The following is a 56506-nucleotide window of genomic DNA, read 5'->3' on the forward strand; positions in this document are numbered from 1 at the left end:
ACAGGCGCGCGCACCGAGCGCCAAACGCGGCGCAGCTACCAGGTCGAGAACCGCCACAAGTCCGCCATCGACCTGCAGGTGCTGCACGCGGCGCCTGTTTCGCGCAACGAGAAGATCGAGGTCGAATCGCGCTACACCCCCCAGCCCGCCGAACTGGCCTGGAACGGCACCCCGGGCACCATCGCCTGGCGCCAGAACCTGGGCGCAGGCGCCAGCGCCAGCTTTGCCGCCGAGCACTGGGTGCGCTATCCCGCGGACATCCAGTTGCAGGAGCGTCCATGAGCGCGCGCCGGGCCGCTCCCAAGCAAGCTCGCACCGCAGTGCGAAGCACGAAGGTAGTCCAATGAGCGCCATTCCCTCGCTGCGCCCTGGCCCGCGCTTCCTGCTCGCCCACCCGGCCCACTGCATCGCCCTGGGCTTTGGCGCAGGCCTCTCGCCCAAGGCGCCGGGCACGGTGGGCACGCTGTGGGCCTGGCTGGCCTTTTTGGTGTTGCAGGCCTGGTTTGCCACCCCCCTACAAATGGGCCTGCTCATCGCCTTCAGTACCCTGGGCGGCTGGTGGGCCTGCACCGTGACCGCACGCCACATGGGCGTGGCCGACCCCGGCGCCATCGTCTGGGACGAGGTGGTGGCTTTCTGGCTGGTGCTGTGGCTGGCCATGCCCATGGGGTTCTGGGGGCAGTTCGCGGCCTTTGCGCTGTTCCGCTTTTTTGACGCCGCCAAGCCCGGCCCCGTGGCCTGGGCCGACAGCCTGTTCAAGGGCTTTGGATGGCGCGGCGGCTGGGGCATTCTGTTCGACGACTTCGTGGCCGCCTTCTGCACGCTGCTGGTGATTGCGCTGTGGAGGTTCTGGTGAGCCAGCCTGCCGCACCACATTTGCTATCAAATCAGGAGCTACTGGCGCTTGATGGTAAAGCGCCGGAGGCCATTTTGATTGATATTTCTACCCGCCTGCTGGCGCGCGGCCAGATGCTGGCCACGGCCGAGAGCTGCACGGGCGGCATGATCGCCGCCGCCTGCACCGACCTGGCGGGGTCGAGCCAATGGTTCGAGCGCGGCTTTGTGACCTACTCCAACGCCGCCAAGACCGAACTACTGGGCGTGCACGCCGCGCTGATCGCGCAGCATGGCGCCGTGAGCGAACCCGTGGCCCGCGCCATGGCCGAGGGCGCCATCGACCGCTCGCACGCCCAGGTCAGCGTGGCCGTCACCGGTGTGGCCGGCCCCAGCGGTGGCAGCGCCGACAAACCCGTGGGCACCGTCTGGCTGGCCTGGCATGTGGACGGGCACACGCACAGCGAGCGCTGCCAGTTTGCGGGCGACCGCGCCGCCGTACGCGGCGCCACCGTGTGGAACGCACTGGCCCAACTGGCCCACCTGCTGAGGTCTTGACGCACTACCCGACTCCGCGCAGCATGCACCTTGACGCCGCGCTCCATCTACACTGAAGCGGCCCTGCATTCCAATCTGCCCATGGCCCAGACGCGCACGTTCTCCCTCCGCAGCCTGCGGGGCCAACTCACCCTCTGGTTCAGCGGTCTGTCGCTGCTCACCCTGCTGTGCGTCGGACTGTATGTGGGTCGGCTGGCCACGCAGCAAATGGCGGCCTCTGCCGGGGCGGCCGTCCACGCCATGGCCTTGACGGCCGCCGACCTGCTCGGAGCAGGCCTGCGCGAACGTGAACAGGACATTATCCTGCTCAGCCAGGCGCCACATTTCACGCGCGGCGACCTGACACACCCCGACCTGTTGCCGTCTCTCTTGCGACGGCGCGCGTTGAGTGAGGAATTCGCATGGCTGGGCGTGGTCGATCCCCAGGGCAAGGTCATCCAGGCCGTTGATGGTCTGCTGCAAGGGCAGTCCGTGGCCCAACGGCCTTGGTTCATCGCTGCCCGCTCAGGGGTTTATGCAGGGGATGTGCACGAAGCCCTGCTTCTGGAAAAGATGCTGCCCAAACCACCCGACGGGGAACCGCTGCGCTTCATCGATTTTGCCGCCCCGATCCGTGACTACAGCGGTGAATTGGTCGGCGTGGTGGGCGCCCACATCCATTGGCGCTGGGTGACCCAGACAGTGCAGACGGCGTTCGACCAAAGTGCGCGGGACAGTGGCGCCGAAATCCTGATCACCAACGCACAAGGGATCGTGCTTTACCCCCAGAAGTTGGCCCACCAGGTTCAGCTTCCGGCCGAGCTGCACACCGACCGCAACCAACGCACCACCGAAGTGCGCTGGGACGACGGCCTGGACTACCTGACGAGCATGGTTGCCGTGGATTCACGCACTTCCAGGAATCTGGGCTGGAGTATCGTGGTGCGTCAGCCCCTGCATCAGGCCCTGGAACCCGCTCACGCCATGCGCAACCGGTTGCTGGCGCTGGGTTTTCTGGCCGCCCTGGCGTTCGGTGCGGTGGCCCTGCGTCTGGCACTGTCGTTCAGCCGCCCCATCGAACAACTGGCCGAGGCCGCGCACCGCATCGAAAACGGAGACAGTCAGGCGGATTTCCCGGAGAAAGGGCAACTGATCGAAGTAGACCAACTGTGCCAATCCCTCCGCTCGATGACCCGGACACTGCTGGCGCACGAGCGTGAGCTGGAAGCCGTCAACCAGTCGCTCGAAGCCCTGGTACAGCAACGCACCGAGGCGCTGGAAGAAGCCAACCGCGCGCTCGAACACCTGGCCACGCACGACCCACTGACCGGCGTGTACAACCGCCGCCGCTTTGATGACAAGCTGAGGGAATGCTTTGACGCTGCCCGTCGAACCTCCCAAGGCTTCGCCGTGCTGTTGCTTGACGCTGACCACTTCAAGAAAGTCAACGACACCTATGGCCACCCCACGGGTGACACCGTTTTGCAGGAGCTGGCGCGTTTGCTGACCGGAACCATCCGGTCCGTGGACTTCGTGGCACGCTACGGCGGCGAAGAATTCGTCATCCTGCTGCCGCACACCCCCGATGGCGCAAGCGCCATGGCAGTGGCCGAGAAAGCCCGCTGGGCCATCGCCCAAGCCGAATTTCCGGGGCCTGGGCATATCACGGTCAGCGTTGGCATCAGCGTCTGGCAGGCAGACGATCCCGGTGCTGCGGCCACCATCGAGCGCGCCGATGCGGCCCTCTACCAAGCCAAAGCGGCAGGGCGCAACCGCGTCGTTCTGGGCTGATTCCCGCACGAAGCAAATGGCTTGAGGCTCCTCCAGCTCTGGCGCTCCTCAGGCCCCGTGGCACTTCTTGAACTTCTTGCCGCTGCCGCACCAGCAGGGGTCATTGCGACCGGGCTCGGCGGGCTTGACCACGGGTTCCTGGCGCGGGCCCAGGCTGCGCCAGAGCTGGCGCAGGTCGTACACGGCCCAGATGGCCTCGCCGAAAGCCTCCACGCGCGCCATGCTTGTGCTGGGCGGGCCGTCGTCGCTGTACATGCAGACCTCGGGCTTGCCGGTGTCGTCCTCGGTCAGCGCAACGATGTGCTCCATGGCATCGTCCAGCCACTGTGCGGCTTCCTTGTCGCGCGGCGCAGCCCATTCCTCGGGCCAGTTTTCCACGGCGAACATGAAGCCCAGCGCCCAGATCTGGCCAAACGAGGGGATCTCCTGGCCCTGCATTTCGGCGCGCTCGGCCTCGGGCAGGCTGGCGATGGCGCCGCGCATGTCCATGGCTTCGGGGGCGTAGGCTTCGTCTTCGTCCAGGCTTTGCACCTGCGCATCGAGCTGGCGCTGCACCTCGTCCCAGCGGCGTGTCCACAGCTCCAGAAAACGGGCCTGCTGCGCAGCGTCGGCAAACGCCTCCAGCACGGGCAGAGGCTCGCCCTCGGCCACCTCCAGCGGCAGGCCGTCGCCCAGCAGCATGGGCAGGAACTCGGCCGGTGGCACGGGGCGGCGCATGCAGGCCAGCGCGGCCAGAAAGCCGTCGCAGAACTCCCATTGGGGGATTTCTTCGGCGCGTGTGCGCAGGTCGTCAAGCAGGGTGTCGAGCTCGTCCAGCTCGTCGGGGCCCAGGGCCGGGCTGTGGGCAGGGGATTCAGCGTTCATCGGTGCACTTTATGATGCCCGGGGCGCTGCCGGATGCAAAGCCGCGGGGTGCGGCGTGCGCACGGCGGCAAGTGTAGCCGCCCACCCATGCACCGATGACCCTGACCGCCGCCACCTCCCCGCCCGACTACGCCGCCTTCCTGCGCGACCAGTACGCACTGCAAACCCCCAACGTGGCCAGTTACCGCCTGGGATCAGAGCAGGTCTGGCTCAAGAAGGCCGGCCCACGCCACAGCATGGCGCGCTACCGCGTGCTGGGGCTGCTGGCCTGGCTGACCCGGCTGCAGGTGCTGCGCCCGGTGCCCAACCTGGGTGGCAGCACCGCCATCGCGACCGAGGCGCGGCGCCTGCACAGCCTGGCCGCCCTGGGCTTGCGTGTGCCCGAGGTGCTGGCCCAGCAGCCCGAAGGCCTGCTGCTGCGCCACCTGGGCCGCCCCGGCGAGGCCACCCCGTCATTTGATGGCGAAATGCAGGCCGCCAGCGCCGCAGGCCCGCAGGCCGTACTGGCCCGGTGGCAAGAAGGGCTGGCCGCGCTGCAGGCCGTGCATGCGCGCGGCGCTTGCCTGAGCCAGGCCTTTGCCCGCAACCTGGTGCGTTGCCCCGACGGTGTGCTGGGCTTTATCGACTTCGAAGACGACCCCCTGGCCAGCCTGCCGCTGGCGCTGTGCCAGGCGCGCGATGCGCTGTGCTATGTGCATTCCACGGCACTGTATCTGCGCGAGGCCGGTGCATTGCCCGAAGCGCGGGCAGTCTGGGTGCACTGGCTGGCCGAGCAGCCTGCTGCACTGAGCGCCCTGCTGGCCACCACTGCCCAACGCCTGGCCTGGCTGCGCCACCTCCCGCAAGACCGGCGCTGGGGGCGCGACCTGCAGCGCGCCCGCGCCGCCTACGATCTGCTGAACCCCTCCTCCAACGCTGCTGCGACACCATGAACGTTTCCGACGCCGTACGCCAGCGCCACTCGGTGCGCGCCTTCAAGCCCGAGCAACCACCGGCTGCCATGGTGCGCAGCATTCTGGAGCAGGCCGCGCGCGCGCCTTCGGGTGGCAACCTGCAACCCTGGCATGTGCACGCCCTGGCGGGCGAGCCGCTGGCGCAGTTGCTGCACCTCGTGGCCACCGCACCCATGCAGGAGGAGCCCGAGTACGCCGTCTATCCGCCCGAGCTGTGGGAGCCCTACCGCACGCGACGCTGGCGCAATGCCGAGCAGCTCTACGCTGCCATCGGCATCCCACGCGAGGAGCGGGAGGCGCGCCTGCAGCAGATGCAGAAGAACGCCGCGTTCTTTGGCGCCCCCGCGGGCATCTTCATCAGCATGGACCGGCGCATGGGCCCACCGCAATGGGCCGACCTGGGCATCTACCTGCAGACCGTGATGCTGCTGGCCACCGAGCAGGGCCTGGGCACCTGTGCGCAGGAGTATTGGGCGTTCCGCTCCCAACCCGTGCGCGCATTTCTGGCCCTGCCACCCGAACGCCTGCTGTTTGCCGGCCTGGCGCTGGGCTGGCCCGACGAGGGCGCGGCCATCAACCAATGGCGCAGCGAGCGCGATCCGTTCGAGGCCTGGGGGGAGATGCGGGGGTTTGACTGAGGCGCCGCCTCAGCCCATGGTCTGCAGGCTGGGCGTGGCCTCCACCCCCAGCGCCATCAGCCGCTTGCGCAGGCGCAGTACCGCCTGGTCCTTGCTCAGCAGGATCGCGCCATGCTGCACGGCCAGGTCGATGAACTGCTGGTCGTCCGGGTCCTTGCACACGGCGCTGGCGCGCGGTGCGGGCGCCACGGTATGGGTCTGCCCGTCAAACGCTTGCAGCACCTGCGCGGCGCTGAGGCCGTAGTAGTCCAGGCGCGGCGCAATCTGGGGGTAGCCCAGCACGCGCTCCAGTTCCACGCGCATGGCGGGCGCGGCGATCCAGCGCAGGGCGCCGCTGGCCAGCAGGGGCTTGAGGGGTTGCACGGCGGCATCGGCGAAGACCAGCAGGTCGAGCACGATGTTGGTGTCCAGCACCAGCGCGCGTGCTGCCGCCGCGCCGGGCTCAGGTGCCGCCATCGGCGGACTCCGGCGCACTGCCCTGGGGCCGCGCGCGCACTGCACCGCGCACCATGTCGAAGCGGAACAGGCGGCATTCGATGGGGCCGTTCCACAGCGGTACGCGGCGCGACTCCTTCAGACGCATCTTGCCGGGCAGCTTGAGGTCGGGCGTGAGCATCCAGGCGGACCAACCGGCGTAGTGCTTCTTCCAGTGCGCCGCCAACTGGCTGAAGAACTCGCCGCCATCGTCGGTGTGCGCGGTTTCACGCCCCTGTGCAGAGCCTTGGGCGCGCAGCGATGCGCGCTGCGTGGCGTTCTGCCCCGCGGCACCGGCGGCGGCAATGCGCTCGCCGTAGGGCGGGTTCAGCAGCATCACGCCCGGTGTCTCGCAGGGCGGCATGCGCTGCAGCGCGTCGCCGCCCCGCAGTTGCACGGCCTGCGCCACACCAGCGCGCTCGGCGTTGCGCTGGGCGAAATCGACCATACGGTGCGAAACATCACTGCCAAATATGCCGACAGGGCTTGCCTGTATTGCGCTAGTAGCTTCGTTTTTTATAGCATTCCAGACATGGGCCTGGTAGGGCAGGAGCTTTTCAAAGGCAAAGCGCCGACGCAGGCCGGGCGCAATGCGGCAGGCAATCTGCGCCGCCTCGATGACCACGGTGCCGCTGCCGCAGCAGGGGTCGTACAGCGGCACGGGGGCCTCGCCATGCGGGTCCCAACCGCTGGCGGCGATCATGGCAGCGGCCAGCGTTTCCTTGAGCGGTGCGTCGCCCTTGTCCTCGCGCCAGCCGCGCTTGAACAGCGGCTCGCCCGAGGTATCGATATAGACCGTGGCCTCATCGGTCGTCAGGTGCAGGTGGATGCGCACATCAGGCCACTGGGTGTTGACGTCGGGACGCACGCCGCTCTTGGCGCGGAAGCGGTCGGCCACGGCATCTTTCACGCGCAGCGCGGCGAAGTTCAGGCTCTTGAGCGGGCTGTGCTGGGCCGTGACTTCGACCTTGAAGCTCTGGCGCGGGGTGAACCAGATTTCCCAGGCCACGCTGCTGGCCAGTTCGTAAAGGTCGTTTTCGCTGCGATAGGTCCGGTGCGCCAATTGCACCAGCACGCGCTGCGCGAGGCGGCTGTGCAGGTTGAGCAGCAGCGCATCGCGCCAGGAGGCGCGCAGCAGCACGCCACCGCGCCCGGTGAGCAGGTCCTCACCCGCCAGGCCGGTGGTACGGTGGGCCTCGTCGGCCAGAAAGCCCTCGACGCCAGCGGCGCAGGGCAGAAATATTTGGAGTTGGTTCATAGGCAGCCCCCAAGGATAAGGCCTGCGCCTGTGGAGGCAGGATCAAGACGATGCAGACGCCCGCAGTTCCTGGGCGGGCACGGGTCGGCCGAACAGGTAGCCCTGGTAGCCGCCACAGCCCTGCCCGACCAGGAATTCGAACTGCCCCGTCTGCTCCACCCCTTCGGCCACCACCGTCAGACCCAGATCACGGGCCAGGACAACAATGCTGCGGGCAATCGCCGCAACGTTCGGGTCGGTCAGGATATCGCGCACAAAGGATCGGTCGATCTTGAGCAAGTCCAACGGCAGCCTTCGCAGGTAGGTCAGCGAGGAATAGCCGGTGCCAAAGTCGTCCAGCGCAAAACCAATGCCATGCGCCTTGAGCTGCTCCATCTTGGCGATCACATCCTCAACGTCCCGAAGCATCAGGCTTTCCGTCAGCTCCAGCCGCAGGCGCGAGGGCTGGGCCCCAGTGGTACGCAGACATTTCAGAACCGACTCGACAAACGCGGGCTCATGGAACTGGCGGGCGCTGACATTGACCGACAAGGTCCACGCTGCCGTGGTCTCGTTTTCGGACCATTCGACCAATTGCTGGCATGCCGTTTCCAGCACCCATTGCCCCAAGGGCAGGATGAATCCCGTTTCCTCGGCCAGGGCAATGAATTCGCCCGGAAGCACCATGCCCCGCCGTGGGTGATGCCAGCGCAGCAGGGCCTCCGCACCGACCACCTTGCCGTGGATATCGACCTGCGGCTGGTAGTGGAGGCGAAAATCGCCCTGCTCCAGGCTGCTGCGCAAATCATTGTCGAGCTGCACACGCTGGAATACGGCCGCCTGCATCTGCGGATCGAAGAAGTGCAGCGCATTGCGTCCCGCCGATTTGGACTGGTACATCGCCAGATCGGCCTGGCGCATCAGTTCATCGATGGTCGCCTTCCGCCCTTCGAACAGCGTCAACCCGATGCTGGGCGTGCTGCGCAACTCATGGCCCGCCAGATGGTAGGGCTGGTTGAGTGTGACGAGCACCTTTTCACCCACCCGACGCGCCTGCTCGGCGGCCTCGCTTGCGTCGGCCGACAGCTCTTCGAGCATGACCACGAACTCATCGCCCCCCAGTCGGGCGGCCGTATCGCTGGCCCGGATGGATTCCTGGAGCCGACGGGCCACCTCCATCAGCAGCAGGTCGCCCACATCGTGGCCCAGGGTGTCGTTGAGCGACTTGAACTCATCCAGATCAATGAACAGCAGCGCCCCGTGGTTGCCCGTGCGCTCACCCAGCACCATGGCCTGCTGCAGGCGGTCGAGCAACAGTCGCCGGTTGGGCAGGCGGGTGAGCGGGTCATAGAACGCGAGATGGCGGATCTTTTCCTCGGCCTCCTTGCGCTCGCTGATGTCCGAGAACGCCGCCACATAGTGTGTGACCTGCCCATCGTCGCCGCGCACAGCGGAAATGCTCTGCAGCAGAGGGTACACCTCGCCATTCTTGCGCCGGTCCCAGATTTCGCCGAACCACGCGCCCCTGTCGGCCAGCGACTGCCACATGCCGACGTAGAAGTCGTCATCGTGATGGCCGGACTTGAACATGGCCGGCGTACGCCCGATCACCTCTTCGGGCATGTAGCCCGTCATCCGGGTGAACGCACGATTCACCCGAAGAATGATGCCGTGTGCATCGGTCACGATCATGCCGTGCAGCGATTCAAAGGCCGTGGCGGCGATCCGCATTTCCTGCTCGATACGGCGGCTCTCGGTGATGTCGCGCAGCACCACCACGCGGTGCGTCGCTTCGCCCTGGCTGCCTGCCACCGGGTTGACCGTGGCTTCGTACCAGAACAGTTGGCCGTCGCTGCGCTTGCCCTGCAACGTGCAGGGCGCACCGGCGCTGTCCCACAGCGTGTTGCGGCCCTGGAGGTCAGTCCACAGAAAACCGGGCGGACGGCCAAGAACATCGGCCTCCAGGTACCCCGTGATGGCGCACATGGCCGCATTGACAAACGTGGTCTTGTCTTGCGCATCGACGATCAGAACGCCCTGCGAAATAGCCCCCAGCGCCTTGTGGTGCAGGCGTTGAATGACAGCGTGTTTCAAGCGCTCTTCGGTTTGCGCAATCCGGATCAGGTTGTCACGGAAGACGACCGAAGCGCGCGCCATATCGCCAATCTCGTCACCTCGCTCCTGATCCGTCACCTGCACGGCATCCACGCGTGCATCCGGCGCCGCCAAGCGGTTCATGGCGGCAGTGATGCGCCGTATCGGGTGGATGATGCCGCGCGCCAGGGCACCGGCGATCAAAAGGGTCAGCGCCATCGCCACCAAGGCTGCGCCGCCGCTCCACAAGACGACTTTTTCCGCACCCCTTTGGGCGCGGAGGGTGGCGTCCAGCAGATCCTGCGAAACGCGGTCTTCCACCCGCTTCATCTGGTCAATCTTCCAGGAGGCCAGATCGATCCAGCGGGTCACGATTCTGGTGGAGCGTGACGCCTTTCCCGATGTGCCCAGAAATACCCCGGCCCGCATCTGCTCAATTTCTGCCAGATTGTCGTTGGACAGCGCCTGCTCCAGGAAATCCGTCTGCTCGCGGTCAGCAAAGAAACGGAACTGCTCCAGAAAATGGGACTGCCGCTCCGTCAATCCGACAAACACCTGCCGAGCACTTGCGTCCCCTCGAGGCGCCGAATAATAGGTGGCCCCCAAGGCCCGCTCCATGCCCGCCATTTCCTTGGCCTGCATTAAATTGACATATGCGTAAATGGCACGCGACAGCTCCGCACCGTTGCCCATCAGATGCATTTCGCGCACGATGCCAAGCAGGGCATCGATCAACGCGCTGTAGCGTGCGGACTGCACTTCCGTCGCCACCTGAAGCTGCGTGGCCTCCAGACGCCAGGCCGACAGGTTGGCCAGATCATCCCGGACTTCGGCAATGCGTTTTTTCAGGCGCGGTGCAAACCTTTCCGTGGGAAGCTGCGCAAGTGCCTGAGAAAACAGCTCTGCCTGCGCATCGGTAGCGGCATGGCGCTGCGCCTGCATTGCGCCAAAGTCCAGGCCTTTCGACCCCAGAAAAGCCGCCGACAGGCCGCGCTCGCGCTGGATTTCATGCACCAGTCCACTGACCTTGGTGGCCAGATGCGTCATGGCATGCAAATGGCGCATGTCATCCGCCACGCGCTGCTGGTCCATCACCCCCCACAGGGCCAACATCAGAAAACCCGCAATCGGCAATGCCAGCGCCAGCATCATGCGCTGGCCAATGGGGGAGTTCCGCAGTCGGGCAAACATCTCAGCAGGGTCGGTTAGCAGAAAACGCGGCGCCGTTTCGCAAGCTCCACGTTTGCTCGGGATGTCCATTATGCGGGCTGACTTACGGCAGCGTGCGCCACTGCGCGACAGCGGCGCCTTTGGCCCTGAAGCCCCCACCACTTGGTTCCGCGCGCAGCACGTTTCCTGGCGCTACACTGCCTTGGACAGGCGGTTCCTGCAACAGTTCGCACAGGCGCCGCCCTGCTGTCCGCAGGCATGAGGGCACGCCCCTCTTTCCCACGCAAAGGCCGCTATGGAACCATCGCAGCAAGACACCGTGGCCCAGGTGTTGCACAGGCACGCAGGCCAGGCCCACAGGCTGGTACAGATCCTGCGCGAAGTGCAGGAACACACGCACTGGCTTCCCGCCCCCGTGCTGGAGCAGGTGGCCCAGGGCGTGGGCCTGGGCGTTGCCACCGTGCGCGGCGTGGCCAGCTTTTACCGCTTCTTCCATTTGCAGCCCGTGGGCCGCTACCACCTGCTGTGGAGCGACAACACCACCGACCGCATGCTGGGCAGCCGCTCCCTGGCCGAGCAACTGTGCAAGGCCCTGGGTGTGCAGGCCGGTGCTGCCGCCGCGACCGGTGCCTTGGCCAGCGTGGGCTATACCTCATGCACCGGCCTGGGCGACCAGGGCCCCGCATTGCTGCTGAACCAGCAGCAGGTACTCACCCGCATGGACGGAACCCGCGTGCAGGAACTCGCCCAGCGCATCCTGGCGCAGGAGCCCCCCAGCGCCTGGCCAGCAGAGTGGATGCAGGTGGAAGACCATGTCCGCCGAGCCGACGTGCTGCTGGGCAGCCCGGCGCTGGAGGGCGGCGCCCTGCGTGCCGTGCGTGGACGCGGAGCGCAGGCCACACTGGACGAGCTGGCCGCATCCAACCTGCGCGGCCGGGGCGGTGCGGGCTTTCCCACGGCGCGCAAATGGCAGGCCTGCCGCGATGCACCGCTCGCCCCCGGCCACACCCGCGTGGTGGTGTGCAACGCCGACGAGGGCGAACCCGGCACCTTCAAGGACCGCGTGCTGCTCAGCCGCCAGGCCGATACCGTGTTTGAAGGCATGACCGTCGCCGCCCGCGTGCTGGGAGCGCGTACGGGGTTTCTGTACCTGCGCGGCGAATACCGCTACCTGCTGCCTTCGCTGCAGGCCGTACTGGCACGCCGCCGCAAACATGGCCTGCTGGGTCCGAGCATCCTGGGTATCGAAGGCTTTGACTTCGACATCGACATCCATGTGGGGGCCGGTGCCTACGTGTGTGGCGAGGAAAGCGCGCTGATCGAGTCGCTCGAAGGCAAGCGCGGCACCCCTCGCATCCGTCCGCCATTTCCGGTGGAACAGGGTTACCTGGCCCAGCCCACCTGCGTGAACAACGTGGAGACCTTTTGCGCCGCAGCGCACATCGCCCTGCAAGGCAGCGCATGGTGGAAGGGCCGTGGCACCCCTCAGAGCACGGGCACCAAGCTCCACTCCGTGAGCGGCGACTGCGCCCGGCCCGGCGTGTACGAATACCCGCTGGGCGTGAGCGTGGCACAGGTACTGCACGACTGCGGGGCACACGAGCCGCAGGCCGTGCAGGTGGGCGGCCCCTCGGGCACCTGCCTGGCCGCGCCCGAGTTCAAGCGCCGGCTGGGCTTTGAAGATGTGCCGACGGCGGGCGCCTTCATGGTGTTTGGCGCACAGCGCGACATGTTCGAGGTGGCGCACCACTTTGCCCAGTTTTTTGCCCACGAGAGCTGCGGCTTTTGCACCCCCTGCCGCGTGGGCACGCAGTTGGTGCTGCGCCGCATGGACAAGCTCGCCCTGGGCCACGGCTCCCCCTGGGATCTGCACGAGCTGCATGCGTTGGAGCAGTTGATGCACGGCACCACCCACTGCGGCCTGGGCGCCACGGCCACCCATGCGCTGCGCGACACACTGCAGCGCTTTGGCCCCGCCTTTGCCGCGCGCAGCCCGCAGTCCCACCTGGTGCCCGGCTTCGACCTGGACGCCGAACTCGCCCCCGCGCGCCGCGCCACCGGCCGCAACGACGCACAAGCCCATTTGGATACGCTGGAATGAAGCAGTTTTTCCTGGACGGAGCCCCCGTGCCTTTCGAGGACGGTGACACGCTCATGGCCGCCGCCACCCGTGCAGGCCACCAGGTGCCGCACCTGTGCTGGCACCCGCAACTGGCGCCCAGCGGTGCCTGCCGCCTGTGCACGGTACAGGTCGATGGGCGCATGACCGCCGCCTGCACCACGCGCGCCAGCGAGGGGCTGGAGGTGCACAACCACACGCCCGAGCTCACCGCCCTGCGCCGCCAGATCACGCAGATGCTGTTTGTCGAGGGCAACCACTACTGCCCCGGCTGCGAGAAGAGCGGCAACTGCGAGCTTCAGTCCACCGCCTACGCCCTGGGCATGGCCGACATGCGCCACGACCTGCTGATGCCCCAGCGTCCGGTGGACGCCAGCCACCCCGACCTGTGGCTGGACCACAACCGCTGCATCCTGTGCAAACTGTGCCTACGGGCCAGCCGCGAGCTTGATGGCAAGGACGTGTTCGCCATCGGCGGCTACGGCGCGCACACGCAACTGCTGGTCAACGCCCCCGATGGCCGCCTGGGTGCCAGTGCGCTGCAGGCAGACGACCACGCTGCCCACATCTGCCCGGTGGGCGCGCTGCTGCCCAAGCGGCGCGGCTTTGCCATCCCCATTGGCCAGCGCCACTGCGACACCACACCGCCACCGCCCTTGCCCCAGGACGCCGACCATGGTCCCACCTGAGCCCTCCCCATCCCCTGCAGGCCGCCCGCTGCGTGTGGCCACCGTGTCGCTGGCCGGGTGCTTTGGTTGCCACATGTCGCTGCTGGACATCGACGAGCGCCTGTTCACCCTGGCGGGCCATGTGCAGTTGGACCGATCGCCGCTCACCGACATCAAGCGCTGCGGCCCCTGCGACGTGGGCCTGATCGAAGGCGGTCTGTGCAACGCCGAGAACGTGGAGGTGCTGCGCGCCTTCCGCGCCCAGTGCACGCTGCTGGTGGCCGTGGGGGCCTGCGCCATCAACGGCGGCCTGCCTGCGCTGCGCAACGGGTTGGACGTAGGAACGCTGATGACCGAGGTGTACGCAAACAACCGACCCGGCCTGGCGCCCGGCAGCGCCATTCCCAACGACCCCGAGCTGCCCCTGCCGCTGGCACGCGTGCACCCGCTGCACGAAGTGGTGCACATCGATCACTTTCTGCCCGGCTGCCCACCCAGCGCCGAGGTGATCTGGGATTTCCTGCACGCCGTGGTGCAAGGCCACAGACCGCAGGCCGACCCCGCATTGATCCGCTACGACTGATGTCCACAACCACCCCACCCACCCCCAGCACTGCACCGCGCCGCGTGGTGATCGATCCCGTTTCGCGCGTGGAAGGGCACGGCAAGATCACACTGCTGCTGGACGCCCAAGGCCGTGTGGAGCAGGCACGACTGCACATCGTGGAGTTCCGCGGCTTCGAGGCGTTCATCGTGGGGCGCCCGTACTGGGAAGTGCCGGTGATGGTGCAGCGCCTGTGCGGCATCTGCCCCGTGTCGCACCATCTGGCCGCCAGCAAGGCGCTGGACCAGGCCCTGGGCATCCACAGCGTTCCGCGCACGGCCGAGGTGGTGCGTCGGCTCATGCACTACGGGCAAGTCATGCAGTCCCATGCGCTGCATTTCTTCCACCTGTCCTCGCCCGACCTGCTGCTGGGATTTGACAGCGAGGCCACGCAGCGCAACATCCTGGGCGTGGCCGCAGCGCACCCCGACATTGCGCGCCAGGGCGTGTTGTTGCGCAAATTTGGCCAGGAGGTGATCCGTGTGACCAGCGGCAAGCGCGTGCACGGCACCGGTTCGGTGCCTGGTGGCGTGAACCGCCAACCTACGCGCGAGGAGCGCGATGCACTGACCGCACAGGTGCCTCAGATGCTGGATTGGTGCGAGCGTGCCGTGGAGCTGGCGGCCACGTTGCACGCCCAAGCGCCCGGGCTGTACGGGCACTTTGGCGCCATCCATTCGGGCTGGATGTCGTTGGTGGGGCCAGGAGGCGCAATGGAGCTGTATGACGGCCCCCTGCGCGTGCGCGACGCCCAGGGCACGCTGCTGCACGATGGCGTGCCAGTGCACAACTACCTGGATCTGATCGAAGAAGCCGTCGAGCCCTGGACCTACATGAAGTTCCCCTACCTGCGCGCCCAAGGGCGCGAGGCCGGCTGGTACCGCGTGGGTCCGCTGGCGCGGGTGAACAACTGCAGCCACATCCCCAGCCCGCGCGCCGAGGCACAGCGCCAGCGCTTTGTCGCACACGGGCCGGTGCAGGGCACGCTGGCCTACCACTGGGCACGCATGATCGAGATGCTGCACGCCATGGAGGTGATCGCCGAGCTGCTGCAGGACGAGGCTTTGCTGGCCGGCCCGCTCACCGCTCCACTGCCCGCCGAAAGGCCCACACACCGCTCCGGTGTGGGCGTGATCGAAGCGCCGCGCGGAACGCTGATTCACCACTACGAGATCGGTGACGACGACCTGATCCGCTGGTGCAACCTGATCGTCAGCACCACGCACAACAACCAAGCCATGAACGCCTCGGTGCGCGCGGTAGCTCAGGAATATTTCGATGGCCGCAGCATCACCGAGGGCCTGCTCAATCGCATGGAAGTGGCCGTGCGTGCCTACGACCCCTGCCTGAGCTGCGCCACGCATGCCCTGGGCAGCATGCCGCTGCAGGTGCAGCTGGTGGACGCTGCAGGCCAGGTGCGCGACAGCGTTCTGCGCCATGGCGATGGACGCATCGAACGCAAAGACAGCCGCACATGAGCGCACCGCTGCTCGTCCTGGCGGTAGGCAACCCCAGCCGGGGGGACGACGCCCTCGGCCCCATGCTGCTGGAGCGCCTGCAAGCCGACGGATGGGACGCGAGCGGCCAGGTGGAATTGCTGTGCGATTTTCAGCTCCAGGTGGAGCACACACTGGACCTGCTGGGCCGCAGCGCCGTGCTGCTGGTCGATGCCGCGCGGCCCGGCGTAGTGCAGGGCGCGCAGCTGTCCAGCCTGCAGCCCTGTCCAGAGCGCCCGGCGCCTGCCAGCCACGCGCTGGACGCACGCACCCTGCTGGGCCTGACGCTGGCGCTGCAGGGCACCGCTCCACCGGCATGGATGCTGGCCATCGAAGGCGCAGCCTTTGGCCTGGGCGAAGGCCTGAGTCTCCAGGCCCAGCAACACCTGGATCAAGCACACCGTCTGGCGCAGGCGTGGGTGAGCGAGCAGCTGGCGTGCGCAGGATGCGCAGCGCTCACAAGCCCTGCCGGGGCTGCATGAGCTTGTCGTAAAGCTCCTGCGCGGGCAAGGGCCTGCTGAACAGGTAGCCCTGCATCAGATCACAACCGGCAGCCTGCAAAAACGCGCGCTGCTCCTCCGTTTCCACCCCTTCGGCCACCGTCTGCATGCGAAGGTTGCGCGCCAGCCCGATGATGCTGTGCACGATGGCTGCACTGTCAGGGTGCACCGTCGCGTCCTGTACGAACGAGCGGTCGATCTTGAGCTGGTCGATCGGAAAGCGCCGCAGGTAGGCCAGTGAGGAATACCCGGTGCCGAAGTCATCCACCGCCACACCCACGCCCAGCGCCTTGAGCTCTGCCAGGGTTTGGCTTGCCCGCTCGGCGTTGTGCATGACCACGCTCTCCGTAATTTCCAGTTTGAGCTGACGGCCCCCCAGGCCTGCCTGGCGCAGCGCCTGGCGCACGCTATCGACCAATCCCTCGTCCTGGAACTGGCGCGCCGACAGGTTGACCGCCACGCGCAGTTCCAGCCCTTGGGCCTGCCACTGGCGCACCTGCTGGCAGGCGGTCTCCAGCACCCATTGCCCGATGGGAACAATAAGCCCCGTTTCTTCGGCCAATGGGATGAAATCTGCCGGTGACACCAGCTTGCCGTCCTGCGTCTGCCAGCGCACCAACGCCTCCACATCGTTGACTGTTTGGGTGGTCAGATGCATCAGCGGCTGGTAGTGCAGACGCAGTTCGCCACGCTCCAGCGCACGGCGCAGGCGGGCTTCGAGTTCCAACTTCTGCAGTGCCTGGGTATTGAGGTCAGCGGTGTAAAAGCACAAGGTGTTGCGCCCCGACTCCTTGGCGCGGTACATGGCCGCGTCGGCGTTGCGCAGCAAGGTGTCGTAGTTGGCACCGTCCTGCGGAAACAGGCTGAGACCGATGCTGGCCGAGAGCGTCAGCTCGTGCTCCTGCAGTTGCAGCGGCCGGGCAATGTCTTGCAAGATGCGGTGGGCCACCATGGCGGCCTGCTGGGCGTCGGCCAAGTCGGGCAGCACGATGACGAAATCATCGCCCCCCATGCGCGCTGCCGTGTCGCAATCGCGCAGTTGCGCGGCAATGCGCCCGGCCACGGCACGCAGAAGGGCATCGCCGCTGGCATGGCCCAGGCTGTCGTTGATACGCTTGAAGTTGTCCAGATCGAGGTACAGCAGAGCCACGTTCCCATGCTGCTTGTGCGCCAGCGCCACGGCTAGGTCGGCACGTTCCCGGAGCCGGTTGCGATTGGCCAGGCCGGTGAGCTCGTCCAGGTTGTTCTGGCGCTCCAGCTGCTCTTCGTAGCGTTTGCGGTCGGTAATGTCGTTGAGGATGCCCACGAAATGCGTGACCTGTCCTGCGTCATCGGGTACCGGGGCCAGAGAAAGATCGCACCAGAACACCGTGCCATCCTTGCGCTGGTTGCTCAACTCAACCTGCGCTTCACCCCGCTCCCGGATTGCAGCAGCCACCTCACGCACACCGGACTGGCCCTCGTCGCCCCCCAGCAGAAAACCAGGGTCCCGCCCCAGTACATCAGCAGCGCTGTAGCCCGTGATGCGTTCAAAGGCGGGGTTCACATATTCCAGCACCAGCGCATCGGACTTTCGGGCCAGCAGCATGATGCCGTTGGCCGAGGCCTGCACTGCACTGCTGCTGAGCCGATTCGCCTCCTCCGCCGATCTGCGACGAGTTTCCTTCTCGAAGTTGGTCAGGGCAAAGCACACATCCGTGACTATCTCCTGAACCAGATTGCGCAGCTCGTCATCGAAAAACCCCCTCTCGGCGGCGTACAGCGTCAGACTTCCGACGACGCGCCCATCAATGCGCAACGGATAGCATGCGCCTGCGGCAAAACCGTGGCGCAGGTAGTCTTCGCACAAGGGCGCCAGCACCGGATCGGCCTGCAAGTCATTGCAGAGATACGGTTCCCCTCGCGCCAACGACCATTCCACCAGCGTGCGTGATGGTCCGCGCATACCCAGCGGCGCCATACGTGCAAACCACGCCGGTTCCTCGCCGCATCGTGCCACTGGCGTCACCTCACCAGTCTCGTCGTGCACGACCCCCACCCATGCCATGCGCAAGCCACCGCGCTCCACGGCAATGCGGCACAGCTGGTTGAACAGCGTGTTGCGGTCGCTGGTATGTACGATGGCTTGGTTGGTTTCACTCAGCGCGGCATACAGGCGATTGAGCCGCACGATGCGCTGGTGCGCAAGGTTCAGCTCAGACAGGCGTTGCTCCAGCTCCAGGCTGCGCTGCTCCAGCTTGCGCACCAGCACGGCGTTGTACATGCTGAGCATGTCCGACTCGGGCAACGTGGAGGCACGCGGCGCCAACTGGCGCTTCCACGCCGCATCCATCACCGCCTGCACACGCTGCATGAAAACATCCGGCTCGGCGGGTTTGACGATGAAGGCATCGGCACCCATGTCGAGGGCCAGTTGTTCGTCCTTGGGTTCGGTGTAGGTAGCGGTATAGACGATGAAAGGAATACGGCACAAGGTGTCGTCCGCCTTCCAGTTTCGCAGCAAGGTGTAGCCGTCCATGACGGGCATCAGCAGGTCGCTGACCACGAGGTCGGGGGGCTGCGCGCGCGCCAGCTCCAGGGCCTGGGCGCCCTGGTCAGCTTCTTGCACCGCATAGCCATGGCCGCGCAGCAATTGGCACAGCAAGTAGCGGTTCTCTTCGCGGTCGTCCACCACCAGGGCACGCATCACCGGGCCTCCGGCACGAAGCGCTCGACCAACGCCACAAACGTCTGCGGGTCAATGGGCTTCTCGATATAGCCGTCGCAACCGGACGCCAGACAGCGCTCACGGTCACCAGCCATGGCGTAAGAGGTGACCGCAACGATGGGTACTGCAGCGCTGCGCGGATCCGCGCGCAATGCCTGGGCCACCGCATAGCCGTCCATGCCGGGGAGCTGGATGTCCAGCAGGATCAGCACCGGATCGACCGTACGCGCCAACGCCAGCCCGCTGGGTCCATCTTCGGCATGAACCATTTCCCAACCACTGGCTTCCAGAAGAAAACCCGCGAGGTAGCGGTTTTGCGCGTTGTCCTCGATCATCAAAATGCGGCGGTTCATGCGGTTTCCCCCTGCTCAGGCGCTTGCATGGGCAGCACGATGGTGAAGGTACTGCCCTGTCCCCAGGTGCTGGCCACCTCGACACGCCCACCCATCAGGTCGGCCAGACGACGGCAGATGGCCAGGCCCAACCCGGTTCCATCGTGCTTGCGTGACAGCGCGGAGTCAATCTGGTGGAAGGGTGCAAACAAGCGCGCCATGTCTTCCTCCCTAATGCCCATGCCAGTGTCGCTGATATCCAGGCGCACCATGGTGCGTACGTCGCCATCCTTTGTCGATGGTTCGTCAAAGCACGACACGCGCAATGCCACATGACCGGTCTCAGTGAACTTGATGGCATTGCTCAGCAAGTTCAGCATTACCTGCTCCACCCGCCGCGCGTCGCTGAGCATGTGATCCAACCCCTGGGGCACCTCCACCCGCAACTGCAGGTGTTTTTTGTCGGCCAGCGGACGCACGATGTCCAGCACCTTGCGAACCGAATGCACCAGATCGAAGGGCTCACGCGAAACCTTGAGCTCACCCGCCTCGATCTTGGAAATGTCGAGCACGTCGTTGATGAGCGCCAGCAGGTGACGTGAGCTGTCGCGCACCATGCCCAATTGTTTGCTTTGCTCTGCCGTCAACGGGCCCGCCAGACCCTGGAGAATGATGCCGGTGAACCCGATGATGGAGTTGAGCGGCGTGCGCAGTTCATGGCTCATGGTGGCCAGGAAGGCCGACTTGATACGGTCTGCCGCCTCGGCCGCCTCCTTGGCCTGGCGCATCGCCTCCTTGGCGGCACGCTCGGCCGTCACGTCCTCCATCACACCCACCAAGCCACGCGAGAGATCGGAGGGATCGAGCGCGCGGACATAGATGCGACTCCAGAACAGACTTCCATCCTTGCGACGCATCTGTTCCTCGCGCTGGTGCGTCGCACCCTGCCCCGCCAGCGAGTAGATGATGTCCCCCGCCTGCTGGTAGGCCTCTTCGGAGGTGTACCAAGCCTGCGGTGTCGTGCCCAGCAACTCGCCAGCGCTGTAACCCAGCATCTGCTCCAGTTTGCCATTGCAGCGGCGCACCACCCGATCCTGCAACAGCACGATGCCCGAATGGACGGCTTCGAAGATGGCCGCCTGCTCATCGTGCGCAGCCTTGAGCGCTGCCTGCGCCTCCCGGATCGGGGTGATGTCCACGATCACTCCCACCAGGCCCAGGGGCTGACCCTCCGCGTCCTGAAATCCACTGACGGCGTACAAGGTCTGGTGCACCTGCCCGTCCACAAAAGGCATGGCGGCCTCGCGCGCAATGCGGCTGCTTTCGGCCAGAACGCGCGCGTCTTCAGCCTGGTAGGCATGCCGATCGGACAAGGGCAGGTAGTCCAGCTCCAGCACGGTCTTGCCCACAAACGACGCACGCAGGACGCCAAACGCCTCTTCGTAGGCCTTGTTGCATCCGCGAAAACGCAGGTCTGGCCCCTTGTAGAAAATGGGATTTGGAATGTGATCGATGATGGCCTGCAGGAACGACCCCAATGCGGCCAATTCGGCCGTGCGCTCCTGCACGCGCACCTCCAGCCCCTTGGCGTGGGCATGCGCCTCTTCGTACAGACGGGCGTTCTCCGTGGCCAGCGCCTGAATCTCCCCGTTGTTCTTGCGCAGCTGCGCCGTGCGGACAGCCACCTGCCTGCGCAACACCCACAGACCCACCACGCTGGCCAAGAGCAGGGCACCAGCAGCCGAGCCCACAGGCAGCAGCCAGGACGGGGTGGCAGTGCGCACCTCATCCACGGCCCAACGCCGCAAGGAGCGGAAATAGAGCGAGTCAGAATCCTGTTTGAGCGCCCGCAGATGGCGATCCAGGGTCTGCAGCAATGCGGGGTCACCGTTGCGCGGCGCCGCAAAGAACAACTGTGAGGGGCTGAAGATGATGGCCGTGTCCTGCAGCCCGTAGCGCGGGGCGTTGCGCACCCCATAGAAACGGTTGGTCACCACCGCATCGGCCTGCCCCTTGGCCACGGCGTCAAAGGCGGCGTCGTAATCGGGCCGAACCACCCATTGCACCTGCAGGCTGAAGCTGCGTGCCATGTCGTCCAGCTGGCGCTCCTGTACGGAACCGCCCAGCACGGCCACCCGCTGACCCTGCATATCCAGAATGGAGCGGATCGGACTGTCCTTGCGTGTATAGACTTGGTTCCAGCTCGACAGCACCGGCTCATCATGGAAGGCGTAGCGCCCTTCACGCTCCGGATTGCGAGCCACATCGGGCATGAGGTCAATCTCGCCCCGCTCCAGGCGCTGCAGGCCTTCGGCCCAGGTTCCGGGCACAAACTCCAACTCCCAGCCCTCTTGCCGCGCTATGCCTTGCAAGAGATCCACAAAAATGCCTTCGGCCTTCCCGTCGGTGAAGGCGACCTTGGGACTGTTCTGGTACACCCCGATGCGCAGCTTGTCTGCACCCCAGGCAGGCGCCAGCACCAAGCACAGGCAGAGGCAGAGGCAAGCCACCCCCCTCACGGCGCCAAGGCTGACGACACCCAACCCACGAGCCCGGCGTTGATGCGACATGGAACGAACCTCCCTGCGGGCATTCGACGCCCGCGCTTGCATCGAAAACATGATACGCGCGCACCGTGTCGGACAACAACGGCAAAAATGTATCCACGGTGCCTGGCTGGAACGCGTTGGTGATTCGCCCCAGCATGCCGGGTCCATGCACCGATTCACTGACCCGCATCAAAGTCCCCGGCCTTGCGCGCGCCCAACCCAGGGATTTACCCGAGAGCCACCGCCCTGCCCACACGCCTAGACTTTGGCTTCCTGCACCATCGTGGCTGCAGGCCCGAGGACAGGAGCTTGCCTTGCAGCCTACCCACACGGACCCTCCAGACTACTTCCACAAAGTTGTCGATTGCCAGTGGGCCTGTCCTGCCCACACCCCCGTACCCGAATACATCCGCCTGATCGGCCAGGGCCGCTACGACGATGCCTACATGATCAACTGGGTGTCCAACGTGTTCCCCGGCGTGCTGGGCCGCACCTGCGATCGGCCCTGCGAACCCGCCTGCCGGCGCGGCCGGGTGGAAGAAAGCAATGGCGCGCACCCCGAGCCCGTGGCCATCTGCCGCCTCAAACGCGTGGCGGCAGACCACAAGTCCGGCGTGAAGCTGCGCATGCCCACCATCGCGCCGCCCAATGGCAAGCGCGTGGCCTGCGTCGGAGCGGGGCCGTCTTCGCTGACCGTGGCCCGCGACCTGGCGCCGCTGGGCTACGAGATCACGGTGTTCGATGGCGAGACCCAGGCGGGCGGCTTCATCCGCAGTCAGATCCCGCGCTTTCGCCTGCCCGAGTCGGTGATCGACGAGGAAACCGGCTACATCCTCGACATGGGGGTGCACTTTCGCAGCGGCCAGCGCGTGGATTCCCTGCGTTCACTGCTGGAACAAGGCTACGACGCAGTGTTTGTGGGCAGCGGCGCGCCGCGCGGGCGCGACCTGGACATTCCCGGGCGGCGCGAGATCGGCGACAACATCCACATCGGCATCGACTGGCTGGCATCGGTGTCCTTCGGGCATGTCTCGCAGATTGCGCCGCGCGTCATCGTGCTTGGCGGTGGCAACACCGCCATGGACTGCTGCCGCTCGGCACGGCGCCTGGGCGGCACCGACGTCAAGGTCATCGTGCGCAGCGGCTTTGACGAGATGAAGGCCTCGCCCTGGGAAAAAGAGGATGCCCTGCATGAGGGCATCCCGATCCTGAACTTCCACGTGCCCAAGACCTTCGAGCACAACAACGGCAAGCTCACGGGCATGACCTTCGAGGTCGTACGCGCCGAATACGACGCACAAGGGCGTCGCCACTTGTTGCCCACCGGCGAACCCGATGTGCTGGTGCCCTGCGACGTGGTGCTGATCGCCGTGGGCCAGGAAAACGCCTTTCCCTGGATCGAGCCCGACCTGGGCATCGCCTTCGACCGCTGGGGCCTGCCGCAACTGACCGAAGGCACGTTCCAGTCCACGCTGCCTCAGGTGTTCTTCGGCGGCGATGCGGCTTATGGCCCCAAGAACATCATCACCGCCGTGGCCCAGGGGCACGAGGCGGCGGTCTCGATCGACCGCTTCCTGCACGGCGAGGATGTGCGCCAACGCCCCACGCCACGCACCCTGCTGCGCTCCACCAAGATGGGCATCCATGAATGGAGCTATGACAACGATGTCTCCAACGATGCCCGCTTCAAGGTGCCCTGGGCACAGGCCGAGGTGGCACTGGCCAGCATCCGCGTCGAGGTCGAACTCGGCTTCGATGCCGGCACCGCGTTCAAGGAGGCCAGCCGCTGCCTGAACTGCGACGTGCAGACCGTGTTCAACCGCGCCACCTGCATCGAATGCGATGCCTGCGCCGACATCTGCCCGATGGACTGCATCACCTTCACCAGCAACGGCGAGGAGACCGACCTGCGCGGCCGCCTCAAGGCCCCGGCGCGCAATCTGGCGCAAGACCTGTTGGTGTCGGCACCCCTCAAGACCGGGCGCGTGATGGTCAAGGACGAGGACGTCTGCCTGCACTGCGGCCTGTGCGCCGAGCGCTGCCCCACCGGCGCCTGGGACATGCAGAAGTTCCGGCTCGACACCACGCAGGCCGGGCCGTTGTGCCGGGACACCCGCGCCACCCCACGCATGCCGGAGGCCGCATGAAGCGCATCGAAGCCATCAACGACTTTGTCATCAAGTTCGCCAACGTCAACGGCTCGGGCTCGGCCTCGGCCAACGAACTGTTCGCCAAGGCCATCCTGCGCATGGGGGTGCCGGTGAGCCCGCGCAACATCTTTCCCAGCAACATCCAGGGCATGCCCACCTGGTACGAAGCCCGCGTGTGCGAAAAAGGCTATCTGGGGCGGCGCGGCGGCGTGGACATGATGGTGGCCATGAACCCGCAAACCTGGGACGCCGATGTGGCCGAGATCACGCCCGGTGGCTACCTGTTCTACGACAGCACGCGGCCTATCCCCGCCGCCAAGTTCCGCCCCGACATCGCAGTCATCGGCATGCCACTGACCGAGATCAGCAACAACACCTACTCCGACCCCCGCCAGCGCCAGCTGTTCAAGAACATCATCTACGTGGGCGCGCTGTCGGTGCTGCTCGACGTGGAGGCCGAAGTCTTCGAAAAGCTCTTTGCCGAACAGTACCGGGGCAAGGAAATGCTGCTCGACTCCAACGTGCGCGCACTGCACCTGGGGCGCGACTACGCCCGCGAGCACCTGCAGGCGCCGCTGGGCATCCGCGTGCAGCGCGCCGACCAAGTGGGCGACCGCATCTTCACCGACGGCAACAGCGCCGCCGCGCTGGGCTGCGTGTACGGCGGCGCCACCGTGGCGGCCTGGTACCCGATCACGCCGTCCTCCTCGGTGCCCGAGGCCTTCCAGAAATACTGCGACAAGTTCCGCGTGGACCCCGATACCGGTCGCAGCAAATATGCCATCGTGCAGGCGGAGGACGAGCTGGCTTCCATTGGCATGGTGGTGGGTGCGGGGTGGAACGGCGCACGTGCCTTCACGGCCACATCGGGGCCGGGCATTTCGCTGATGACGGAGTTCATCGGCCTGGCCTACTTCGCCGAGATTCCGGTCACCATCATCAACGTGCAGCGCGGCGGGCCGTCCACCGGCATGCCCACGCGCACGCAGCAGTCCGACTTGATCGCCTGCGCCTACGCCTCGCACGGCGACACCAAGCATGTGCTGCTGTTGCCGGAGGACCCGCACGAGTGCTTCGAGCACGCCGCCGCCGCGCTCGACCTGGCGGACCGGCTGCAGACGCCCATCTTCGTGATGACCGACCTCGACATCGGCATGAACCAGCGCCTGTGCAAGCCCTTTGCCTGGGACGACGCGCGCCAATACGACCGGGGCAAGGTCATGACCGCCGAGGAGCTGGAAGCCGGCAAGGATTTCGGTCGCTACAAGGACGTGGACGGCGACGGCATTCCCTGGCGCACCTACCCTGGCACCCACCCCACCAAGGGCAGCTTCTTCACGCGCGGCACCACACGCGACCCCTACGCCCGCTACTCCGAGCGCGGGCCGGACTACATCTACAACATGGAGCGCCTGCTGCGCAAATTCTGCACGGCAGCGGACCTGGTGCCCCAGCCGGTGCTGCGCCCTGCTGCGCGGCCCACGGCCCTGGGCGTGATCTATTTCGGCTCCACCAGTCCGGCCATGCAGGAGGCACTGGACGTTCTGGAGGCTGAAGGGGTCCATCTGGACGCCATGCGCCTGCGCGCCTTCCCCTTCCCCGAGGTGGTGGACCAGTTCATCGCAGCCCATGAACAGGTGTTCGTGGTGGAACAGAACCGCGATGCCCAGATGCACGCCCTGCTGGTCAACGAACTGCAGGTGGACCCGGCACGCCTCATCAAGGTGCTGCACTACGACGGCACACCCATCACCGCGCGTTTCATTGCCCAGGCCATCCAGAAGCATCTGCAGGGCGCCCAGGCATCGCTCAAGGAGGCCGCATGACCTACCTGGCCAAACCCCGGCTGCACCACCCCACGCTGACCAAGAACAAGGTCGGCTACACACGGCGCGACTACGAGGGCCGCATCTCCACGCTGTGCGCAGGCTGCGGGCACGACTCCATCTCGGCCGCCATCATCCAGGCCTGCTGGGAGCTCGACATCGAGCCGCACCGCGTGGCCAAGCTCTCGGGCATCGGCTGCAGCTCCAAGACGCCGGACTACTTCCTTGGCGCCTCGCACGGCTTCAACACCGTGCACGGACGCATGCCCTCGGTGCTGACGGGCGCCAACCTGGCCAACCGCGACCTGCTCTACCTGGGCGTGTCCGGCGACGGCGATTCGGCCTCCATCGGCCTGGGGCAGTTTGCCAATGCCATGCGGCGCGGCGTGAACATGGCCTACATCGTCGAGAACAATGGCGTGTATGGCCTCACCAAGGGCCAGTTTTCCGCCACGGCCGACCGCGGATCGCGCAGCAAGAAGGGCGTCATCAACAACGACAGCCCCGTGGATCTGGTGGGTCTGGCGCTGCAACTGGGCGCCACCTACGTGGCGCGCAGCTTCTCCGGCGACAAGGAACAACTGGTGCCGCTCATCAAGGGCGCCATAGGTCACGGCGGCGCGGCGTTCATCGATGTGATCAGCCCTTGTGTCACCTTCAACAACCACGCAGGCAGCACCAAGAGCTACGACTATGTGCGCCAACACAACGAGGCTGTGAGCCGCATCGACTTCATGCCGCAACACAGTGAGATCACCGCCCAGTACGCGCCCGGCGAAACCATCGATGTGCAGCAGCACGACGGCAGTGTGCTGCGCCTGCGCAAGCTCCATGAGGGCTACGACCCCACCGACCGCTATGCCGCGCTCAGCTACATGAATGCCCACCATGCGCGCGGCGAAGTCGTCACAGGCCTGTTGTACCTGGACCCGGTGGCCACCGACCTGCACCTGTCGCTCAACACCAGCGACACGCCGCTCAACGCCTTGGGTGCCGCGCAGTTGTGCCCCGGCTCACGGGCCCTGGAAAAGATCAACGCGTCCCTGCGCTGAGCCGCTGCACAAGGAGCACCCCATGGCCGAACGCACCGTTTTTCAGTCCCTCTCCCAGCGCCATGTCGTCAGCCTGGGGCCCCAGGCCAGCGTCTGGGAGGCCGCCTGTGTGATGACCCGCGCCAATTGCGGCAGCGTGCTGATCCTGGACAGCGCTGGCGTGTTGCTGGGCATCCTGACCGAGCGCGACCTGATGACCCGCGTCCTGGCCAAGGCACTCAACCCCCAGACCACCCTGACATCCGAGGTGATGACGCCCAACCCGCACTGTGTGGAGCCCCACACCAAAGTCTCCGAGGCCGTGCTCATCATGATCGAGCGGGGTTTTCGCCACCTACCCATCATCACCCCGGCGAACAAAATCCTCGGTGTTTTTTCGGTACGCGATGCCCTGCCCCGCGAGATTGGGGATGCCGTGAGCCTGGCGGAGTTCAACGACCAAGTGAATGACGCATTGGGGTAGAACCCTGGAATGTCAAAGAATTAGCACTGCGGCGACATTTATGAACGGTCTGATCTGGGATACTGCCCCCCTGTAATCGGACGAACCTGCATCCAGACAAGGCAGCACCATGAGTATCTTTGACAGGCTGTGGGGCGGTGGGCGCAAGACAGCCCCCCAACCCAAGGCGACCACCCCTGCCGCACTCAGCGCGGAAGACTCCGATACGCCGGGTTCCGTGGATCGCCGTATCCGCCCCCGCAAGAATGCCTGCAAGGGCACCAAGGCACTGATCATCGACGACTCGCCCACCGTGGTGGCAGCACTGCGCAAGGTGCTGCGCTCTGCGGGCTACCAGACGCGCGAGGCGCTGGACGCAGAGCATGGCCTGACGCTGATGGAGCAAGAGGTGCCGGATCTGGTGTTTCTGGACATCATCCTGCCCGGCATGAACGGCTTCGGCGCGTTGCGCGCCATCCGCAAGAACCCATCCACGCAGCATGTGCCGGTGATCATGATCAGCGGCAACGAACACGCCACCGAGCAGTTCTACGCCAACCGCATCGGGGCGGACGACTTCATGAAAAAGCCGTTCTCGCGCTACGAGATCTTTGCCCGCATCGAGAATTTGCTGGACCCCGAGTTGGTGCCCCGCCGCAAGATGGATGGTGCCGAGGCCGCTTCGCACTCCACAGGGCACATTTCACCCGTGCCTTGAGAACTTGTCGGTAAATTGCATGTGCCGCGCAGGCATGGCGCAATGCCCAAGACACCGACACTGCGCATGTGTTGAGCAGCATCGGTATCTGCCGGCCCGCGTGCGCGCGCACCCTGCGGTGCGGCACCCGAACGCAGGGCTGTTTCTTGAACAACGCACTCAGGCGGCCGCGGCCTTCTTGAGCACGGAGTAAAGCTGGTCTTTGAGCGAGAGCTTCTCCTTCTTGAGCCGTTCGATCTCTTCGTGCGAGGCCGAGCTGATGGCTGCTTCCATGTTCTTGATCTTTTGGTCCAGTTCGTTGTGCTGGTCGAACAAGCGCAGGAAGTGGCGGTCAGTGGTCTTGAGCTGGGTGATCAGGTCGCGGTATTCAGGGAACATTCAAAGCCTCCACAGGTGACAACAATCCCAGGCCCCACTCCAGAGAGCAGAGCTTGTCCTTGTTTCACTTTACTCCAGCCCCAGGCCGGTGTCTCCAAAACCCCCTGGTTCAAGACAGCCACTTGCCGAGCAACTCTGGATCAGGCACACCGATGCTGCGGCGCACCGAGCCGTCCTTGCCCAGCAGCACCACATAGGGCGTGACGTTGGGCCACTGCGGGTCCACGCTCTGGCGAATGGCGGACTCGAAACCATTGAAGGTGTACATGCGCGTGGCACCCACGTAGTGCCCAGCATGCTCCAACGCCTTTGCGCCCTGCACATCCATCAGCACCACGACCAGTTCAGCCATCTTGCGGGTGGCTTGGATGTGGGCAAAAAGCTTGTCGAACGCCTCGGGGCAGCTGGGGCAATACGTGGTCGTGAAGATGTAGGCCGCCGGGCGTGGGCCCTTGTCCACCAGACGCTGCCAGGTGCTGGTGTCGAACGGCAACACCGAGTTGAGCGTGACCCGCTTGCGCTCCGGGGCGGCCAGCGCCTGCTGCGCCCAGCCGCCTGTGGCCATGACCGCCGCAGCGGCCAGCACGGCGCGCCGATTGGGCGGACGACTTGAAACCTCAGAAACCAATGTCATGAATCTTCACCTCTTTTGAATTGCGCCACACCACCACCATGCGCTCACCGTGCCGAACGAGCCGGGGAAAGTCATTGTCCCCCTCGGCCTGGCCCAGCACCTGCGCACGGAAGGTCTTTCCGGCATCCGTGGACGTCCAGGCCTTGAGCGTACTGGTCGCGCCGTCGGTGCTGCGCCAGACCACAGCCACCTTGGAGCCTTGTGCCTGGAGATCGGCATGCTCTGCTCGGGCATCGGGGATGCGCTGCACGCTGCCAGGCTCCGGGCGCCCATCGGTCGCCAGTCGTGCGTAGCGCACACCCGCCACTGTAGCGTCTCCTTCCTGGCGAATGCCAAACCACACCGCATGAAAACCCTCCTGCGCTGCCACCAGCGCCGGGCCATGGTGCGGGCAACCGTCGATGCGCCAGCCATCTTCGGTGGCGCGAACGATATCGGCACTCTTGCCCTGCACATCCAGCACGGCCAGGGCATGGTCACGCACATTGGGCTCGAACACGTGGCGCCACAACGCGCGGACGCGTCCGTCCGGTCCCTGCGCCAGGGCAATGCGGCAGCATTCGCAACTGTGGTCGGCCACCTTGATGTCGGGGCCGAACGTGACGCCGCCGTCGAGCGACACGTTGCGGTAGATGGCCGCACCCCGGTAGGTTGATTTGCTGCCCACGCGCGGCGCCGTCTCCAGGTCGCGCTTGTCGATCCACACGGTGTGCAGCGCACCCTGGGCGTCAAAGGCGATGGACTCGAATCGGTGGGTGATGATCTGGCGATCCGCATGCACCGTGGCTGGCGGCCCAAAGGTCTTGCCCCCATCGGTGGAACGCAGCATGCGAATGAAACCTGTGAAAGGCTTGTCCAGCACCTGCGTGTAGGACACCAGCACCAGGCCCTTGGGTCCAAACAACAGCTTGGGGCGGTTTTCGCCGTCGGCAGAAATCCTGTCGGTGCTGGTGTCCAGCGTGCGCGGCGCCCCCCATTGCCAGCCCTTTTCCTGGGCATGGGCGGTCTGGACGAACAAACGCCCCTGCTCATCAAGCGCCGCCATCCACAGGCTGCCATCGGGCGCAAAGGCGGCACCGGTGCCCAGTTGCGGGCGTGGGGCACGCTCCTTGGTCGGCTTGGGCGCAGCCGCCTGCGCGGGTGCACCATGGCCTGCATGCTGCGCCAGCGCGGCATGCAGGCCCAGCGCCAGGGCCGCCACGCCCAGGGCGCGCGCGCTGCGCAGGCCAGCGCGTGCGAAAGAGATTGCGGTGTTCTTCATGAGAGTCCCATCCATATGGCAAAACCAGGGAAGCGCGCCACCACATGCCACTACCGGCGCATGATGGCGGACTGCCCTTACTGCATGGCGTAGCGCAGTTCGGTCTGCACCGAGCGCTGCGGCAGCGTGTGTGCCTGCCAGGACTTCTGGTTGGTCACGTTATTGATACCCAGCGACCACTCCCAGTGCTTGGCAAATTTCCAGGCGGCCTTGAGGTCGAGCTGGTTCACACGCGAGGTGCCGCCGTAGGTGTCGGGGTGGGTGTCGATGTTCAACTCGGTGTTGTACATGCGGCCACTCCAGCGCCAGGCCGCACCCAGCAACCACCGGGCGTTGGGGCGATAGCTGGCCTGCAGGCTGTAGCGCTGCTTGGGAATGCGCAACCATTGCTTGCCCACCTGGGCCGGGTTGGCGGCGTTGGCCTTGACCACGGCATCGACCCAGGTGGCGCTGCCGCCAATGTCCAGGTTTTTGATGCCCGCGTCGCGCAGTTGCCAGGCGAGTTCCAGGCCATGGGTCAGCACGCGGTCCACATTGCTCACGCGCGTGACCGATGGGGTGACGGTGCTGTCCGTCTGGCGCAGGATGGTGTCCTTCACGTCGTCGCGAAACAGGCTGGCGCGCAGCCAGTGCTCACCCCAGAACTTCTCGGCTGCCAGCTCGAAGGAGCGCGACACCTCGGGGCGCAGGTTGGGGTCGCTGGTGGTGATGTTGCTGCCGGTCTTGGTGCCGTTGAACAGCTCGTCCACGTTGGGGAAGCGCACGCCGCGCCCAAAACTGGCGCGCAGCAGCAGGTCGTCAGCGGCCGTCCAGGCCAGCGACAGCTTGGGGCTGGCCGCATGCAGGCTGCGCTTGGCAAAGGCCTGCTGCGCCTCGGGGGGGCCAGCAAAATACTGCGAGCCGTCAGAGGCCTCGAAGGACTCCAGACGAAGGCCCGAGGTGAGCATCCAGTCGGGCGCGAAACGCCAGGCGTCTTGCCCATACAACGCCGTGATGGTGGTCTTGCCGTAGTAGCTCTGGTCCATCGTGGATTCGGAACGGCGCCAGTCCGTGGACTTGTTCACCACGTTGTCGAGCTGGTAGCTGTTGCGGTGCAGACCAAACACCAGCGCATGGCGGCCACCGCCAAAATCGTTGGCCGTGGGGGTGTAGGTGGTCTGCAGCTCCAGCGTGTTCCAGCCCGTGCCGTCGCGCCGCGTCACCGTGCCTGCGCCGCCCAGGTCCGCCTGCGGCTGGGGCAGGCTGGCTTGGCGATTGGCGTCACGCAGCATCTGGTAATGGGTGAACATGGCCGAGGCGTTCCAGCCTGTGGCGTGGCGCGTCTTCCAGGTGGCGCCCAGTTGGCGGTGCAGTTCGTCGCGCTGGCTGGGTGCGAAGGTGTTGGCCGGGATGTTGAAGCTGTAGCGCCCGTCGTTCACCACCCCGCTCCAGATGGGTTTGCCCGTGGCGTCGCGCAGGTAGGTGGTGTTGGTCACGGTGCTGTCGCTGCGCCACATCGAGATGCGGCCCTCGATCTCCTGGGTGGCCGACAGGTCGTAGCCCAGGCGCAGGTTGACCGTGTCCTGCACGCTGTGGTCGGCACCCGTGGCACCAAAGATGGCGCGCTCGCGGCCCTGGGGATCCAGGTCGTACTGGATGCCGCTCACCCGTGTACCCGAGGAGGCGTTGCCAAAGGCGCCGCTGGTGGCACCGCGCACTGCATTGCCATAGCCCATGGGGTGTCCCTGGCTGTCCTGGTGCTGCACGCCCAGCACGTACCACAGGCCGCTGTCCAGGCGCGAGGCCAGGCGGGCCGACAGTTGCTTGCTGCCATAGCTCTCGTGCGTGCCGTACTCGTCAAAGCCCTGGTGGTTGTACTTGACGCTGGCCGAGGCCTCGAACCCCTTGGGCTTGCGCTCGGTGAGCACCACGGTGGTGCCGATGGAGTTGCCGGGATAGATGGCCGAAAACGGGCCGTACAGCGCGTCGATGCGCTCGATGGCCTCCACATTGACCATGTTCCAGCGCGGCGCATCGAAGCGGCCCAGAAAGTTGGAGATCAGATAGCCATCCAGATAGACCAGTGCGCGGCCCGGCTGCAGCACGCCATGGCTGCGGCCACTCACGTTGGAATTGCGGTCGCCAAAGTAGCGCTTGCGGATGCTGGTGCTGGGCAGCAGGGCGGCAGCGTCCTCGGGGTTGAAGATGTTCTGCTCACGCAGTTGCTCGGCGGTTTTGCTGGCCGTGCTGCTGGGCAGGTTGGGATCGAGCTGCGCACGCGACTCGGTCACGCTGATGGGTTGTAACTGGGCCTCGGTGGCTACGCCCTGGCCCAGGGCGGCCGCAGGGATCAGTGCCAGGGCGGCCGCAGGGATCAGTGCCAGGGCGGCCGCAGGGATCAGTGCCAGGGCGGCAGACAGGGGGCACAGGCGCAGCAACGCTGCGCCAGAAGACGAACGGGGGTTTCGCACAAGCGACTCCAAAAAACAAATGAAAATGGCATGCAGCGCTTATCCATCAAGCGCAGGATGCTATGTTTTTTATAGCGTTTGTGTTGCGGGAGGCCCCCTGGGCGGCGGCAGCACCACCCAGGCGCTGCGCGCTCCGATGGCGCAGCGGTCAGCGGTGGGCGGGGCCTGCACCGGGTCGGCCAACAAGGTCGCCATGCCCTGTGCGGGCAATGCCTGGGCCAGGCTCAGGGCCATCAGGCACCAGGGACATTGCATCGCCAGATCCGCCTGGGACGCCGGGTCTTCGCCCGGCACCGCAGCGTCGGCGTGCATGCCCCCCACCATGGCGCTGCAGACCTCCATGCCCACCATGCCCGCACCCGCTGCTTGGGCGCGCACCAGCACGGGAGCGCAAGCGCCCCACAGCGTGAGCGCCGCGAGCAGCCACACACCCAGCCGGTGGCGGAGCAGTGCTGACGGGCGGAACGCGGTCATGGAGAAAACAGCTTCAGGCGCAGGTGGGGGGGTGCCACCGAATGGCAGGCACAGACCCGCGCGGTAGCAGGCCCGGATTGTATCGATCACCCAGGCGCAGGCCTGCTTGCGGTGATGCAACGCGCCTCAGCCCCCTGGCGCAGGCAGCCGCAATGCAAACTCGGCCCCGCCCTGGGGATGGTTGCGGGCCAGGAGCTGGCCGCCGTGGCGCTCCACTATGCCGTAGCTGATGGACAGGCCCAGCCCTGTGCCCTTGCCCACGGGCTTGGTGGTGAAAAAGGGCTCGAACACGTGCGACAGCACCTCGGGCGCAATGCCCGGCCCGTTGTCGTGCAGCGTGATGGCCACCCAGCCCGGCTCCTGGCGCGCGGTGATGCGCAGCACCGGCAGCACACCGCCCTGGCTGCTGGCGGCGTCGTAGGCGTTCTGGATCAGGTTCATCAACACCTGCAGCAACTGGCCCGCATTGCCCAGCACGGTACAGCCGGGGCAGCGCTGGAACTGCACGTCGAAGTCCAGCTTCATGCCCTTCTTGACCCAATGGATGGCGCGCTCGACGACCGCATCCATGGCCACGGTCTCGCGCTCCTCACCGTCGAGCGCCGAAAAGCCCTTGAGCCCATCGACGATGCTGGCCGTGCGCTGCGCACCTTCGATGGTGCCGTCCATCAGCGAAGGCAGGTCGTTCAGGATGTGCTCGATGCGCAACTGCCGCGCCAGCTTGCGCAACTCCGGCAGCTCCTGGTCACCCAGCGCGGCGTGCACGGCCTCCAGGTACTGGCGCAGGCGCTGGGTATAGCGGTTGAGCGCATGCACGTTGCCCAGCACAAAGCTGATGGGGTTGTTGAGTTCGTGCGCCACACCCGCCACCAGGCGGCCCAGCGAGGACATTTTTTCGGCATGCAGCTGCTGCTGCTGGGTGCGCTTGAGTGCCTCGTGCGCTTCGTGCAACTGGCGGTAGGCACGCTGGATCTCGGCGGTGGGGCGGCCCACGAACACATAGCCAATGCAGCGCCTGCGGCTGTCGTAACGCGGTGTGGCGGTGAAGTCCACCGGCACGGGCTGCCCAGCGGCATCGCTCAGCATCAGCTCCACACTGTGGCCCTGGCGCAGCGTGAGGGCGCGGTGCATCATGTTCTGCAGGGCCGCGCCGTCCTGGCTGGGGTGCAGCAGCGACTGCATGGGCGCGCCCAGCAAGGCGTCTTCGCTGCGGCCCGCCAGTTCGCACAAGGCCTGGTTGGTCTGCTCGATCAGCCCCTGCGCATCGGCCGCCACCAACACATCGGACATGGACGACAGCAGGCCGTAGATGAACTGCTGCGAGGCTTCGAGCTGCGCGTTCTTCTGCTCCAGCGCCACCTCGTCGCGCAGCAACTGCGAGTACACCTCGTCCATCTTGTGGATGACGTCCAGCCAGGTGTCGTCGCCCACGCCCTCGGGGTGGCTGGGTGGCTGGGGCTGCGTGCGGTCGGTCATGGCATCAATGGACGGTGCACACCATGCAAGGATCAAACGAACGCACGATGTGTTGTACCGCCACTGGCGAAGTCTCACCCGCCAGCACGGGTGCGCCCACCAGCGCGGCCTCCAGTGCGCCGGGCGTGCCAGCATGGTCGCGCGGCGAGAAATTCCAGCCGGTGGGCGCAACGATCTGGTAGCTGGCAATGCGCCCGCCGCGGATCGAGAGCCAATGCCCCAGGCTGCCACGCGCTGCCTCGCACAGGCCCACGGCATCGGCCGCTTCGGGCAGGTGCGCCTCCTCGCAGCAGGGAGCGCCGGGGACAATGGCGCGCAGGCAGTCCTGCGCCAGCAGTACGAGCTGCGCCAGCTCCATGGCGCGCGCCAGCACGCGCGTGAACACATTGCCCCGGCTACGCTGCCACAACGCGCGCAGCAGCGGCTGGCCCTGCGCCAGCTGGCGTGCCAGCGCGCCGGTCTCCAGCACCTGGCCGGCCAGGCGCGGGGCCTTGTTCCAGGTGTAGGCGCCGGGCTTGTCGGGGTCGGGTTCCGTCAGGCCCCGCGCGGGGTGCAGCGGCCCCGCCCCCTCGGCCAGCCAGGCGTGGCGAGCGTCTTCGGTGATCTGGGCAAAATCCACGGCGTGCAGTTGCTGCCCATCCCACACACCGGGCGCCATGGCGTGTCGGCCCTGGGGGTCGGCAAAGGCACCATAGCTGAGCGTGCGGTCCGGGCCGCGGCCCAGGGCCTGCAGATCCAGGTCGGCGGCGATGTGCAGGAACAGGCGCAGATCGCCTTGCTGCGGGTCGCGCTCCAGCCACTCGGTCAGGGCGGTTTCGCAGCCCCAGGTGGCGACCTCTTCAAGCGGCGCGCCGTACAGCACGCGCTCCAGAAAACTGCGCAGCTCGGCCACGCGCGCGCCCAGGCGCAGGCGCTCTGGCGCCGACAGGTTGCGCGTGCTGCCGCCGGGGGCGATGGAATGGGTGTGCGGCCACTTGCCGCCCAGCGTGCCCATGAGCTGCAGCCAACGCTGGCGCACGGCCAGGGCCTCGCGCGCGTGCTCCCCCGCCAGCGGCGCAAAGCGCTGCACGGCCTGGGCATACCAGGCGCGGCCCGCATACACCTCGCGCGTGAAGTCGGGCATGAAGAACAGGTAGAAATGCGTGAGGTGGTCGGCCGCGTTCTCGCAGGCCAGCATCAGGTTGGTGAGCCACACCCCGTTGGGCGGCGCCTGCACGCCGCAGGCCGCCGCGAGCGCACGCGCCGCCGCCACCGACTGCGTAACCGAGCAAATGCCGCAGATGCGCGGCACCACCACCAGCGCGTCAAACGGATGCTTGCCCTGCAGGATTTGCTCAAAGCCCCGGTACATGGGCGCATTCACCCAGGCCTCGCGCACGCGGCCTGCGTCCACCTCCAGGCGCACCTCCAGGTCACCTTCCACGCGGTTGAACGGGCCTACCAATAGCCGCGTCATTTCAATCTTGTCTTTCGCACCATGGGCGCAACTACCACATGGTCCGCCGTGGCGTTGCGCTTGACACGCCCCGGCGTGGCCGACTTGGACAGCGAGGCCAGCGCCACGAACCAGGCCTTGTGCATGTCGGTGGGCAGACCGATGGGAATGCCCGCGACCTTGGGTGTCTGGTGGAACGGATGGCCCGGCTCCTCGAAACCGGGCTCGGTGCAACTGATGCAGGCATAGCCGCCGCGTGCGCAGGAGCCTTCGCCGTTCCACAAGCGGATGTTGCAGTCCGCGTGCGCCTGCGTGCCCTTGCAGCCCATGTGCTCCATGAGGCAGCCCAGGTCCGAGGGCTTTTCGGCGCTGGCCTTGTATTCGTAGAACTCGTTGCGCGCGCAGCCATGGTGGGCCAGCTGGTCGCAGTAGGCGCGCGGCCGGCCCAGGCTGTCGAGCTGCTCGGCCCCAAAGGGCTGGGCACCATCGGCCAACGCGGCCAGGGTTTCGAGCACCCAGCCGGGGTGGGTGGGGCAACCCGCCACGTTCACCACCGGCAAGCCCTGTGGATCGCGCCAGGTGGCGCCCAGCAGGCCGCCGCACTAGTCGCCCTCGTACTGCAGGCCGCAGGCATCGGTGGGGTTGCTGCCGCCCGCGCTGATGCCGCCATAGGCCGCGCAACTGCCCACGGCCACCACATGGTGCGCCACAGCGCTGAGCCTGCGCACCCAGTCCATCATGGGCTGCTGCGTACCCGCCAACAGGTGAAAGCGCCCGGTGCCGCCCGGCCCGCGCAGCACTGCGCCCTCGATGCACAGCACGTGCAAGGGGGTGCGGCCCTCCAGGCAGTCCTGGAACACCTGCAAGGCCCCCTCCCCGGTGGCCAGCGACAGCGAGGGGTGCCACAGCAAATGGATGCCCAGTTGGCGCAGTTGTGCGGCAAAGTCGCCCGTGTCGGCACACAGCAGCGACATGCTGCACCCGCCGCAGCCGCCCGATTGCAGCCACAACACATTGAAAGCAGGTTCAGCCATCGGCCTGGCCCTCCAGCCCGAAGCGGGCAAGCTTTTGGCGCAGGCCCATGCGCGAAAGGCCCAGCTCCTTGGCAGCGTACGTCTTGTTCCAGCGGTGGCGCAGCAGGGTTTCGCGCAGGATGGCAGCCTCGATCGCGTCCAGCCGCTCCTGCAGGCTGCCGCTGCCCGGAATCTGCAGACCCGGTTGCGCAGCAGCGCTGGCACCCTGCTGGCCGTGCAGCACGCGGCAGGACAGCGCCGCCGCCGAGACCTGAGGCCCCTCGGACAGCGCGACCGCGCGGTACACCTCGTTCTTGAGCTCACGGATGTTGCCCGGCCAGGGGTAAGCCAGCAGGCTGGCGCGCACCTCGGGCGAGAACCCCAGCGCAGGCCGCGCCAGCTCCTGGCAGGCCTGTCCCAGCAGCATGTCGGCGATGGGCAGCACGTCGGCGCTGCGCTCGCGCAGCGGCGGCACGGTGAGCGTCATGCTGGCAATGCGGTAGTACAGGTCTTCGCGGAAGCGCCCGCTGCGCACGTCCTGCTCCAGGTCGCGGTGCGTGGCGGCGATCACGCGCACGTCCACCGCCACGGGGCGGCTGGCGCCCACGGGGCGCACCTCGCCTTCCTGCAGCACGCGCAGCAGCTTGACCTGGAACGCGGGGGAGGTGTCGCCGATCTCGTCCAGAAAAATGGTGCCGCCATCGGCCCGTTGGAACAGGCCCACATGGTCCTCGAAGGCCCCGGTGAACGCGCCGCGCTTGTGGCCGAAGAGCTCGGATTCGAGCAGCGTCTCGGACATGGCGGCGCAGTTCTCCAGTACGAAGGCGCGTTCGGCACGCGGGCTGGCGTAGTGGATGGCACGCGCCAGCAGTTCCTTGCCAGTGCCGGATTCGCCGGTGATGAGCACCGCCAGGTCGTAGCGCGCCACGCGCGCCGCCATTTCGCACACCGCGTCGAGCGGACTGCCCGGCGCACGCACCAGGCGGTCAAAACCAAAGGCCGCCCGCGCAGTGGCCAGCGTGGCACGGGTGCGCTGGCCACTGCGCGGGCGTGCTGGTGCGCAGCTCCAGGTTCAGGCGCTGGGTCTGCATCTGCAGGCGGCGTGCCTCGGCGGCGCGGGCCACGGTGGAGAGCAGGTGCTCGGGCATCCAGGGCTTGAGCACGTACTGGTAGATGCCCGCGTCGTTGATGCCCGCAATGATGTCCTGCGAGTCGGTGTAGCCCGAGATGATGATGCGCACGGTGTCAGGCCAGAGCTCGCGCACCTCCTTGAGGAAGCGCACGCCGGTGGTGCCGGGCATGCGCTGGTCGCACAGGATCACGCTAACCTCGTGCTGCTCCAGCAGGCCGCGCGCCTCGTCTGCGCTGGCCGCCGTAAGCACGCGGAACTCTTCCTCCAGATTGCGGCGGATGGCGTCGAGTGAACGCGCCTCGTCGTCCACCACCAGCACCAGCGGCAGGGTATCGTGCAGCAGGGAGGGGTCGGGCGCGTTCATGCGACGTGGGGCACGGATGGGGACGCGGACAAGGGCGCGATGTCGCGGTGCGGGGCCAGGTGGCGCGGCGTCCAGGCGTGCGGCTTGCGGTACACAAAATGGTGCCGTGCCACGTGGTAGCTGGGGTCAAAACCGTAGAAATTGCGCTGCATGCGTTGCAACTCCTCTTCGCGGTAGCGTGCCAGGGGCTTGCGTGCCTCGTCCTCGGCACGGCGCCGGGCCTTGTCCTGCAGGCGCAGCGGCAAATCATACGCGGCGGCCAAGGCCAGCGCGCGCTCGCGCGCCTGCTCCACAAAGGCATGGCCACCAACGGCAAAGCAGGCGTCGAGCAGGCCGCGCTGCACCGCGAGTGGCGCCACCAGTGGCAGGCGCTGCTGCATGACGGCGCGGCTGGCGGCCTCGCCAATGCGCCGGGGCAGCGAATAAGTCCAGTACTCGCTGCCGTAGAGGTTGCCCATGTTCTTGTAGTGCGGATTGAGCACCACGCCCTCGTGCGCCCAGACCTCGTCGGCCGCCAGCGCCAGAAAGCAGCCGCCCGCGCCCGCATTGCCCTGCAGCGCGGCGACGGTGACGCGGTCGGTGAACGTGAGGATCTCCAGCGCCACATCGTCGATGGCGTTGATGGCGCGCCACGAGGCATCGGCTGCGCTGTCGCCGTCGATGCGCTGCGCCGCCTCGATGTCGTGCAGGTGGATGCCGTTGGAAAAGAACTCCTGCCCACCGGCCAGCACCAGCACCTGCGTGGCACGCGACCGCACCCAGCGCAGCGCCTCGCGCAGGCGCAGGCACTGGCGCTCGGACATGGCGCCATTGTGGAAGCCGAAGTCCAGCCAGCCCACGCGCGCGCCCTCGGGCCCGAACTCGTGGTAGCGCAGCTCGTCCCATTCATCGGCGTCGCGCTCCAGCGGCACCTCCCAGGCGGGCAGCGCGGCAGCCTGCGCGGCGAACACGCGCGTGGCGGCGAGCTTGAGCGCACTGGCCCCATCGGCGCGTGCGGCCTGGCCGTCGTCGGGGCGCACATGGCCGATCCACACCGCACCATCGACCGTGCGGCGCAGCAGCGCGGGGCCACGGCGCGCCACCAGCGCACCCGGCGCCGCCGCCGCGCAGCGCGCCACCACGGCGCTGCTGGCGGCGTGGGCGTCGAACAGGCGGCAGGGCTGGCCCCAGAAGGCATCAAGCACACCCGGAAAGCCATCGGCCGCCGCGATCTTGCGCAGCACCGTGGCGGTGTCGTCGTGCTGCCAGTCGATGCGGCGCTCGGCTTGGGGCATCAGCGGCAGCCACCGCCCCGGCCCGTGCGGCGCCACGGCGCCCTCGGGCGCAGGCTGCCACTGGCCGGGCACAAAGCGCTGCAACGCCCGCTGCACCGCCACCACGGAGGCCTGGGTGACTTCGCGCCGGTACACGCTGGACTTGCTGGCCCCGGGGCGCACGTCGAAGGACTCCCAGGCCCAGACCTCGCCCGCGTCGTAGTCGTGCACGGCCTGCAGCACGGTCACGCCCCAGTGCGCTTCGCCACGCATGAGCATCCAGTCCAGCGCGCTGGGGCCCTGGTCACCCGGCACGCCGGGGTGCACCACCAGGCACACGGTGCGCGACCAGACCGATGCCGGTATGCGCCGCTTGAGGAAGGGCGCGAGCACCAGGTCAGGCCGGAACAGCGCCACGGCCTCCTCGGTCACGGAGTCGGCGATGTCCAGTTCCACCGACACCTCGTGCCCCTGCGCGCGCAGCAGGCCGAAGAGCCGCTGGCTCAGGCTGTTGAAACTGTGGGTGAGCAAAAGAACACGCATAGCCATCTCAGTTATCCATTCCGCGAACGCGGCGCCCGCCACGCATGAAACCGGCGCGCCCCAGGCCAGTGCCGCCGTGCAAGGGCCGCCCCGCCGCACCGGCGGCGTCCCCCTGCCCGCAGCGCGCAGCGCTGCGAGAGCGGGGGGAAGGCGCCGAAGGCGACTCAGGGGGGTGCTTCACTTCAGCAGATGCGCGGCAACTGTTCGCCGCTGAGCCAGTCCACCACGCGGCGGCCGCCAAAGCGCGTGTCCATCTGCACAAAGCCGTTGGCATCCTCGATGACAGTGCCGATGCGCTGCGCCCCCTGGCCCAGCGGGTGCGCGCGCATGGCGGCCAGCAGGGGCTCGGCGGCCTCGGGCGCGCAAATGGCCACCAGCTTGCCCTCGTTGGCAACGTACAGCGGGTCCAACCCCAGCAGTTCGCAGGCGGCGGCCACCTGGGGCAGCACGGGGATGTCCGCTTCGCGCAGCAGCATGCCCACTTGCGACTGGCGCGTGATTTCGTTGAGCGTGCTGGCCAGGCCGCCACGCGTGGGGTCGCGCAGCACATGCAGCAGCGCGGGGTCGGGCAGCGCCTGCAGCATGGCCTGCACCAGGGTATGCAGGGCCGCGCTGTCGGAGACGATGGCGGTCTCGAACTCCAGCGACTCGCGCAGCGACATCACCGCCACGCCATGCTCGCCCAGCGTGCCCGAGACCAGCACCGCATCGCCCACGCGCGCCTGCCGCCCATCGATGGTCAGACCCGGCGGTGCCACGCCAATGCCGGTGGTGCTGATGAACACACCATCGCCCTTGCCCTGCTCCACCACCTTGGTGTCGCCGGTGACGATGGGCACACCCGCCGCGCACGCGGCCGCCGCCATGGATTCGACGATGCGGCGCAGCTCGGCCAGTGCGAAGCCCTCCTCGATGATGAAGCTGGCCGTCAGGTACAGCGGCATGGCGCCTGACATGGCCACGTCGTTGACCGTGCCGTGCACCGCCAGCGCGCCGATGTCGCCACCGGGAAAGAACAGCGGCGAGATCACATGCCCGTCGGTCGCCACCACCAGGCGCCCGCTGCCGGGCAGCGGCAGCAGGGCGCCGTCGTGGCCCTGGCGCAGGTAGTCGTTGTCGAAGGCGCGGGCGAACAGCTCGTCGATCAGCTGCGCGCTGGCGCGCCCCCCGGCGCCGTGCGTCATGTCCACGCGGCCCTGCTTGAAGTCGATGGGACGGACGTAGTCTTTGCGGATGCTCATGCGGACACCACCGGAATGTCTTTGAACCGCCCGTAGGCGTAGTGCGCGGCGCAGGCCCCTTCGTTGGACACCATGCACGAACCCATGGGGCTCTCGGGCGTGCACACGGTGCCGAACAACTTGCAGTCAGTGGGGCGCTTGACGCCACGCAGGATGGCGCCGCACTCGCACTGCTTGTGGTCGGGCACGCTGCTGTACTGCAAGGCGAACTTGCGCTCGGCGTCCCACGCGGCAAAGGCTGGGCGGATCTGGAGCGCGCTGTAGGGCACCTCGCCCAGGCCGCGCCACTCGAAGCTCTCGCGCAGCTCGAACACCTGCGACACCAGGTTCTGCGCGGCCAGGTTGCCCTCGGGCGTGACGGCGCGGGAAAACTCGTTCTCGACCACGGCGCGGCCCGCGTTGACTTGGCGCACCAGCATGAGGATGCCCTGCATCACATCGAGCGGCTCGAAGCCCGAGATCACCACGGGCTTGCGGTACTCCTCGGCAAAGTGCTCGTAGGGCTGCGAACCGATCACGATGCTCACATGCGCCGGGCCAATGAAGCCGTCGATGGGAACGGTGCCCAGCTGGCGCACCTCCGCCGATTCGAGGATGTGCGTGATGGCGGCTGGCGTGAGCACATGGCAGCACAGCACACTGAAGTTGGACACCGCCCGCTCCCGCGCCTCGCGCAGCACCAGGGCGGTGGGCGGCGTGGTGGTTTCAAAGCCAATGGCCAGGAATACGACTTCGCGCTCGGGGTGCTTGTCGGCCAGGGCCAGGGCGTCGGCCGCCGAATAGACCATACGCACATGGGCCCCCCGCGCCTTGGCCTTGATGAGTGAAAGCCCTTCCGACGCGGGCACGCGCATGGTGTCGCCGTAGGTGCACAGCATCACACCGCGCTCCAGCGCCAGGCGGATCGCCAGGTCGATGCGGCCGATGGGCAGCACGCACACCGGGCAGCCAGGTCCGTGGATCATGCGCACGCTCTCGGGCAGCAGGCCCGCAATGCCATAGCGCGCGATGGCGTGCGTGTGGCCGCCGCAAAACTCCATGAAGCGGTAGCTGTGCCCAGGCCGCACCTCGGCGGCAATATTCGCCGCGATGTGGCGCGCCTGTTCGCCGTCGCGGTACTCGTCGATGTACTTCATGCGCCCCCCTGCGCACTGGCGAGTTCGGCGAACAACGCCAGCGTGCGCTCGGCTTCCTCGGGGTCGATCTTGCCGATGGCATAGCCCACATGCACGATCACGTAGTCGCCCAGTTGCGCATCGTCCACCAGGGCGATGGACACCTGCTTGCGCACACCGGACAGGTCCACCACGGCCTGCTGACCGGGCAACAGTTCCACCACGCGGGCGGGTATGGCTAGGCACATGCGGTCGTCTCCTCTGAACAGTTGTGACAGGACGCCTGCGCCAGTTGCTGCGCGGCCACCCAGGCCTGGCCCAGCGCGAGCCCGGCATCGCCGCAGGACAAGGCCTGCGCCGTATGCACCCGCAGGCCCTGCGCCTGCAAACCCGCCACGCAACGCTCGGCCAAAATGCGGTTGAAGAAGCAGCCACCGCCCAGCACCACGCAGCGCACCCCCCGCTCGCTGGCCACCCGCGTGGCCCGCGCCACCAGGGCATCGGCCAGCGCGAGGTGGAACTGCGCGGCGGCAGTCTCGACCTGCGCCCGGCTGGGTGAAGACCACTGCGCCCAAGGCAGGCACAGCGGGCGCAGATCGATGCAGCCCGTGGCATACACCGGCGCCAGCGCCGGTTCGGTGCGCTGCGCCAGCGCGCCGCCGTGGGCCTGCAGATGGCGCGTGGCCGCCTGCTCCAGCGCGATGGCGGCCTGGGCCTCCATGTCCTGGCGTACCGACAGGCCCAGCAGGCCCGCCACGGCGTCAAACCAGCGCCCGGCCGCCGTGGTTTGCGGGCAGTTCAACCCGCGTGCCAGCATGGCCTGCACGGTGCGTGCCGCCGTTTCGCCCACGACGGGTGCGAAGCGCGGCACGATCTGCTCGGCCTGGCCGCTGGCGTGCAGCAGGGCTGCCGCCATGCGCCAGGGTTCGCGCGCCGCGATATCGCCTCCGGGCAGCGCAAGTGGCGCCAGATGCCCTACCCGCTCACAGCGCGCGCCATGCACCCACAGCAGTTCACCGCCCCAGGCCGTGCCATCCAGCCCCAGGCCCACACCGTCGAGCGTGAGGGCGATCACGGGCTCCTGCACGCCGTGCTCGGCCAGCACCGCCGCCGCATGGGCATGGTGGTGCTGCACCGCCACGGCGGGCAGGCCGCGCTCCCCGGCCACACGCAGCGCCAGGCGGGTGCTGAAGAAGTCCGGGTGCAGGTCGTGCGCCACGGCGTCCAGCGGCGCGCCGGGGCGCGCCAGCAGATCCTCCACCGACTGCTCCAGCGCCGCGCACGCGGCCGGGTCGGACAGGTCGCCATGCACGGCGGACCACAGCGGCGTCTGGGGCGCCTGGGTATCGAACAGGCAAGCGCTGTTTTTCAGGAAGGCTCCGCAGGCCAGGATGCGTGCCATGGCGCCCCCTCAACCCTGCCCGGATCTGAGCCGCGCCAGCTCGGCTTCGAGCTGCGCGATGCGTGTCTGCACGCTGGTGGGTTCGATGGCATCGGGGTGCAGCAGCCAATCCAGCCAGGCGTCCATGCCCTCGCCCGTGGTGGCCGAGAGCTGGAGGATGCGGATGCCGGGGTTGACGCGGCGCGCATAGTCCATGCAGCGCTGCACGTCGAAGCTCAGGTGCGGCAGCAGGTCGGTCTTGGTCAGCACCATGAGCTGTGCCGCGGCGAACATGTCGGGGTACTTGAGCGGCTTGTCCTCGCCCTCGGTGACCGAGAGGATGACCACCTTGGCGTCTTCGCCCAAATCCCACAGCGCGGGGCACACCAGGTTGCCCACGTTTTCGATGAACAGCAGCGACTGCGGATGGTGGTGGCGCCCGTGCCCGTGGTCGTGGTGCCCGTGTTCATGCGCATGGTCGTGCAGCGCCAGGCGGGCGAAGGCCTGGGCCACCATGGGGGCGTCCAGGTGGCAACCCTTGCCGGTGTTGACCTGGATGGCCGGCGCGCCGCTGGCGCGGATGCGGTCGGCGTCGTGCGAGGTCTGCTGGTCGCCCTCGATCACGGCCAGCGGCAGCTCGGGGTGTTGCTGCTGCAAGGTACGGATGGTGGCGCACAGCAGTGTGGTCTTGCCCGAGCCGGGGCTGGAGACCAGGTTGAGCGCACGCACGCCGTGGGCATGGAAATGCGCGCGGTTGTGCTGCGCCACTTGGTTGTTGGCGCCCAGCACGTCCTGTTCGATGCGCAGCGTGCGCGATTCGCTCAGCCCCGGCACCGACACCCGCGCCGCGCCGGCGCCAAAGTGCAGATCGCCCGTGCGGGCATCCACCTGCGCACCGGCGGCCGCGGGTACCTCTGGGTTGTTGCATCCACACACGACACACATGTTCGGCTTCCTTTCTATGCCACCTGCATCTCCAGCACGCGCAATGCGTCCCCACCCTGGGGGGCGAGCCCGTAGCCGCCGCAGGCGGGGCAGGCATCGCCGCGCTGCACGATCTCCACCGCGGCACCGCAGCCCGGGCACCAGGCACGGCCGGGCGGCTCGTCGATGAGGACTTGCGCCCCTTCGAGCAGGGTTCCCGGGGCGATGGCGTCCAGCGCAAAGCGCAACGCCGGCACTTCCACCCCAGCGAGCCGGCCCACTTCCAGGCGCAATTGCAGCACGCGCGCAAAGGCCTCGCGCGCCGCCGCGTCTTCCACCACCTGCAGGATGCCACCGGCCAGGCTCAGCTCATGCACGGACCTGCTCCCCGCATTGCGCACCGCCCAGGCCCGGCCGCCTGTGCGCCGTACCCGGGGCATGTGCAGGGACGTACATGGCTCAAGCGCGCGCCAGCAGCATGGCCAGGCCGGCGCCGCCGATTCCCATTCCGGCCACGCGCAGCCATGCTGCATGCATGCGCTGCAGCGCCAGGCCCAGCCCCAGGCCGCCGAGGTGCAGCAGCGCCGTCGTCAGGGTGAAGCCCGCGCCGTAAGCCAGCCAGGGGGTGGCAGGGTCCCACTCCAGCCCATGGGCCATGCCATGCAGCAGCGCGGCGGCAGCGACCAGGCCCATGCACCAGGCGCGGGGAAGCACCGCGCGGCCCAGCAGCAGCACGCCCAGCGCGGCGACGCTCGCGGCGATGGCGGCCTCCAGCCCGCCAGCGGGCCCCCTGGCCCCCCAGCCCGCCGCCAGCGCGCCCAGCAGCATGGTGGAGACGAAGAGGGCGGGCGCCTGCCAGCGGCGCCGCGCGGGAGCCGCGGCGGACCACAGCCCCACGGCCAGCATCGCCAGCAAATGGTCGGCGCCCAGCACCGGATGGACCAGGCCGCTGAACCACGTGGCGGCCTGGGCAGGCCCCGGGCCCCCATGGGCGTGGGCGGACCCCGCGACCATGCAGAGCCCCCACATCGGCAAAACCATGGCACCAAGGCAGTCGCGTCGCATGTCCATCTCCTGGCCGAGGCCATCGGGGGGCGGGAAACACCCCGGCGTTGTTTCAGCGCCCGCGCCGGCCGGCGGGGCACAGAGCCGAAGATTACAACGCCTTGCGCAGCGTGGCGACCGGAATGCGCAGCGCCTCGCGGTATTTGGCGACGGTGCGGCGCGCGCACTCGATGCCCTGCTCCTTGAGCATGTCGGCCAGTTGGCTGTCGGACAGGGGCTTGGCGGGGCTTTCGGCGGCGATGAACTGCTTGATGAGTGCGCGCACCGCCGTGCTGGAGGCGTTGCCGCCCGTGTCGGTGCCCAGGCCCGAGCCGAAGAAATATTTCAGTTCGAACGTGCCCTGCGGCGTGGCCATGTACTTGGCCGTGGTCACGCGCGAGATGGTCGATTCGTGCAGGCCCAGCTCATCGGCAATGTCGCGCAGTACCAGCGGGCGCATGGCCAGCTCGCCATGCACGAAGAAGTTCTTCTGCCGCTCGACGATGGCGCGCGAAACGCGCAGGATGGTGTCAAAGCGCTGCTGGATGTTCTTGATGAACCAGCGCGCCTCCTGCAAGCGCTGTTGCAGCGCCTGGTGGCCTTCGCCCCCGCGGTGGCCGCGCAAGGCGCCCGCGTACACGTCGTGCACGCGCAGCTTGGGCATGACCTCGGGGTTGAGCTGCACCACAAAGTTCTGCCCACTGCGACCGCTGCGCGTGACAAGCACGTCGGGCACCACGGCGTTGCGCTCCACATCGGCAAAGCGCCGGCCTGGGCGCGGCTCCAGCCGGGTGATCAGCGCCATCGCGGCACGGGTGCGTTCCTCGCTGCAGCCGCACAGCTGCACCAGGCGGCGCACGTCGCGCCGCGCCAGCAGGTCCAGCGACTGGCCGCAGATGCACAGGGCCGCCTGCACGGTCTCGGCGTCGGCCGCGCCCTCCTGCAACAGCGCGCGCAGTTGCAGGCCCAGGCATTCGGCCAGGTTGCGCGCGCCCACGCCGGTGGGCTCCAGGCTTTGCAACAGACGCAGCGCCACCGTGAAGTGGTGCACCAGTTCATCCAGTTGCTCCGGGTCGTCCGTGCCCGCCAGCCCCTGGGCCAGGGTCTCGATCGGGTCTTCAAGGTAGCCGTCTTCGGTCAGCGATTCGATGAGAAAGCGCAGCGCCGCCCTGTCCACGTCGGACAGGCGCAGCGCCAGGGCCTGGCGGTGCAGATGCTCGGTGAGGGATTCCTGGGTGTGCACCCATTCCGTGGCGTCGGTGTCCTCATCGGCAGCAGCGCCTTGCTGGCGCGCTGGGGCGTCACCGCCCCATTCGCTGTCGTCGGGAGCGATCTCGGTGGTGCCGTCGCCCTCCCAGCCGGGTTCTTCACCCAGGACGGAAGTTTCGGCATCATTTTGGCCCTCTGCGCTTGCTGTATCTGCGCCAGCAGCTCCTGAAATAATAGCAGCATCGGCGGTGGCATCGTCCCGTTGCGCAGGCATGTCGGCCTGACTCAGGCCAAAGGCCTCGCGCTCGGCCTCGTCGCTGGAACGTTCCAGGAATGGGTTCTCGTCGAGCATCTGCTCGATCTCTTGCGACAGCTCCTGGGTGGACAGTTGCAGCAGCCGGATGGACTGCTGCAATTGCGGCGTCAGCGCCAGGTGCTGCGATACGCGGAGCGAGAGCCCTGGCTTCATCACATCCTGAAGTGTTCGCCAAGGTACACGCGGCGCACCTCGGCGTTGTCCACGATCTCGGACGGTGTGCCCTGGGCCAGCACATGCCCGTCGCTGATGATGAAGGCGTGGTCACAAATGCCCAGCGTCTCGCGCACGTTGTGGTCGGTGATGAGCACACCGATGCCGCGCTCCTTGAGAAAGCCGATGATGCGCTGGATCTCGATCACCGCGATCGGGTCGATGCCGGCAAAGGGCTCGTCCAACAGAATGAAACGCGGCTGCGTGGCCAGGGCGCGTGCGATCTCCACGCGGCGCCGCTCTCCGCCCGACAGGGCCATGGCGGGCGATTCGCGCAGGTGGTCCACGCGCAGCTCCTGCAGCAGCGCCGTGAGGCGTTCCTCGATCACCGCATTGCTGAGTGGTTGGCCCTGGGCGTCGCGCTGGAGCTCCAGAACGGCGCGCACGTTCTCTTGCACGCTGAGCTTGCGAAAGATCGACGCCTCCTGCGGCAGGTACGACAGCCCCAGGCGCGAGCGCCGGTGGATGGGCATGTGTGCAACCGACTGGCCGTCGATGCGGATGTCGCCGGCGTCGCTGCGCACCAGGCCGACGATCATGTAGAACGAGGTGGTCTTGCCCGCACCGTTGGGGCCGAGCAGACCGACGACCTCGCCCTTTTGCACGGTGAGCGAGACATCCTTGACCACCTTGCGGCTGCCATAGGCCTTGGCCAGGTGCAGCACTTCCAGCCGGCTGTTCGCCGCTGCGGGTTCGTTGTGCTCCATGCCGCCCCCGTTCACCGCGTGCCGCCCAGCGTGCTGCTGGGCCGCAGGGCCGGGCTGGCGCTGGCAGGTTCCTGCACCGGGGCCGACGCGGCCCCGGCAGGTGGCTCCTTGGGCGAGAGCACGGCACGCACACGCCCGCCCGGTGCCGGGCCGTCGCCTGCCGCGTTGGGCGCGGCCTTCTGGCCATCGACGGTGAACACGTCGGTCAGGTTGTTATAGACGATGACGGCGCCCGTGATCTCATCGCTGACCGCCGTGCCGCGCAGGCGACGCAGTTCGGCGCGGCGCACGAAACGCACTGCGTCGTTGCGGCCGTCGTATTCGATGACTTCGCCCTCGCCCTCGATGTACTCCTCGGGAGCGCCCGGCGCCACGTCACGCCGCTGGCGGAAAAAGGCGCGCTGCCCGGGCTCGGCGCTGACGGTACCGAACTGGAAGCCCTGGGCGTCCTGGCGCACTTCCAGGCGCGCACCACGCAGCACGATGCTACCCTTGGTCATGACCACCCGGCCGGTGAACACGCTGGTTTGCTTGAGGTCGTCGTGGCGCAGCGCATCGGCCTCGATGTTCATGGGCTTGTTGCGATCGGCCTTTTCGGCCAGGGCAGGCACGGAGCCGCCCAGGGCGGCAGCCATCAGCAGGGCTGCGGCCCATGCACGCCGGGCCCGTACCGTGGTCGTACGGCCGGGGCGGGTCAAAAAACGAATGTCCATGCGGCTTTCCTGTCAGACATGCCGCGCAGGGGCATGCAAATATTGTGCAGGGCACGAATCTTGCAAGCATTGTAGCCCCGGCCCGTGGGGCCGGGACGCAGAACCCACGGAATCCGGCGCTGGAAACCGGGGGGGGTAGCGCGTCAGCCCTTGCGGGACACGGCGACCAGGTGGTCCACCACCTGCAGCACCGCATTCAGGCTGCCTGCCATGGTGCCGTCGGTATAGAACCGACCCGCCACGCCCATGGACGGCGTGCCTTCGACCCCGTAGGCCTCCTGCAATTGCGCGGCCCGCTGTGCCTGGCTGGCGACGTTGAAGGAAGCGTACATTTCCTTGAACTTGGCCATGTCGATGCCGGGCTGCTTGGCCATCCAGGCCATGATGGCATCTTCCTTGGAGAGATTGATTTTCTCGACGTGAATGGCACGGAACACGCGCGGATGGATCTCTGCCACCTTGCCCATGCCCTGCAGCGCATAGAAGAGCTTTTGCTGCGGTACAAAGCTGGCATTGAATGCCACGGGCACACGGCGCGCGACCACGCCCTTGGCCTCGGCACCCTTGGCCCAGGACTCGAACACCGGCTCAAAGGTGTTGCAGTGGCCGCAGTTGTACCAGAAGAACTCGATCACCTCGACCTTGCCTGCGGGCGCGTCGGTGGCCACGGGCTTGCCCAGGCGGGTGTAGTCCTTGCCTTCCTTCGGCTGGGCCTGGGCCCACACGGGCAAGGCCAGGCTGGAAGCGGCCAGTGCCGATGCGGCAGAAAGGGTGAAGCTGCGTCGTTTCATATCCATGGTTCTCCAATGACAGGTGGGGGTGGGAGCAAGGGGGCAGGCAAAAGTTCAGCGCTGCACCCGCACCAGGGCCGACTCGACCCCCGCGCCCGCCAGTTTTTCCTTGAGCTGATCGGCATCGTCGCGCTTGGCAAACGGCCCGATGCGCACGCGGTACACATTGCGGCCATTCTGCTCGCGTTCACTCACACGCGCCTCCCAGCCCAGCATGGCCAGCTTGGCGCGCTGTGCATCGGCGTCCTGCTGGTTGCGGAAAGCACCTGCCTGCACGTAGTAATCAAAGGGGTCCACCTGCCCGGCGGCAGCCGCGCGGGCGCTGGCCAGATCCCCCAGCGGATCGGCACCGGGCTTGCCCTCGGCCTTGCTGGCGGCGGGCTTGGCGGCAGAAGCGGCAGCCTGCCGCGCATCGGGCGCCGCCCCCACGGCACCGGAGGCCGCAGCCGAAGCGGGCGGCGCGGTCACCTTGGCAGGCGTCTTGCCGGCCAGGGGGGCGTTGACGTTCCAGTCGCGGTTCTTGCGCGCCTCGGCCTCGTCGTTGTCGCCGTTGCGCACCGCGCCCTTGTTCATGAAGGGCACGGGCACCTTGGTCACGTACACGGCCACCGCCAGGGCAGCGCCCAGGCCCACGATCAGGCCGACGATGAAGCCGACAATGGTTCCGCCCCGGTGTTGGGATTTCATAAGTCAGTTACCACTCACATTCTGCGGGGGGCCGATACGCCCAGCACCGCCAGTCCATTGTGCAATACCTGCGCGGTGGCTGCGATGAGCGCCAGGCGCGCGCGCTTGACGGTTTCGTCGTCCACCAGGATGCGCTCGGCGTCGTAGTAGCTGTGGTAGCTGGCCGCCAGGTCACGCAGGTAGAAAGTCACGTCGTGCGGCGCCTCGCCCTCGGTGGCGGCCGTGAGCATGGCCGGGTACTTGGCCAGTTGCAGCATCAGCGCCTGGGCCTGCGGGCCGTCGAGCGCCGACAGGTCCGCGTCCTGCAGACCGGCCACGTCGCCTCCCCAGGCCGTGAGCACCGAGCAGATGCGCGCATGCGCGTACTGCACGTAGTACACCGGGTTGTCGTTGTTCTGCTGCACCGCCAGATCGACGTCGAAGGTGTATTCGGTGTCGGGCTTGCGCGAGAGCAGAAAGAAGCGCACCGCATCCTTGCTGGTCCATTCGATCAAATCACGCAGCGTGACGTAGCTGCCCGCACGCTTGCTGATCTTGACCTCTTCGCCGCCCTTGACCACCCGCACCATGGTGTGCAGTACGTAGTCCGGGTAGCCCTGCGGAATGCCCACGTTGGCTGCCTGCAGGCCGGCGCGCACGCGCGCGATGGTGCCGTGGTGGTCCGTGCCCTGGATGTTGACGACCTTGGAATAGCCGCGTTCCCACTTGGTGATGTGGTAGGCCACGTCGGGCACGAAGTAGGTGTAGGTGCCGTCGCCCTTGCGCATGACGCGGTCCTTGTCGTCACCGTAGTCCGTGCTCTTGAGCCACAGCGCGCCGTCCTGCTCGTAGGTATGGCCGCCCGCGATGAGCTTGTTGACCGTGGCCTCTACACGGCCGCTGGTGTAGAGGCTGGATTCGAGGTAGTACTCGTCGAAGTGCAGATTGAAGGCCTGCAGGTCCTTGTCCTGCTCGTTGCGCAGGTAGGCCACGGCAAACTGACGGATGTTGTCGTAGTCCTCCACATCGCCGTTGGCCGTGAATTCGCGGTCGTCGGCCTTCACGGTGGCCTTGGCCTTGAAGGCCTCGGCGATGTCGGCGATGTAGTCGCCGTTGTAGAAGTTCTTGGCCAGCGGGTTGTCGCTGTCGGTGGGCCAGCAGTCGTCGCCGGGCTTGAAGCCCTTGGCGCGCAGTTGCGTGCTCTTGGTGAGGGTGTCGATCTGCACGCCTGCGTCGTTGTAATAGAACTCGCGGTGCACGCTCCAGCCCTGCGTGGCGAACAGGTTGCTGATGGCGTCGCCAATGGCGGCCTGGCGGCCATGGCCGACGTGCAGCGGGCCCGTGGGGTTGGCGGAGACGAATTCCACCAGCACGCGCTCACCGCGCGCAGGCTGGCAGCCGTAACCATCGCCTGCGGCCAGCACCTCACGCACCACCTCCTGCTTGGCAGCAGGCTTGAGGCGGATGTTCAGGAACCCAGGGCCGGCGATCTCGATGGCGTCCACCCAGCGCTGGTAGGCGGGTGTGGCCTCCAGCGCGGCCTTGAGCTGCTCGCCCAGGGCACGGGGGTTGAGCTTGAGCGGCTTGGCCAGTTGCATGGCCGCAGTGCAGGCAAAGTCGCCATGCGCGGCGACCTTGGGCGACTCGAACGCCGCCTTGGCGCCTGCGCCGGGGGAAAGTTGTTCCAGCTCGGCCGCCAGGGCGGCGAGCAATTCGGTCTTGACGGAAAGCATCGCGGGATTTTACGGGGCCGTGGCGCCCAGCCCACGCCCGCCTCGCCATGCGTTGTGCGCAGGGCGCTTGTGTGTTGGAATTTCGCCAGCCCTTTTCACCACCCTGGAGAACCCATGAAGCAGCTTGTTACGTTCAGTGCACTGGCCCTTTCCCTGGCCCTGGGCAGCGCCCACGCCGCCGAAGAGAAGGCCCCCACCAAGCAACAGACCAAGATGGCCACCTGCAATGCAGACGCCAAAACCAAAGACCTCAAGGGCGACGAGCGCAAGGCCTTCATGAAGGAATGCCTCAGCAACAAACCCGCTACACAGCAGGACAAGATGAAGACCTGCAACGCCGACGCCAAGGCCAAGGACCTCAAGGGCGACGAGCGCAAGGCCTTCATGAGCGAGTGCCTGAAGAAGTAAGACTCTGCTCCATGCGTAACAAAGCCCCGCTGGCTCTACCACGGGGCTTTCTTGTGGATCGGCCCATCAGCGCGTGCCAACGCCCCGCGCCAAAAAGACAGCGAGCAGGGCCACCACCACCATCAGGTGCGCGGACCACATCACCAGCTTGCGCGTGCGCCGCAGGGCCTCGGGCGATGGCAAGCTGCCTTGGGCGTCGAGTTCACGGCGCCACGCACGGTATTGCCGCGCGGCCAGGACCAGCAGCGCGAGCATGGCTACCAGCAGGGTGATCTTGGTGTGCAGCAAAGGCTGCGCCCAATACCAGGCCACGCCCTTGACGCCCCAGTAGGTGCGTGCCAGCCCGGTGAGCAGCACCAGGGCGCCCGACACCAGGCTCAGCACATTGACCCAGACCAGGCGCCGGACCACGGCCGGGTTCACCCACTCGGCACGGCACAGCGCGGTTTCGCTGGTCATGAAGGTGGCCAGCATCAAAAAGGCCATGATGTGGGCGTAGGCCAGCAGACTTTCGAGTATCACGGTTCGGGATCCTTGGGGTTTCAATGAGGTGGCGCTGACGGGTCTGCGGCGGCGGCAGACCGCGACCAGAACGCCGGTTGGGCGAAATGGTGGCGCAGAAAATCAATCCACAGGCGCACCCGCAGCGGCAGATGCTTGCGCTGCGGGAACAGCACGTAAATGCCATTGGGCGGCGCGGCGAAATCCTCCAGCACCGCCACCAGCCGACCGGCGGCGATGTCGCCCTCCACCTCCCAGGTGCTGCGCCAGGCGATGCCATGGCCCGCCAGGCACCAGTCGTACAGCACCTGGCCATCCGAACAATCCATGGGGCCTGCGGGCTTGAGGTGCACGACCTCGGAGCCGCCCGCCGACGTGGGCATGCGAAACGCCCAGCCCCGCGTCTGCGAGGCTTCGCTGGAGAGCGTCAGGCAATCGTGCTGCACCAGTTCGCTGGGGTGGCGCGGCGTGCCGTTGCGCTGCAGGTATTCGGACGTGGCCACGCACAGGCGCCGGTTGTCGGCCACGCGCACGCTCACCAACGAGGAGTCGGGCAGGTCGCCCACGCGCACGGCGCAGTCAAAGCCCTCGGCTGCCAGGTCCACCACACGGTCGCTGAGATTGAGCGAGAGCGTCACCGCGGGCTGCTCGGCCAGGAACCGGGGCACCAGCGGAGCCACGTGGCGGCGCCCAAAGCCTGCCGGGGCCGTGACGCGCAAATGGCCGTTGGCCCGCACGCCCCCGGCCGACACGCTGGCCTCGGCGTTGGCCACATCGGCCAGCAGGCGCTGGCAGTCTTCGAGGAAGGCGGCGCCTTCGTGCGTGAGGCTGATGCGCCGCGTGGTGCGCACCAGGAGCTTGACGCCCAGGTGCTCCTCCAGTGCATCGAGCCGCCGCCCCATGATGGCGGGCGCCACGCCCTCGGCGCGCGCCGCTGCCGTCAGGCTGCCGCGCGTGGCCACCGACACGAAAGACTCGAAGGCCTTGAGCTTGTCCATGGGGGGAATTATCGGGACAAAGTGCGCCCCCACGCCGTGGAGCCCCCACGCTGCCGATGGCCAGATTTTTCAAGCAAAATCAGCCTCCAGCGCTCTTCCAACAAGCGCTAGTAGCTATGATTTGTATAGCATTTTCCCCGCAAGGTCTTGAAGAATTCCACGGTGCCGCAGCGCTACGCGGCGGCACGGCACCGAAGGCCTGAACCGCCTTGAGCGGCATCTGCCACCAACGGATCAGACCGCGGCGCCAGCGGCTGCCACTGCGTGCTCTTTGGCGGGCGCGGGTTCTGTCACTGCGGGCACGGGCGACAGGCGGCCGTTGAGCGCAGCTTCCAGGCGCACAGGGTCCAGCGCGTTTTCCCAGCGCGAAACCACCACCGTGGCGACCGCATTGCCGATGAAATTGGTCAGCGAACGGCATTCGCTCATGAAGCGGTCCACGCCCAGAATCAGCGCCATGCCGGCCACCGGCACTTCGGGCACCACGGCCAGGGTGGCAGCGAGGGTGATGAAGCCCGCGCCCGTCACGCCCGCAGCGCCCTTGGACGACAGCATCGCCACCAGCAGCAACATGATCTGGTGGCCCAGCGTCAGTTCGGTATTGGTGGCCTGGGCGATGAACAATGCGGCCAGCGTCATGTAGATGTTGGTGCCGTCCAGGTTGAAGGAGTAGCCCGTGGGGACCACCAGGCCCACCACCGACTTGCTGCAACCGGCCTTTTCCATCTTCTCCATCAGCGAAGGCAGGGCCGACTCCGACGACGAGGTGCCCAGCACCAGCATCAGCTCGGCCTTGAGGTAGCGACACAGCTTGAGCACCGAGAAACCGCACAGGCGGCTGACAAAGCCCAGGATGACAACCACAAACAGCAGCGAGGTGATGTAGAACGAGCCCACGAGCCACGCCAGGTTGACCAGCGAACCCAGGCCGAACTTGCCGATGGTGAAGGCCATGGCACCAAACGCGCCCAGGGGCGCCGCCTTCATGACCAGGCCCACCACCTTGAACACCGGGGTGGTCAGGGCTTCAAGAAAGTTCAGCACGGGGCGGCCCGGCTCACCCACCATGGCCAGGCCAATGCCGAACAGCACCGCCACCAGCAGCACCTGCAGGATGTTGTCGCCCACGAAGGGGCTGACCAGCGTCTTGGGAATGATGTCCAACGCAAAGCCGGTCAGCGTCATCTCGTGCGACTTGGCCACGTAGCCCTTCACGGCAGTCTGGTCCAGGTCGGCCGGGTTGATGTTCATGCCCGCGCCGGGCTGCACCACGTTGGCCACCACCAGCCCCACCACCAAAGCCAGTGTGGAGAAGAACAGGAAATACGCCATGGCCTTGCCAAACACACGGCCCACAGTGCTCAACTGCGACATGCCTGCAATGCCGGTCACAATGGTCAGGAAGATCACCGGGGCGATGATCATCTTCACCAGCTTGATGAAGGCATCGCCCAGAGGCTTGAGCGCCTCGCCGTAGGCGGGCTCAAAATGGCCCAGCAAGACGCCCAGGACAATGGCCAGTACCACCTGAAAGTACAGCTGGCGGTAGAAAGGCAGCTTCAAGGTGGACGCTGCGGGGGCGGAATGGGTGTGCATGGGTAGATCTCCAGGATTCGCGGGGCTGCACCGCCGACGGTGCATCAAGGGTGCCGTTTGTACCGCTGCGATGCGTTTGTGCCGATAACCTATTGGTATTAGTCCGACAGGGCGTCAGAGGTGATCACGCGCGCCCAATCAGGGTAATCCCCTAGCTTCCAGATGAATCCGGCACACTCGCCACCGCACCCGCGTGGCCCCACCACCGTGTGACAAGCCTGCCTTCCTGCCATGCCCATGCCCAGCCTTCGCCAGTTCTGGACGCTGTTCACCCTGCTTGTGGGCACGGTGCTCAGCATGTGGGCGGCCAGTCAGTGGGCTTGGCAAAGGTCTTTGCATGACGAGAGCGAAAGCGTGCAGCGCCAGCTGGCCCTGTATGGACAAACGCTGGCCCAGCGCATTGACCGCTACCGCACGCTGCCCGAAGTGCTGGCCTTGGACGCGCAGCTGCAAGACGCCCTGCGCCGCCCCTTGCGCCCGGCAGAGGTGGAGCAGCTCAACCGCAAACTGGAGCAGGCCAACGGCGCCAGCCAGTCCTCCACCCTCACCCTGCTCGACCGCCGCGGCATGGCCGTGGCCGCCAGCAACTGGCGCTCCACGACCAGCAACGTGGGGCAGGACTACAGTTTTCGCCCCTATGTGCAGCAGGCACTGGCCCAGGGGCGCGGCAGTTTTTACGGCATTGGCGTGACCACCGGGGAGCCAGGCTACTTTCTGTCGCAGGCCATCCGCGACGACAGCGGCCAGATCCTGGGACTGGTGGCCATCAAGATTGCGCTGCA

General features: G+C 67.0%; 49 protein-coding genes and 2 pseudogenes (2 of these 51 cut by a window edge). 18 read left to right on the forward strand and 33 right to left on the reverse strand.

Going from position 1 to position 56506, the window contains the following annotated elements; genetic code table 11:
* The 4 genes from MJ602_RS08750 to MJ602_RS08765 form a co-directional block, all read left to right on the forward strand.
* On the forward strand, nt 1-282 hold the final stretch of the coding sequence (locus tag MJ602_RS08750; RefSeq protein WP_243020385.1) for a DUF4139 domain-containing protein. It extends 1380 nt beyond the left edge of the window; the window shows 282 of its 1662 coding nt (coding positions 1381-1662); its start codon lies beyond the left edge, outside the window; the stop codon is at nt 280-282.
* Nucleotides 283-343: 61 nt separating this feature from the next.
* Complete coding sequence (locus MJ602_RS08755) at nt 344-856, forward strand: phosphatidylglycerophosphatase A family protein (RefSeq protein WP_162014955.1); 513 nt, start codon at nt 344-346, stop codon at nt 854-856.
* Between the two features lie 113 nt (nt 857-969).
* The gene (locus MJ602_RS08760) at nt 970-1392 is read left to right on the forward strand and encodes a CinA family protein (RefSeq protein WP_243020470.1); all 423 of its coding nucleotides are present in this window, start codon (nt 970-972) and stop codon (nt 1390-1392) included.
* A gap of 81 nt (nt 1393-1473) precedes the next feature.
* Nucleotides 1474-3162, forward strand: a complete 1689-nt coding sequence (locus MJ602_RS08765) for a sensor domain-containing diguanylate cyclase (protein WP_243020386.1) — start codon at nt 1474-1476, stop codon at nt 3160-3162.
* Between the two features lie 48 nt (nt 3163-3210).
* On the opposite strand, the gene MJ602_RS08770 is transcribed toward MJ602_RS08765, so the two are convergent.
* Nucleotides 3211-4026, reverse strand: coding sequence for a YecA/YgfB family protein (locus MJ602_RS08770; protein WP_243020387.1), 816 nt, complete (start codon nt 4024-4026; stop codon nt 3211-3213).
* Between the two features lie 95 nt (nt 4027-4121).
* On the opposite strand from MJ602_RS08770, the gene MJ602_RS08775 reads away from it, so the two are divergent.
* Nucleotides 4122-4958: a BUD32 family EKC/KEOPS complex subunit gene (locus MJ602_RS08775; protein WP_243020388.1), complete on the forward strand. Its 837-nt coding sequence runs from the start codon at nt 4122-4124 to the stop codon at nt 4956-4958.
* Nucleotides 4955-5617: a nitroreductase gene (locus MJ602_RS08780; RefSeq protein WP_243020389.1), complete on the forward strand. Its 663-nt coding sequence runs from the start codon at nt 4955-4957 to the stop codon at nt 5615-5617. Before MJ602_RS08775 ends, MJ602_RS08780 begins: the two co-directional genes overlap by 4 nt.
* 9 nt (nt 5618-5626) lie before the next feature.
* On the opposite strand, the gene MJ602_RS08785 is transcribed toward MJ602_RS08780, so the two are convergent.
* Genes MJ602_RS08785 through MJ602_RS08795 form a run of 3 tightly spaced genes read right to left on the reverse strand, consistent with a single transcriptional unit; the run spans nt 5627 to nt 10613 of the window.
* Nucleotides 5627-6073, reverse strand: coding sequence for a PIN domain-containing protein (locus MJ602_RS08785; protein ID WP_243020390.1), 447 nt, complete (start codon nt 6071-6073; stop codon nt 5627-5629).
* Nucleotides 6060-7349, reverse strand: a complete 1290-nt coding sequence (locus MJ602_RS08790) for a THUMP domain-containing class I SAM-dependent RNA methyltransferase (protein ID WP_243020391.1) — start codon at nt 7347-7349, stop codon at nt 6060-6062. The genes MJ602_RS08785 and MJ602_RS08790 overlap by 14 nt, the downstream gene beginning before the upstream one ends.
* Before the next feature lie 42 nt (nt 7350-7391).
* Nucleotides 7392-10613, reverse strand: a complete 3222-nt coding sequence (locus MJ602_RS08795; protein ID WP_243020392.1) for an EAL domain-containing protein — start codon at nt 10611-10613, stop codon at nt 7392-7394.
* A 274-nt stretch (nt 10614-10887) separates the two neighbouring features.
* On the opposite strand from MJ602_RS08795, the gene MJ602_RS08800 reads away from it, so the two are divergent.
* The 5 genes from MJ602_RS08800 to MJ602_RS08820 are packed head-to-tail and all read left to right on the forward strand — an operon-like array spanning nt 10888 to nt 15961.
* Nucleotides 10888-12693 carry an NAD(P)H-dependent oxidoreductase subunit E gene (locus MJ602_RS08800; RefSeq protein WP_243020393.1) on the forward strand — a complete coding sequence of 602 codons (1806 nt, stop codon included), beginning with the start codon at nt 10888-10890 and terminating at the stop codon, nt 12691-12693.
* The gene (locus MJ602_RS08805; RefSeq protein ID WP_243020394.1) at nt 12690-13400 is read left to right on the forward strand and encodes a 2Fe-2S iron-sulfur cluster-binding protein; all 711 of its coding nucleotides are present in this window, start codon (nt 12690-12692) and stop codon (nt 13398-13400) included. The genes MJ602_RS08800 and MJ602_RS08805 overlap by 4 nt, the downstream gene beginning before the upstream one ends.
* Entirely contained in the window at nt 13387-13962 is a 576-nt protein-coding gene (locus MJ602_RS08810; RefSeq protein ID WP_243020395.1) for an NADH-quinone oxidoreductase subunit B family protein, read from the forward strand. The genes MJ602_RS08805 and MJ602_RS08810 overlap by 14 nt, the downstream gene beginning before the upstream one ends.
* Nucleotides 13962-15461 (forward strand): Ni/Fe hydrogenase subunit alpha, encoded by a 1500-nt coding sequence (locus tag MJ602_RS08815; RefSeq protein WP_243020396.1) that lies wholly within the window; start codon nt 13962-13964, stop codon nt 15459-15461. The genes MJ602_RS08810 and MJ602_RS08815 overlap by 1 nt, the downstream gene beginning before the upstream one ends.
* Nucleotides 15458-15961 (forward strand): hydrogenase maturation protease, encoded by a 504-nt coding sequence (locus MJ602_RS08820; protein ID WP_243020397.1) that lies wholly within the window; start codon nt 15458-15460, stop codon nt 15959-15961. The genes MJ602_RS08815 and MJ602_RS08820 overlap by 4 nt, the downstream gene beginning before the upstream one ends.
* Here the strand turns inward: MJ602_RS08820 and MJ602_RS08825 are convergent.
* From MJ602_RS08825 to MJ602_RS08835, 3 genes are read right to left on the reverse strand one after another with little or no spacing between them, the layout of a single operon-like run.
* Complete coding sequence (locus MJ602_RS08825; RefSeq protein WP_243020398.1) at nt 15936-18665, reverse strand: two-component system response regulator; 2730 nt, start codon at nt 18663-18665, stop codon at nt 15936-15938. The genes MJ602_RS08820 and MJ602_RS08825 overlap by 26 nt on opposite strands.
* Nucleotides 18665-19039, reverse strand: coding sequence for a response regulator (locus tag MJ602_RS08830; RefSeq protein WP_162014940.1), 375 nt, complete (start codon nt 19037-19039; stop codon nt 18665-18667). Before MJ602_RS08830 ends, MJ602_RS08825 begins: the two co-directional genes overlap by 1 nt.
* Nucleotides 19036-21498 (reverse strand): ATP-binding protein, encoded by a 2463-nt coding sequence (locus tag MJ602_RS08835; RefSeq protein ID WP_243020399.1) that lies wholly within the window; start codon nt 21496-21498, stop codon nt 19036-19038. Before MJ602_RS08835 ends, MJ602_RS08830 begins: the two co-directional genes overlap by 4 nt.
* Before the next feature lie 383 nt (nt 21499-21881).
* Between MJ602_RS08835 and MJ602_RS08840 the strand changes: the two genes are divergently transcribed.
* The 5 genes from MJ602_RS08840 (at nt 21882) to MJ602_RS08860 (ending at nt 27755) form a co-directional block, all read left to right on the forward strand.
* The gene (locus tag MJ602_RS08840) at nt 21882-23714 is read left to right on the forward strand and encodes an FAD-dependent oxidoreductase (protein WP_243020400.1); all 1833 of its coding nucleotides are present in this window, start codon (nt 21882-21884) and stop codon (nt 23712-23714) included.
* Complete coding sequence (locus MJ602_RS08845) at nt 23711-25543, forward strand: 2-oxoacid:acceptor oxidoreductase subunit alpha (RefSeq protein ID WP_243020401.1); 1833 nt, start codon at nt 23711-23713, stop codon at nt 25541-25543. Before MJ602_RS08840 ends, MJ602_RS08845 begins: the two co-directional genes overlap by 4 nt.
* On the forward strand, nt 25540-26595 hold the full coding sequence (locus tag MJ602_RS08850; RefSeq protein WP_243020402.1) for a 2-oxoacid:ferredoxin oxidoreductase subunit beta: 1056 nt from the start codon (nt 25540-25542) through the stop codon (nt 26593-26595). Before MJ602_RS08845 ends, MJ602_RS08850 begins: the two co-directional genes overlap by 4 nt.
* Nucleotides 26596-26617: 22 nt before the next feature.
* Entirely contained in the window at nt 26618-27058 is a 441-nt protein-coding gene (locus MJ602_RS08855) for a CBS domain-containing protein (RefSeq protein ID WP_243020403.1), read from the forward strand.
* Nucleotides 27059-27167: 109 nt separating this feature from the next.
* Nucleotides 27168-27755, forward strand: coding sequence for a response regulator (locus MJ602_RS08860; protein ID WP_243020404.1), 588 nt, complete (start codon nt 27168-27170; stop codon nt 27753-27755).
* 159 nt (nt 27756-27914) lie between these two features.
* Here the strand turns inward: MJ602_RS08860 and MJ602_RS08865 are convergent, their stop codons facing one another.
* The 23 genes and pseudogenes from MJ602_RS08865 to argS all read right to left on the reverse strand — a co-directional run bounded on the left by MJ602_RS08865 (nt 27915) and on the right by argS (nt 52221).
* Complete coding sequence (locus MJ602_RS08865; protein WP_162014933.1) at nt 27915-28133, reverse strand: HP1242/YdcH family protein; 219 nt, start codon at nt 28131-28133, stop codon at nt 27915-27917.
* 109 nt (nt 28134-28242) lie between these two features.
* Nucleotides 28243-28767 carry a hypothetical protein gene (locus MJ602_RS08870; RefSeq protein ID WP_243020405.1) on the reverse strand — a complete coding sequence of 175 codons (525 nt, stop codon included), beginning with the start codon at nt 28765-28767 and terminating at the stop codon, nt 28243-28245.
* A complete protein-coding gene (locus MJ602_RS08875; protein ID WP_243020406.1) occupies nt 28751-30028 on the reverse strand; it encodes a sialidase family protein in 1278 nt (425 codons plus the stop codon). Before MJ602_RS08875 ends, MJ602_RS08870 begins: the two co-directional genes overlap by 17 nt.
* A 77-nt stretch (nt 30029-30105) precedes the next feature.
* Nucleotides 30106-32478, reverse strand: coding sequence for a TonB-dependent receptor (locus MJ602_RS08880; RefSeq protein ID WP_243020407.1), 2373 nt, complete (start codon nt 32476-32478; stop codon nt 30106-30108).
* 69 nt (nt 32479-32547) lie between these two features.
* Nucleotides 32548-32952: a DUF2946 family protein gene (locus MJ602_RS08885; RefSeq protein WP_243020408.1), complete on the reverse strand. Its 405-nt coding sequence runs from the start codon at nt 32950-32952 to the stop codon at nt 32548-32550.
* Between the two features lie 126 nt (nt 32953-33078).
* Nucleotides 33079-34428, reverse strand: a complete 1350-nt coding sequence (locus MJ602_RS08890; RefSeq protein WP_243020409.1) for a sensor histidine kinase — start codon at nt 34426-34428, stop codon at nt 33079-33081.
* Nucleotides 34429-34432: 4 nt separating this feature from the next.
* The gene (locus tag MJ602_RS08895; RefSeq protein ID WP_243020410.1) at nt 34433-35884 is read right to left on the reverse strand and encodes a nickel-dependent hydrogenase large subunit; all 1452 of its coding nucleotides are present in this window, start codon (nt 35882-35884) and stop codon (nt 34433-34435) included.
* A pseudogene (locus MJ602_RS08900) lies at nt 35881-36897 on the reverse strand (NADH-quinone oxidoreductase subunit B family protein). Before MJ602_RS08900 ends, MJ602_RS08895 begins: the two are co-directional and overlap by 4 nt.
* Nucleotides 36890-38372, reverse strand: a pseudogene (locus tag MJ602_RS08905) (sigma-54-dependent transcriptional regulator). The pseudogenes MJ602_RS08900 and MJ602_RS08905 overlap by 8 nt, the downstream one beginning before the upstream one ends.
* Nucleotides 38369-40168, reverse strand: coding sequence for an enoyl-CoA hydratase-related protein (locus tag MJ602_RS08910; RefSeq protein WP_243020411.1), 1800 nt, complete (start codon nt 40166-40168; stop codon nt 38369-38371). Before MJ602_RS08910 ends, MJ602_RS08905 begins: the two are co-directional and overlap by 4 nt.
* Before the next feature lie 182 nt (nt 40169-40350).
* Nucleotides 40351-41409 (reverse strand): hydrogenase expression/formation protein HypE, encoded by a 1059-nt coding sequence (gene hypE, locus MJ602_RS08915; RefSeq protein ID WP_243020412.1) that lies wholly within the window; start codon nt 41407-41409, stop codon nt 40351-40353.
* Nucleotides 41406-42545 (reverse strand): hydrogenase formation protein HypD, encoded by a 1140-nt coding sequence (gene hypD, locus MJ602_RS08920; protein ID WP_243020413.1) that lies wholly within the window; start codon nt 42543-42545, stop codon nt 41406-41408. Before hypD ends, hypE begins: the two co-directional genes overlap by 4 nt.
* Entirely contained in the window at nt 42542-42772 is a 231-nt protein-coding gene (locus MJ602_RS08925; RefSeq protein ID WP_162014921.1) for a HypC/HybG/HupF family hydrogenase formation chaperone, read from the reverse strand. The genes hypD and MJ602_RS08925 overlap by 4 nt, the downstream gene beginning before the upstream one ends.
* Nucleotides 42763-43926, reverse strand: coding sequence for a Kae1-like domain-containing protein (locus tag MJ602_RS08930; RefSeq protein WP_243020414.1), 1164 nt, complete (start codon nt 43924-43926; stop codon nt 42763-42765). Before MJ602_RS08930 ends, MJ602_RS08925 begins: the two co-directional genes overlap by 10 nt.
* A 9-nt stretch (nt 43927-43935) precedes the next feature.
* Nucleotides 43936-44850: a hydrogenase nickel incorporation protein HypB gene (gene hypB / locus MJ602_RS08935; protein WP_243020415.1), complete on the reverse strand. Its 915-nt coding sequence runs from the start codon at nt 44848-44850 to the stop codon at nt 43936-43938.
* 14 nt (nt 44851-44864) lie between these two features.
* A complete protein-coding gene (locus tag MJ602_RS08940) occupies nt 44865-45206 on the reverse strand; it encodes a hydrogenase maturation nickel metallochaperone HypA/HybF (protein WP_243020416.1) in 342 nt (113 codons plus the stop codon).
* Between the two features lie 82 nt (nt 45207-45288).
* A complete protein-coding gene (locus tag MJ602_RS08945) occupies nt 45289-45894 on the reverse strand; it encodes a HupE/UreJ family protein (protein WP_243020417.1) in 606 nt (201 codons plus the stop codon).
* A 91-nt stretch (nt 45895-45985) separates the two neighbouring features.
* Entirely contained in the window at nt 45986-47551 is a 1566-nt protein-coding gene (locus MJ602_RS08950) for an RNA polymerase factor sigma-54 (RefSeq protein WP_243020418.1), read from the reverse strand.
* A complete protein-coding gene (gene lptB, locus MJ602_RS08955) occupies nt 47551-48318 on the reverse strand; it encodes an LPS export ABC transporter ATP-binding protein (RefSeq protein WP_162014905.1) in 768 nt (255 codons plus the stop codon). Before lptB ends, MJ602_RS08950 begins: the two co-directional genes overlap by 1 nt.
* Nucleotides 48319-48329: 11 nt before the next feature.
* Nucleotides 48330-48953 (reverse strand): lipopolysaccharide transport periplasmic protein LptA, encoded by a 624-nt coding sequence (gene lptA, locus MJ602_RS08960; RefSeq protein ID WP_243020491.1) that lies wholly within the window; start codon nt 48951-48953, stop codon nt 48330-48332.
* Nucleotides 48954-49174: 221 nt separating this feature from the next.
* Nucleotides 49175-49822 (reverse strand): thiol:disulfide interchange protein DsbA/DsbL, encoded by a 648-nt coding sequence (locus MJ602_RS08965; RefSeq protein WP_162017967.1) that lies wholly within the window; start codon nt 49820-49822, stop codon nt 49175-49177.
* A gap of 54 nt (nt 49823-49876) precedes the next feature.
* A complete protein-coding gene (locus MJ602_RS08970; protein ID WP_162014904.1) occupies nt 49877-50509 on the reverse strand; it encodes an SPOR domain-containing protein in 633 nt (210 codons plus the stop codon).
* A 14-nt stretch (nt 50510-50523) separates the two neighbouring features.
* Nucleotides 50524-52221, reverse strand: coding sequence for an arginine--tRNA ligase (argS, locus tag MJ602_RS08975; RefSeq protein ID WP_243020419.1), 1698 nt, complete (start codon nt 52219-52221; stop codon nt 50524-50526).
* 114 nt (nt 52222-52335) lie between these two features.
* Between argS and MJ602_RS08980 the strand changes: the two genes are divergently transcribed.
* Complete coding sequence (locus MJ602_RS08980; protein ID WP_162014902.1) at nt 52336-52629, forward strand: PsiF family protein; 294 nt, start codon at nt 52336-52338, stop codon at nt 52627-52629.
* 66 nt (nt 52630-52695) lie between these two features.
* Here MJ602_RS08980 and MJ602_RS08985 read toward each other — a convergent pair whose 3' ends face one another.
* The 3 genes from MJ602_RS08985 to MJ602_RS08995 form a co-directional block, all read right to left on the reverse strand.
* Nucleotides 52696-53151 carry a DUF2214 family protein gene (locus MJ602_RS08985; protein ID WP_162014901.1) on the reverse strand — a complete coding sequence of 152 codons (456 nt, stop codon included), beginning with the start codon at nt 53149-53151 and terminating at the stop codon, nt 52696-52698.
* Nucleotides 53152-53171: 20 nt separating this feature from the next.
* Nucleotides 53172-54128, reverse strand: a complete 957-nt coding sequence (locus MJ602_RS08990; protein WP_243020420.1) for a LysR family transcriptional regulator — start codon at nt 54126-54128, stop codon at nt 53172-53174.
* A 234-nt stretch (nt 54129-54362) separates the two neighbouring features.
* Entirely contained in the window at nt 54363-55724 is a 1362-nt protein-coding gene (locus MJ602_RS08995) for a dicarboxylate/amino acid:cation symporter (protein ID WP_243020421.1), read from the reverse strand.
* A gap of 231 nt (nt 55725-55955) precedes the next feature.
* On the opposite strand from MJ602_RS08995, the gene MJ602_RS09000 reads away from it, so the two are divergent.
* A protein-coding gene (locus tag MJ602_RS09000) for a hybrid sensor histidine kinase/response regulator (RefSeq protein WP_243020422.1) crosses the window boundary here: on the forward strand, nt 55956-56506 show its 5' portion. Its footprint extends 2128 nt past the window's final position; the window shows 551 of its 2679 coding nt (coding positions 1-551); the start codon lies at nt 55956-55958; its stop codon lies beyond the right edge, outside the window.

The organism is Simplicispira sedimenti (assembly GCF_022760965.1).
Taxonomy (GTDB): domain Bacteria; phylum Pseudomonadota; class Gammaproteobacteria; order Burkholderiales; family Burkholderiaceae_C; genus Simplicispira; species Simplicispira sedimenti.

What these genes read in the sequence shown, in the direction of transcription:
- MJ602_RS08910 (WP_243020411.1), bottom strand. Translation starts at nt 40,168, where the DNA reads ATGCGTGTTCTTTTGCTCACCCACAGTTTCAACAGCCTGAGCCAGCGG.
- MJ602_RS08790 (WP_243020391.1), bottom strand. Translation starts at nt 7,349, where the DNA reads ATGAACCAACTCCAAATATTTCTGCCCTGCGCCGCTGGCGTCGAGGGC.
- MJ602_RS08870 (WP_243020405.1), bottom strand. Translation starts at nt 28,767, where the DNA reads ATGACATTGGTTTCTGAGGTTTCAAGTCGTCCGCCCAATCGGCGCGCC.
- MJ602_RS08795 (WP_243020392.1), bottom strand. Translation starts at nt 10,613, where the DNA reads ATGTTTGCCCGACTGCGGAACTCCCCCATTGGCCAGCGCATGATGCTG.
- MJ602_RS08800 (WP_243020393.1), top strand. Translation starts at nt 10,888, where the DNA reads ATGGAACCATCGCAGCAAGACACCGTGGCCCAGGTGTTGCACAGGCAC.
- hypD (WP_243020413.1), bottom strand. Translation starts at nt 42,545, where the DNA reads ATGAAGTACATCGACGAGTACCGCGACGGCGAACAGGCGCGCCACATC.
- argS (WP_243020419.1), bottom strand. Translation starts at nt 52,221, where the DNA reads ATGCTTTCCGTCAAGACCGAATTGCTCGCCGCCCTGGCGGCCGAGCTG.
- MJ602_RS08945 (WP_243020417.1), bottom strand. Translation starts at nt 45,894, where the DNA reads ATGCGACGCGACTGCCTTGGTGCCATGGTTTTGCCGATGTGGGGGCTC.
- MJ602_RS08850 (WP_243020402.1), top strand. Translation starts at nt 25,540, where the DNA reads ATGACCTACCTGGCCAAACCCCGGCTGCACCACCCCACGCTGACCAAG.
- MJ602_RS08825 (WP_243020398.1), bottom strand. Translation starts at nt 18,665, where the DNA reads ATGCGTGCCCTGGTGGTGGACGACCGCGAAGAGAACCGCTACTTGCTG.
- lptB (WP_162014905.1), bottom strand. Translation starts at nt 48,318, where the DNA reads ATGGAGCACAACGAACCCGCAGCGGCGAACAGCCGGCTGGAAGTGCTG.
- MJ602_RS08805 (WP_243020394.1), top strand. Translation starts at nt 12,690, where the DNA reads ATGAAGCAGTTTTTCCTGGACGGAGCCCCCGTGCCTTTCGAGGACGGT.
- MJ602_RS08865 (WP_162014933.1), bottom strand. Translation starts at nt 28,133, where the DNA reads ATGTTCCCTGAATACCGCGACCTGATCACCCAGCTCAAGACCACTGAC.
- MJ602_RS08755 (WP_162014955.1), top strand. Translation starts at nt 344, where the DNA reads ATGAGCGCCATTCCCTCGCTGCGCCCTGGCCCGCGCTTCCTGCTCGCC.
- MJ602_RS08885 (WP_243020408.1), bottom strand. Translation starts at nt 32,952, where the DNA reads ATGACCGCGTTCCGCCCGTCAGCACTGCTCCGCCACCGGCTGGGTGTG.
- MJ602_RS08890 (WP_243020409.1), bottom strand. Translation starts at nt 34,428, where the DNA reads ATGACCGACCGCACGCAGCCCCAGCCACCCAGCCACCCCGAGGGCGTG.
- hypE (WP_243020412.1), bottom strand. Translation starts at nt 41,409, where the DNA reads ATGAGCATCCGCAAAGACTACGTCCGTCCCATCGACTTCAAGCAGGGC.
- MJ602_RS08990 (WP_243020420.1), bottom strand. Translation starts at nt 54,128, where the DNA reads ATGGACAAGCTCAAGGCCTTCGAGTCTTTCGTGTCGGTGGCCACGCGC.
- MJ602_RS08765 (WP_243020386.1), top strand. Translation starts at nt 1,474, where the DNA reads ATGGCCCAGACGCGCACGTTCTCCCTCCGCAGCCTGCGGGGCCAACTC.
- MJ602_RS08770 (WP_243020387.1), bottom strand. Translation starts at nt 4,026, where the DNA reads ATGAACGCTGAATCCCCTGCCCACAGCCCGGCCCTGGGCCCCGACGAG.
- MJ602_RS08875 (WP_243020406.1), bottom strand. Translation starts at nt 30,028, where the DNA reads ATGAAGAACACCGCAATCTCTTTCGCACGCGCTGGCCTGCGCAGCGCG.
- MJ602_RS08775 (WP_243020388.1), top strand. Translation starts at nt 4,122, where the DNA reads ATGACCCTGACCGCCGCCACCTCCCCGCCCGACTACGCCGCCTTCCTG.
- MJ602_RS08810 (WP_243020395.1), top strand. Translation starts at nt 13,387, where the DNA reads ATGGTCCCACCTGAGCCCTCCCCATCCCCTGCAGGCCGCCCGCTGCGT.
- MJ602_RS08950 (WP_243020418.1), bottom strand. Translation starts at nt 47,551, where the DNA reads ATGAAGCCAGGGCTCTCGCTCCGCGTATCGCAGCACCTGGCGCTGACG.
- MJ602_RS08995 (WP_243020421.1), bottom strand. Translation starts at nt 55,724, where the DNA reads ATGCACACCCATTCCGCCCCCGCAGCGTCCACCTTGAAGCTGCCTTTC.
- MJ602_RS08815 (WP_243020396.1), top strand. Translation starts at nt 13,962, where the DNA reads ATGTCCACAACCACCCCACCCACCCCCAGCACTGCACCGCGCCGCGTG.
- lptA (WP_243020491.1), bottom strand. Translation starts at nt 48,953, where the DNA reads ATGGCTGCCGCCCTGGGCGGCTCCGTGCCTGCCCTGGCCGAAAAGGCC.
- MJ602_RS08855 (WP_243020403.1), top strand. Translation starts at nt 26,618, where the DNA reads ATGGCCGAACGCACCGTTTTTCAGTCCCTCTCCCAGCGCCATGTCGTC.
- MJ602_RS08930 (WP_243020414.1), bottom strand. Translation starts at nt 43,926, where the DNA reads ATGGCACGCATCCTGGCCTGCGGAGCCTTCCTGAAAAACAGCGCTTGC.
- MJ602_RS08785 (WP_243020390.1), bottom strand. Translation starts at nt 6,073, where the DNA reads ATGGCGGCACCTGAGCCCGGCGCGGCGGCAGCACGCGCGCTGGTGCTG.
- MJ602_RS08820 (WP_243020397.1), top strand. Translation starts at nt 15,458, where the DNA reads ATGAGCGCACCGCTGCTCGTCCTGGCGGTAGGCAACCCCAGCCGGGGG.
- MJ602_RS08895 (WP_243020410.1), bottom strand. Translation starts at nt 35,884, where the DNA reads ATGACGCGGCTATTGGTAGGCCCGTTCAACCGCGTGGAAGGTGACCTG.
- MJ602_RS08830 (WP_162014940.1), bottom strand. Translation starts at nt 19,039, where the DNA reads ATGAACCGCCGCATTTTGATGATCGAGGACAACGCGCAAAACCGCTAC.
- MJ602_RS08760 (WP_243020470.1), top strand. Translation starts at nt 970, where the DNA reads ATGCTGGCCACGGCCGAGAGCTGCACGGGCGGCATGATCGCCGCCGCC.
- MJ602_RS08925 (WP_162014921.1), bottom strand. Translation starts at nt 42,772, where the DNA reads ATGTGCCTAGCCATACCCGCCCGCGTGGTGGAACTGTTGCCCGGTCAG.
- MJ602_RS08965 (WP_162017967.1), bottom strand. Translation starts at nt 49,822, where the DNA reads ATGAAACGACGCAGCTTCACCCTTTCTGCCGCATCGGCACTGGCCGCT.
- MJ602_RS08860 (WP_243020404.1), top strand. Translation starts at nt 27,168, where the DNA reads ATGAGTATCTTTGACAGGCTGTGGGGCGGTGGGCGCAAGACAGCCCCC.
- hypB (WP_243020415.1), bottom strand. Translation starts at nt 44,850, where the DNA reads ATGTGTGTCGTGTGTGGATGCAACAACCCAGAGGTACCCGCGGCCGCC.
- MJ602_RS08780 (WP_243020389.1), top strand. Translation starts at nt 4,955, where the DNA reads ATGAACGTTTCCGACGCCGTACGCCAGCGCCACTCGGTGCGCGCCTTC.
- MJ602_RS08970 (WP_162014904.1), bottom strand. Translation starts at nt 50,509, where the DNA reads ATGAAATCCCAACACCGGGGCGGAACCATTGTCGGCTTCATCGTCGGC.
- MJ602_RS08845 (WP_243020401.1), top strand. Translation starts at nt 23,711, where the DNA reads ATGAAGCGCATCGAAGCCATCAACGACTTTGTCATCAAGTTCGCCAAC.
- MJ602_RS08980 (WP_162014902.1), top strand. Translation starts at nt 52,336, where the DNA reads ATGAAGCAGCTTGTTACGTTCAGTGCACTGGCCCTTTCCCTGGCCCTG.